This window comes from Pseudomonas sp. Pseusp97 (genome assembly GCF_047304025.1).
In the GTDB taxonomy this organism is placed as follows: Bacteria; Pseudomonadota; Gammaproteobacteria; order Pseudomonadales; family Pseudomonadaceae; genus Pseudomonas.
In genome coordinates this window covers 1-56,577 of the sequence record NZ_JBGLYK010000005.1, presented here as the reverse complement: position 1 = coordinate 56,577, position 56,577 = coordinate 1, and the positions used below count along the sequence as shown (strand labels likewise).

Genomic DNA, 56,577 nt, shown 5'->3' with positions numbered 1-56,577 from the left:
TCACATGGAAAGAGTCATGGCACGTGCGGTCCGCTTTCATCGGATCGGCGGTCCCGAAGTCCTGCGCATCGACCCGGTGGAAGTCCGCCAGCCGGGCCCGGAGGAAGTGAGCATCCGGGTCAAGGCCCTGGGCCTGAACCGCGCCGAGGCGTTGCTGCGCACCGATCGCTATATCGAAAGCCCGCAACTGCCCTCCGGTCTTGGCCTGGAAGCCACCGGCGTGATCGAGGCAGTGGGTAGCCAGGTGCGCGGATTCGCAGCGGGGGATGCGGTGAGTGTCCTGCCGCCGACCTCCATGCGTGAACAGCCGACCCATGCCGAGCAACTGGTCGTTCCGCAGAGCCGTCTGGTGAAGAACCCACCAGGCCAATCCTGGGCGGACGCCGCCGCCACCTGGATGCAGTACCTCACTGCCTATGGCGCGCTGGTCCAGGTGGCAGGACTGCGCGAGGGAGATTTCGTCGTCATCACTGCGGCATCCAGCAGCGTTGGCCTGGCGGCCATCCAGATCGCCCGGCGAGTCGGCGCGGTACCCATCGCCGTAACCCGCCGTTCGGCCAAGCGCGATGCGCTGCTGCAGGCAGGTGCAGACCAGGTGATCGCCAGCGAGGAAGAGGACCTGCGCTCGCGCCTGCTCGAGATCACCGGCGCGGCAGGTGCACGGGTGGTGTTCGACCCGGTGGGCGGCCCGATCTTCGAAGCGCTGACCGCCGCCATGGCGGAGGGCGGCATCCTCATCGAATACGGCGGCCTGAGCCCCGAAGCCACGCCCTTCCCGCTGTTCGAGGTGCTCAGCCGCTCGCTGGTCCTGCGTGGCTATCGCGTCTATGAAGTGCTGGAAGACGCGGAGCGCCTGCAGGCCGCCAAGGCGTTCATTATCGACGGACTGGCCGACGGCTCGCTGCGGCCGGTGATTGCCCGCGCCTTTGCCTTCGACGACATAGTCGAGGCCTATCGCTACCTGGAGTCCAGCCAGCAGTTCGGCAAGGTGGTGGTCACGCTGTAGTCTCGGCTACAGCAGAGAAAGCCGGGCGCCTGGCGCGCCCGGCAAACGGCTTCAAAGAGTGGCCAGATCGATGACGAAGCGGTAGCGCACGTCGGAACGCTCCATGCGCTCGTAGGCCTGGTTGATCTCGTCCATGCGGATGATCTCGCACTCCGGCAGGATGTTTTTCTTGCCGCAGAAATCAAGCATCTCCTGGGTTTCGGCGATGCCGCCGATGGGCGAGCCGGCGATGCGCCGGCGGCCGAGCAGCAGCGGGATGCTGCTGAACCCGTCGATGGGGCCGACCTGCCCGACCATCACCAGGGTGCCGTCGATATCCAGCAGCGGCATGTAGGGCTTCAGGTCATGCTTCACGGGGACGGTGTCGATGATCAGGTCGAAGCTGTTGGCCGCCGCCTTCATCGCCTGAGGGTCGGAAGACACCAGCAGCGCATCGGCGCCCAGCTCCACGGCATCGCTGCGTTTGTCCGCCGTGCGGCTGAGCACCGTGACGGTGGCGCCCAGGTCAACTGCCAGCTTCACCGCCATGTGCCCCAATCCGCCGAGGCCGACCACGCCTACGCGGCTGCCCGGCCCGACGTTCCAGGTGCGCAGCGGCGAATAGGTGGTGATGCCGGCGCACAACAGCGGCGCGGTCTTGCTCAGGTCCAGGCCGTCCGGCACGCGCAGGACGAATTCCTCGCGTACCACCAGGTGCTTCGAGTAGCCGCCCTGGGTCGCTTCGCGGGTCACGCGATCGACGCCGTTGTAAGTCTGGGTGTTGCCCTGCCGGCATAGCTGTTCCTCGCCCTTGCGGCACTGGTCGCACTCCTGGCAGGAATCCACCATGCAGCCCACCGCCACGGCGTCGCCGACCTGGTAGCGCGTCACCTTAGGCCCGACGGCGGTGACCCGCCCGACGATCTCGTGGCCCGGCACCATCGGGTAGCGGCTGAAGCCCCAGTCGTTGCGGGCCTGATGCAGGTCGGAGTGGCAGACGCCGCAGTAGAGGACGTCCATTGCCACGTCGTTGTCGCGCAGCGAGCGGCGCTCGAAAGTGAACGGGCCGAGCGGGTCCTGCGGATTCTGCGCGGCGTATCCAAGGGTCTTCATCGGTAGGGCTCCTGACGCTTCGAATGAATGGATTTCAGCGGCGGGCCGGGCGGCCTTCGACGGGATAGGCGGGGTCGCTGTAGCCGGGGGTGGAGGCATGGCCGGGCGGCACCAGGGCGTCCACGAAAGCTTCGTCCTCGGCGGTCAGCCTGAGGTCCAGCGCCGGCAGGTAGCCATCCCAGTGCTCCTCGGTGCGCGGGCCGGCGATGAGCGAGCTGACCAGCGGGTTGTGCAGCACCCAGGCCAGGGCGAAAGCGGCCGGCGTGGTGCCCCGAGCCGCGGCGTGCTCGGCGATGCGCTGGGCGATCTGCAGCGATTCGGGGCGCCATTCGGTCTGCTGGATGCGCTTGTCGCCACGACCGACGCGGGAGTCCGCCGGGGGCTCCGCGCCGGGGCGGTACTTGCCGGTGAGCACGCCACGGGCCAGCGGACTGTAGGGGACCACGCCGATGCCGAAGTGGCCGGCGACCGGCAGCTGCTCGACCTCGGCGGTGCGGTCCACCAGGTTGTACAGCGGCTCGCTGCAGATGGGCCGGTCAATGCCCAACTGGTCGGCCAGGCGCACGACTTCGGCAATGCGCCAGCCACGGAAGTTGGACAGCCCGTAATAGCGCACCTTGCCCTGGCGGATCAGCTCGCCCACCGCGCGCAGGCCCTCTTCCAGCGGCGCATCGACGTCGGTGCGGTGGAAGTAGAGGATGTCCAGGTAGTCGGTGCCCAACCGGCGCAGGCTGTCCTCTACCGACTGGTAGATCCACTTGCGCGACTGGCCGCGGTGGTTCGGGCCATCGCCCAGGGCGTTGCCGAACTTGCTCGCGATCACCCAGTCATCGCGCCGGGCGGCCACCGCGCGGCCCACCACCTCTTCGGAGCGGCCCTTGTGGTAGACGTCGGCGGTGTCGAGGAAGTTGACGCCCTGCTCGAAGGCCTTGTCGATGATGCGGCGCGAGGTCGGCTCGTCGGTCTCGCCGCCGAACATCATCGCCCCCAGGCACAGGGGCGAGACTTTCAGGGCGCTGCGGCCCAGGTAACGGTATTGCATGGAATGCTCCTCAGTCGGCATCGCGCTCGGCGGGCAACGCCCAGCGCGATGAACGTCAGTTTCTTCGTGGGTCAGGCCGTCGACCGGCGCCCCTCCAAGTGGCCTGATGGCGTCCGGTCACAGCGAAAACCCTTCAGTAAAGCCCATTCCAGACGATTCGCCGGACAATTCCGCGCGTCCTGCGTGACACCTCATCGCGTCCCTGGCACGGTTATCCGCCCTTGGGATGGAGCGGGCTGTGAATCTATCGCGGACAGAGTCCGCTCCTACGCCAATCCTAGCTGTAGGAGCGAGCTTGCTCGCGAACCCGCATGACTCCGGTGCCGCCGGGAAGCCTGTTCGCGAGCAAGCTCGCTCCTACGAAAAGCACATGCTCCTGCTGCGTCGTGTTCTACAAGGCGTCCAGCGGCACCGGGCGGAACAACGGCTCACTGGCCAGCACCTTGAGGCCGGCTGGCGAGCTTTCCAGCAGGCGGCGCTCGCTGTCGGCCACCTGCAGCTCCAGGTCGAAATGCTGCCCATCCAAGCTCTGCGCGATAGCGCGAACCGCATCGCGGGCCCAGGGCAGGTCGGAATCGAAATGGCCGAGCAACTGGCCGTGGCGATGGATGATCAGGCGGTACTTGTGCATGGCGGGCACTCGTGAAATCGAACGGGAATACCATCTGGTATCGAATCGAAACATTGACAGAGCCTAACCTCCTGGCAGATTTTGTCCAGGTAGTTTTTGATCGATACCATCAAAATCGAGAATCCATCATGAGTCTTTCCGCCGTTTCCCTCGACGCCCTCCTCACTGGTCGGGCGGTACCCTTCACCCGACCCGGCTCGCGCAGCGCCATCGCCAAGCAGCCGCGTCTGGGCGCCCTGGCGGTGACCACGCTCGGGCTGGAAAGCGACGAGCAAGGCGACCTGCGCGTCCACGGCGGACTCGAGAAGGCCATCCACCACTATCCCCGCGAGCACTATGCGGACTGGGCCACCGAGTTGGGCGAGCACCCGCTGCTGGGCAAGCCCGGTGCGTTCGGCGAGAACTTCAGCACCACCGGCTGGACCGAAGCGGACCTCTGCCTGGGCGACCGCATCCGCGCCGGCACGGCCTTGCTGGAGGTGTCCCAGGGACGCATGCCCTGCTGGAAGCTCAACGACCGCTTCGACGTGGCGCAGATGGCGCTGCGGGTGCAGGAATCCGGGCGCACCGGCTGGTACTACCGCGTACTGGAGGAAGGCACGGTGGCCGCCGGAGCGACGCTGGAACTGGTCGAGCGGCCCCATGCCGAGTGGTCGCTGCAACGGCTCTGCGCCGTGCTGTTCGACAAAGCAGTGGACGTGAGTGTGCTGCGCGAATGCCTGGAGCTGCCGCTGCCGCCGAACTGGCGCCGCACCCTGTCGCGGCGCCTGGAGAATGGTGCAGTGGAAGACTGGAGCCCGCGCCTGGAAGGCAGGCCGAAGCCCTGAGTCGGGACTGCACTGCATGCTCTGCGGCCTCCGCCGGCGCAGGCAGCAGGGCACGCCAACGATCAGCAGGACCGGAGAAGCGCCATCCAGCGCAGAATGCCGGCCGGCACCGCCCGGGGCGCGATCAGCACGCCCACGCGGAAATGCGCGACAATGGCGGTCACGCGCCCTCTTCCGCTTCCCCGCGAGCCCTGACCATGAACGACCTTTCCATCCAGCTGGTGCAGACCGGCCCTGAACACCAGGACCTGATCCGCAACCTCTACCAGTACTACGCCTACGAGTCGTCGGACTGGGAAGACGAGGATGTGGAGGTCGACGGCCGCTTCTACATCCACGAAGAGCATCTGGCGCGCTACTGGAGCGAGCCGGAGTGGAGCGCCAACCTGATCCTTGCCGACGGCTTCATCGCCGGCTTCCTCCTGGTGGAAGGCAGCGAACTGCCGGGTATCGACGCGCTGGAACTGTCGGACCTGTTCGTGCTGAAGAAGTATCGGCGCTCAGGAATAGGCCGCGCGCTGGCCAACCAGGTGCTGCTGGGCAACCCCGGCCCCTGGCTGGTGCGTTTCTATGCCCAGGACGAGGTGGCGGCGGCCTTCTGGAAAGCCGTGTTCGCCGACCTGCCGCGACCGGTGCAGAGCGTCGAGCCGGGCGACGATCCGCAGCTGGTGAGCTACCTGATCAGCCCTGCAACGCACTGAGGGCGCTGTACGCCAGGATCAGTCTTCTGTCATTTCCGATCATTGAGCGAGTTGCCGGACCGGCCGTATCGTCCTGAGTGAACAACAAGAACTCTCAGGAGGTATTCCCGTGACCGCACTGAACCTGCATCCCAAGGCTGCCGCTTCGCTGGCCAGCTGGCACCAGATGGTGGCTGCCAGGAACCTGTCCAACCTGCCGCAACTGCTGGCGCCCAACGCGGTATTCCGCTCGCCCATGGCGCACTCGCCCTACCCTGGCGCGCCGGTGGTCTCGACCATCCTGAATACCGTGCTGCAGGTGTTCGAGAACTTCACCTACCACCGCGAACTGGCCACCGGCGACGGCCTGAACGTGGTGCTGGAGTTCAGCGCCACGGTGAACGGCAAGGACCTCAAGGGGATCGACATGGTCCGCTTCGACGAGGACGGCAAGATCGTCGAATTCGAGGTGATGGTCCGCCCGCTCAGCGGCCTGCAGGCCCTGGGCGAGGAAATGGGCCGCCGCCTGGCACCCTACCTGGCGGCTGCCAAGGCGCAGACCGCGAGGAGCTGATTGCCCACCACGGGGATTTCTGCTGGGATGGGCCATCATCCGTTTCTAGGAAATCCCCATGGCCTCCTATGAGGAACTCTTCGCCATCGGTGAAGGCTTCGACGCCTTCGTCGCCCACGGCCTGCCCGGCGAGATCGCCGGCGTGCGCAAGGTCCAGCAGCTGCTGGCCGAGCCCGGCACGATCAGCGCCGACACCCTGCGCCGTATCCAGGCCATCGAGGGCCGCTACCGCCTGCTGACCGCCGGCGAGATGTGGTGCCCCGACTGCCAGATCAACGTCACCGTGATGGACCATCTGCAACGCCTGCAACCACGCGTGGAGCTGGCCGTGATCACCAAGGGCCGCGCCGAGGATGACCTGCGCGAACGCCTGGCGCTGGATCGCATCCTGATCCCCGTGGTGCTGGTGCTCGATAGCGATTTCCAGCCCGTGGGCCGCTTCATAGAACGGCCTCAGGAAGTGGTGGCTGGTGGCGACGCACTGAAACCGGCTTACCGCGCGGGCGAGTATCTGGAAAGCACGCTGACGGACCTGCTGGAGTTGTTCGAGAGAGCGGAAGGACGAGCATAGAAGTGCCTTTCCCGGCGCGCTCGCGTGCGGGGATCAGGCATGCCAGCAGCGATACCAGCCGTCCTGCTCGGTCACTTTCAGTGGCGCCTGGTAGAGCGCCGAAAGGTTTTCGCTGGTAAGGATCTCCGCCTTGGGACCGTCGGCCACCACCTTGCCATTGGCAATCAGCACCACCCGCTCGATCTCCGGGATGATCTCGTCCAGGTGATGGGTAGTGATGATCATCGCGTGCTCCGGGCCGCAGAAGCGCCGCAGCAGGGAGAGCATCTGCAGGCTGGCGCCCATGTCCAGGCCGTTGGCCGGCTCGTCGAGGATCAGCGCGCGGGGCTCGTGGATCAGCGCGCGGGCCAGCAGCAGGCGACGCTTCTGTCCGGTGGACAGGCGCTGGAACATGCGCTCGGCGTAGCCGTCCATTTCCACCGTGGCAAGCAGTTCGTGGGCCTTTGCCACCTGCTCGGGGGTGGGCTGCAGGTGACCATGGCTGCCGATGGCGCCGAAGAAGCCTGAGATCACCACATCCAGCGCCTGGGTGAACGGCGTGTAGTCTTCCTGCAAGTCCTGGGAAACGAAGCCGATGCGGCTGCGCAGGTCCCACAGGGTGACGTTCTGCAGGCCGAAGAGGTTCAGCGAGCTGTCAGGCCGATCCACCGGATAGAGTTCGCGGCTGATCAGCTTGAGCAACGTGCTCTTGCCGGCGCCGTTGGGACCGAGGATGGCGACCTTCTCGCCTTCGCCGATATGCAGGGAGAAACCGTCCAGCACGCGGGTCTGCTGCTGGTAGGCGGTGACATTGTTGAAGTCGATCATGGGCTTTTCGTTCGGGCTGTTCGTACAGGATGAGGGCAGCCGCTGACAGTAGGCGCCTTGCACGCCGTACTCAAGCCCTCATTCATTCCCAGCTACGCTTGCCACACGTCCTACACTCGCGAGCGCCCGCATGAGCGAACCGGAACCGCCCTCCCTCGATGACGACATCTGCGTCCACATCTTCTCCGTCTCGGCCACCATGGTGGGCGTATGCCTGACGGTGATCGGCATCATCCGGGTGATACTCACCCTGCGGGGGGATGACCTGATCATCGACGATCTGGTGGCGATCAACATGTTCTGTTACCTGGTCGCGGCATTCTGCGCCTACTGGAGCCTGCGGACCCATCGCACCCTGCGCGGCCAGCGGATGGTGCGCATCGCCGATGCAGTGTTCCTCGTTGCCCTGGTGTTCACCGCCTGCAACGCCGGTTTCATCACCTGGGCCATGACCTCGACACCTGCGACCTGACGTCAGGCCCGGTACCAGGCGACACCCTGCGAGTCTTCAACGACCCGGAGCAGTTGCTGGTCCCGCAGATAATTCAGGTTGGCGATGCACTCACCGGTTGCCAGCGGCAGCAGTTCGGCATCGATCGGCCGGTGGAACAGCACGCTGAAAAGGTCGACGACCCGCCTGGGCTCCTGTGCCAGAGCGACCAGCAGTCGTTCCAGGGACCGTGCATGGCTGTTTTCCAGTTGTTCCAGGCGGGCATGCAGTGGTTGGAAAGGTTCGTTGTGTGCCGGCAGGACCAGCACATCGTCAGGGACCTCATCGCGCAGTCGTCGCAGGGATTCGAGCCACAGCTGCAATGGGTTTGCGTCCGGCTCGGTGGGAAACACCGAGACGTTGGGCGAGATGCGCGGCAAGACCTGGTCGCCGGCGATCAGCAGCTTTAACTCGGGACAATGAAAGCAGGCGTGCTCGGGCGAGTGCCCGGCTCCGATCAGCACTCGCCACTCGTGCCGCCCGATCCGGATGTGCTGGCCGTGGCGGATACGCCGATAGCTCTGGGGCAACGGCGAAATATACCGCCCGTAGTTACCGAAGCGCGCCCGGTACTGGCTGAGGGCCTGCGCGTCCCAGCCGGCACGGGCGTAGAATCGCTCCCCTTCGGGGGGCGCTTCACGGCCGCTGTCTGCCATCAGGACACGGCAATTCATGTATTCGCCAAAGCTCATCCAGAGTTCGCATCGCTGCTCTCGCGTCAACCATCCCGCCATTCCGACGTGGTCGGGGTGCATGTGCGTGGCTATCACCCGTGTCAAAGGGCGCCCGCCAAGGCGCCCATGAGGTGCCAGCAGCTCTTGCCAGATGGCCAGCGATGCGTCGGTGTGCATGCCCGTATCGAACAATGCCCAGCCTTCCCCGTCTTCAATCAACCAGAGATTGATGTGGTCCAGGCTCAATGGAAGCGGCATTCGAAGCCACAAGACGCCGGCGCAGACTTCACGCAGTTGACCTGGTTCCGGTGGTGGCATGATCGGATAGTGGAGCAATTGGCGCGCAGGCTGCGTCGGTAGGCTCCCGAGTGAAGCGGCGAAGGGTTCACAGGCAATGGAGGGGTGGTCGTATGCGGGCCCCTTTCACCCGTTGCAAAGTCATGGCGCAGCGCTGACCGGAAGACAGCATCAGCAAAGCGGCTCAGGAACACAACGCCTGCAGGGCAGCTCGCAAGCTGTCCGGAATACTCACGGGACGGTTGGTCGCACGGTTGACAAATACATGGACGAAGTTGCCGCTCGCACAGGCCAGGTCTTCGCCACGGACGAAGACGGCCAGCTGGTAATGAACCGAACTGTTGCCCAGGCGGGCAACCCGCAGGCCGACTTCAAGATGATCGGGAAAAGCCACGGGCGCGTGGTAGTCACAAGCGGAATGGACGACGAAGCCTACAACCTCGCCAGCATGGATATCCAGCCCGCCCCGCTCGATCAGATAGCGGTTCACCGTCGAGTCGAAGTAGCCGTAATAGACGACGTTGTTGACGTGACCGTAGATGTCGTTGTCGTGCCAGCGCGTGTCGATGCCCTGGAACCACCGGTAATCAGCCCGGCACTGCCGCTCGGTCACCATGCGAAAACTCCTCTTGCGAACGATTTCCCGGAGCGCGGTCGGGGAATGAAGGGTCAATAGGCGCTGCGATAGATCGCCAGCGCGTCGGTTTCTTCGAGTGGGCGCGGGTTGTTGACCAGCAGGCGTTGCTGTTGCATGGCATCGGCCGCCAGTCGAGGAAGCAACTCAGAAGTGGCACCGACGTCACGCAGCCGGGTCGGCAGGCCGCATCGCGAGCTGAGGTCGGCCAGCTCATCGATGAATTGCCCGACCCGTCGCTCATCGCTGCCAGCGAGGAGCCGCCCCCCCAGAAGCAGTGGTGCGAGTTGCGCATAGTGCGCAAGCGCTGCAGGAGCGTTGAAGCGCAGCACGTGGGGCAGTACCAGGGCATTGCTCAGGCCATGGGGAACGTGCAGGTGTCCGCCCAGCGGATAAGCCAGCGCATGAACGGCGGCAACCGGGGCATTGGCAAATGCCTGACCGGCGAGACAAGCCCCCAGCAGCATGGCCTGGCGCGCTTCCGGGTCCTGCCCATTGGCCATGACCCGCTCGAGGTTCGCCGCAAGAAGGCGCAATGCCTCCTTGGCAAGCATGTCCGATAGCGGATTCTTCCTGATCCTGCTGGTGTAGGCCTCGATGGCATGGACCATGGCGTCGATACCGGTCGCCGCGGTCACCGGGCCCGGCAGGCCGAAAGTCAGCTCGGCATCGAGGATCGCCAGGTCCGGCAGCAGGATGGGCGAACCAATGCCCGTCTTGGTGGTGGCGCCGGTGGTGACGATCGCCACCGTGGTCACTTCCGAGCCCGTGCCGGCGGTGGTCGGTACCTGGATCAGCGGCAGGCGGGCGCCACGGGCATTGCCCAGGCCATGGATGTCGCTCAATTCCTGGGAACACCCAGGGTGCGCCAGGAATGCCACCAGCTTGGCCACGTCCATCGAGCTGCCGCCACCAAAGCCGATGACCAGGTCGGCGGCAAGCGCACGTGCCGAGGCCACCGCCGCCAGGACGACGGCCTCGGGCGGATCGGCAACGACCTCGTCGAAGATCGCCAGCGCAACTCCGGCCTCGGCGAAGCTGCTGCCGATGGCATCGAGCATTCCCAGGCGGACTATGCCTGGATCGGTGACCAGCAGCACGGATCGTGCTCCGCGATCACGGCACAAGCTACCCAGGCGATTGGCCGCCCCGAGCTCGCAAAGAATCTGAGCCGCGGTTGCAAAGTGGAATCCCTGCATTCTTTCCTCCGGAAATTCTCTTGCCAGGCGGCAGGCCTGGCTTGGTCCGATCTACGGTAGAAGGAGCTCGGCAGCGCTTGCCCCCACCTGTGGAGGGGGCAGCACAACCCATGGTTTGGCCCTTCAGCAATCAGCGGCGTTGGTAGATCGCCGTGTAGCAGGCACTGCCCAGGCCGAGATTGTGTTGCAGCGCGACTCGGGCCCCCTCGACCTGGCGTTGCTGGCCTTCTTCACGCAGTTGCCGGACCAATTCGGCGCACTGTGCGAGGCCGGTGGCACCGAATGGATGGCCACGACAGAGCAACCCACCAGAGGGATTCACCACGAGATTGCCGCCATAGGTGTTATCGCCATCCTCGACCCAGCGCTCCGCGTCGCCTTCGGCGCAAAAGCCGAGGGCTTCGTAGAGCAGGATTTCATGGGCGCTGAAGCAGTCGTCGATCTCGCAGGTGTCCAGATCCGCCGGCCCGATGCAGGCCTGTTCATAGACCTGACGCGCAGCCGACACGGCGAGGTCGTAGCCGACAGCCTTGATCAGCGAGTCGCCAGCAAAGGTACTGGGCAAGTCCGTGACCAGCGCCTGCGCCAGCAGACGCACCGCGCGAGCGGAGGCATGACGCCGGGCAAAGGATTCCGAGCACAGCACCACGGCTGCTCCTCCACAGGCCGGCGCACAGCACTGCGGTCGAGTCAGGGGGGCGAACAGCATGGGCGCAGCGAGTACCTCGGCCAGACTCAGACGTTGCCGAAACAACGCCTGGGGGTTACGCGAACCATGTTCGCGAGCCTTGACGGCGAGCATCGCCAGGGTTTCCTTGCGGGCGCCGTAGCGCCACAGGTATTCGCGCGCAGCGCCGCCATAAAGTTGCAGGGCGAACGGCAAGTCGTCGGTCGTCCCCTGGCGCGCTCCGAGCACCTGAAGATGGCGTTCCAGGGGTGATTCCTGCCGCCGCCAGCGATCACTCAGATCATCTCGCGTCATGTGTTCGAAGCCGACCGCCAGCACGCAATCCGCCTGCCCGTTCTCGATGGCCTGGGCGGCCAGATAGAGAGCGGTCGAACCACTCGCCCCGTTATTGCTGACGTTGATGATGGGGATGCCCGTCAAGCCCAGGCCATACAGGCCATGCTGACCGCAGGCGGACTCGCCGAAGACATAACCGACGTAGGCGGCCCCGATACGGTCGTAGCCCAGGCCGGCATCGGCCAGAGCGCTGCGTGTCGCATCGGCGATCAATTGCAGGTACCCCGGGCCCTCGCCCGGCCGGTGGAAATCAGTGACACCCACACCCAATACGTTGACACGACTTTTCATTGCTGCCCGCCTCAGTCGCCCAGTCCCTGACTCGCCCGTTGCAGCCTGCCCGGCGGCTCGGACCGATGGGAGCCGACGGCAATTCCCGCTCCGCAAATACCACCGTCACGCCGTGCGAAAGCTTCCCTCGAACGCCGCCAGTTCGCGCAACCGGCGAGGTACGCTGAAGCGTGCGCCCAGACTCGCCGCCAGTTGGTCGCAGCGCGCCACGAACCGGCTGGCGCCCAGAGCATCGATGGTGGCGAACGGCCCCCCGAGGTAGGCAGGGAAGGACCAGGAGTTCTGGGCCCCCAGGTCCGCTTCGGCCGTCTCCTCGACCACGCCGTCCGCCCAGCAGCGTGCAGCCTCGAGCAATTGCGAATAGAGCAGCCGCTCCTTTGCCGCCTCGACATCGACGGACAGGCAGGCATCGGCCAGTTCCATGCAGCGGGAACGATCCAGCTGCTTGGGCTGCCCTGGCGAGTAGAGGTAGAAACCACGCCCCGACTTGCGTCCCAGTCGGCCATCGCGGACCTGACGATCGATCATCGCGTTGACCTTGTCATGCCGGTCGTCACCGATCTCGCCCGGCTCCCGGCTCCGGTAGAAGCGGGACGTGTGCTGAATCACGTCCAGGCCGACCTCATCGGTTACCGCCAGGGGACCGATCGCCATGCCAAGCGCCGCAGCAGCGTTTTCGATGAGCGCGGGCGAAACACCATCCGCGAGCAGGCGCATGCCTTCGCGGACATAGGCGTCGAAACAGCGCGAGGTGTAGAAGCCGTAACCGTCGTTGACCACCAGCGGCGACTTGCGCAATTGGCGAATGAAGTCCATGGAGCGGGCCAGCGTCTCATCCGAAGTCGCCGGCCCACGGATGACCTCCACCATGCTCATGCGCGGCACCGGGGAAAAGAAGTGCAGCCCGATAAAATTCGCCGGGACGCTGCTGGCCACGGCGAGTTCACCAATAGGCAAGGCGGAGGTGTTGGAGGCGAAAATTGCGTCAGGTTTCATCGCCGCGACAGCAGCACGAATGACCTGATGCTTCACAGCCTCATCCTCCACAATCGCCTCGATCACCAGATCGCAATCCTCCAGCGCCTCGTAGCCGGACGCGGCGGCGATCCGCGGCAGCGCAGCATCGCGGGCACTTTCGGCCAGGCGCTTGCGCTCGACATCCTTGCCCATGGTCGCGGCGATACTCTCGCGAGCTCGCTCCGCCAGGGCAAGGTCGCGATCGAGCATCACCACATCGATCCCGGCCAGCGCTGCGACCTGGGCGATGCCTGCGCCCATCAGCCCGACACCGATGACGCCCAGCTTCGCCACCTTGCTCGACGCCACACCGACAGGTCGGCGGGCCAGCTTGGCGGCGTCCTGCCGGGCGAAGAAGTTGATGGTGATGAGGTTGCGGGCCACCTGGCCGGGCACCAGGGTGAGGAAGTGTTTCAGTTCCAGTTGCAGCGCCTTGTCGATGGGAAGCCTGGTGCCCTCGAAGAGACAGCGCAGAATTGCCAGCGGCGCCGGATACAAGCCGCGGCGGGTGGCCTGCACGCGAGCGTTGGCCTCAATCATCGCCTGCCGGTTGGCAGGCGAGAAAGCGTCTCCACCAGGCACCTGAAAGCCCTTCTGGTCCCAGGGCGCGATGCAGCAAACCCGACCTTCGAGCAGCGCGCGTTCGGCTGCCGCCAGGCCCAGCCCGGGCGCCACCAGTTCATCGATCAGGCCCAGCGCGTGTGCCTGTTGCGCCGTCAACAGGGTTCCGTCAACGAGCAGCGGCAGGCTGGCGGCGATGCCGATCAGACGCGGAAGACGCTGCGTACCGCCGGCGGCCGGCAGAACCCCCAGCGTGACCTCCGGCAGACCAAACTGCGAGCCGTCACCGGTAGTGGCGATGCGGTAATGACATGCCAGCATCAGCTCCAGTCCCCCGCCCAACGCGCTGCCCGATGCCACGGCGACCACCGGTTTGCCGGCTGTTTCCAGGCGTCGTTGCAAGCGCCCCTGGGCGCCGATCTCCTCGGCCACCTTGTGCCGAGAGGTGTGAGGACGCGTAAGGCCCTCCACCCAGTTCAGATCGGCACCGGCCATGAACGCTGGCTTGGCGCTGCAGAGGATGATGCCCTTCACCTGCGGGTCGACCAGCCAGCAGTCCAGCACCTCGTGCATTTCAGAAATCAGCGCGGGGGTAATGACGTTCATGCTCCGGCCGGGCATGTCGAGGGTCAGGGTCGCGATGCCATTGTCTGCAACGGCGCTATGGATCAGTTTCATCAGGCTATCCATTCAGGGCTGTGGAGGGAGGTTCGCTCGGCGGTCGAACGGTCAGACGCGCTCGATGAGGGTGCTGACGCCCATCCCTACGGCGATGCACAAGGTGACCAGGGCGACGCCCTTGCCGGTACGTTCCAGTTCATCGAGCACCGTACCCAGCAGCATCGCGCCGGTAGCGCCCAGCGGATGCCCCAGGGCGATGGCGCCGCCATTGACGTTGATCTGCTCGATGTCCACCCCCAGGGTTTCGGAGAAATGCAGCGGCACCGCGGCAAACGCCTCGTTGACCTCGAACAGGTCGATGTCCAGCACGCTCATGCCGGCCCGCTTGAGTAAATTGCGGGTCGCCACGCTGGGGCCGCTCATCATTACCGTCGGCTCCGAGCCGACTTCGACGAAGTGGCGGATGCGCGCACGGGGTTTGAGGCCGGCGGCTTTCCCCGCCGTCTCGTTACCGATCAGGACCGCGCAGGCGCCATCGACGATGCCCGAGGAATTGCCGGCGTGGTGCACGTGGCCGATGCTCTCCAGCAACGGATAGCTGGCCAGCCCGAGGGCATCGAAACCGACGCGCTGGCCGCTTTCGGCAAAGGTCAGGCGCAACTTCGCCAGATCCTCGACCGTGCAGTTCGGCCTGACATGCTCATCGTGATCGAGCAGTACATCGCCCAGCACGTCGCGCACAGGCACGATGGAGCGGGCAAAGCGACCTTCGGCCATCGCACGCCCGGCGCGCTGGTGGCTGAGCGCGGCGAAGCTGTCGACGACCCCGCGGTCGAAACCATGCAGCGTCGCAAGCAGGTCTGCGCATACGCCCAGCTGCATGTAGCGGGTCGCGAATGCCGCGCTTGGGTCTATGCCCCAGGCCCCGCCATCGGACAGGATGGGCACCCGCGACATGCTTTCGCAGCCGCCGGCAATCACCAGGTCTGCTCCGCCAGCGGCAACCTTCGCTGCGGCCATGTTGCAGGCCTCCAGCCCGGAACCACAGAAGCGGTTGATCTGCACCCCCGCCACATCCTGCGCATAGCCGGCCATCAACGCGGCTACACGGGGAACACCGCCGCCCTGCTCGCCCAGGCCGGAAACGACGCCGAAAACGATGTCGTCCACCAGGCGGGTATCCAGCGCGTTGCGCTCGCGCAACGAAGACAGGACGGTGGCGGCAAGGTGCACCGGGGTCGCCTCGTGCAGGGCACCCTCGGGCTTGCCGCGACCGCGAGGGGTGCGGACGTGGTCGTAGATGAAAGCCGAAGTCATGGCAGTCCTCTGGAGCGTTCGTTGAGTGGAGGGAACGAGGCGAACCCCGAAAGTCAGAGCGTGCGCGCCACCAGCTCGCGCATGATGTCGTTGGAGCCGGCGTAGATGCGATTCACGCGGCATTCCAGATAGTGCCGGGCGATCGGGCACTCGAGCATGTAGCCGTTGCCGCCGTGCAGTTGCAGGCAGACGTCGACCACACGGCCGTACAGCTCGGAGCACCACATCTTGGCGGCGGCGGCCGTGGCGCCATCCAGCCGGCCCTCGAGCAGTTGCACCATGCACTGGTCGACGAAGCTCTGGCCCAGGGCCAGTTCCACCTTGAGCTCCGCCAGCTTGAACCGCGAATTCTGGAACTCGATGATCGGTTTGCCGAACACCCTGCGACTGCGGGTGTAGTCCAGGGTGGACTCGAAAGCCGCCATGGCCGAACCCATGGATTCGATGGCTACCGACATGCGCTCCCAGGCCAGTTCCTTCATCAACTGATAGAAGCCCTGCCCCTCGGCGCCACCGAGTACGTTGGCCTTGGGCACCCGCACGTTTTCGAAGAACAACATGCAGGTGTCCTGGGCATGCATCCCGATTTTCTTCAGCGGCCTGGACCTGGTCAGCCCGGGCGTATCGGCTTCGACGATGATCAGCGAGATGTCCCGGGAGCCCTTGCCACTGTTGCCGGTCTTGGCCACGACGATCACGAAGTCGCAGTTGATGCCGTTGGAGATGAAGGTCTTGGAGCCATCGATGATGTAGTCCCCGCCGTCGCTCACGGCGCGGGTCGTGATGGCCTGCAGGTCGGAACCGGTGTTGGGCTCTGTCATGGCGATGGCCGAGATGATTTCGCCCGCGGCCATGCCCGGCAGCCAGCGCTGCTTCTGTTCCTGCGTGCCGAAATTGATCAGGTAGCCGGCGCAGATGTCATGCACGTTGAAGCCGTTGAGCCCCTTGGTGAGGGCGCGGCCGACCTCCTCCTGGACGATCATGCTGAAACGACGGTCCAGCTCCAGGCCGCCATAGGCCTGTGGCGTAGTGACGTTGAGCATTCCGAGCTGGCCGGCGCGCTGCCAGATGTGCCGCGGTACCCGTTGCTCCGCTTCCCACTGTTCGTGAAAAGGAATGCATTCTTCGTTGAGGAAGCGGCGCACGGTGTTTCGAAACTCGTCGTGTTCGTGCTCGAACAGGTCACGCGGAATCATGGAAACTCCTCGGGCAAGGCGGCGAAGCAGGCCGCGACATTTAATGCACGATAGAGGGAGCCCGGTACGGCACGCCCCCTCGGGTGGAGGGGGACTTCAGGGCTTCTCCGCGCCGCAGGGTGGGGTGCATCGGACGATGAGCGACCGTTGCCGTACGCCGGAAACGGCATAGAAAGAAAAAGGCCCCGTGTCAGCGGGGCCCATGGCATCAAGCGTGATCGCGAGGCTGGATCCATTCATCCAGCACACTGCGGGTATGTTCGCCTCGACCGGGAATGGCCCCTCCCTTCAACGGCATCGCCGAGAAACGCGGCGCGGGATTCGCCTGGAGAACTCCTTGCGGTCGGCTGAATACCTGGCGTGCACGCAGGTGCGGATGCTCTGCCGCTTCATCGGGTGCAAGCACTGGCGCGAAGCAGGCATCGGTGCCTTCCAGCAGCTCGGACCATTGCGCACGGGTACGCTGGGCGAACAACCGGGCGAATTTCTCCCGCAGCTCAGGCCAACGGCTGGCATCGTAGCCGTCGGCAAGCTGCTGATCGTCAAGCAATCCCAGCTTGTCCAGCAGCAGGGCATAAAACTTCGGCTCCATGGACCCCACCGAGACGAAGTGGCCATCGGCGCAGCGATAGGTATTGAACCAGTGCGGGCCGTCCAGAATACTGCGGCCCCGCGCCGACACCATCTGGCCTGCCGCCTGCAACGCCAGCAGCAGGTTCTGCATGTGCGCCGCTCCATCGACGATGGCGGCATCCACCACCTGGCCCCGTCCACTGCTCCGCGCACTCATGACTGCCGCCAGGATACCGACCGCCAGATAGAGTGCCCCGCCACCGATATCGCCGATCAGGCTTGGCGGAGCCATGGGCGGCTCGCCCGGCTGTCCGGAATACCAGAGTGCACCGGACAGCGCGATGTAATTGATATCATGTCCGGCAGCCTGGGCCAGAGGCCCGCTCTGTCCCCAACCGGTCATCCTGCCGTAGACGAGCCGCGGATTCAGCGCCAGGCAGACGTCGGGCCCCAGCCCCAGGCGCTCCATGACACCCGGCCGCATGCCTTCGATGAGGGCATCGCAGTTTTCGACAAGACGCAGTGCAGCCTCCCGACCTTCCGCGGATTTAAGGTCCAGGCAGACCGAGCGCTTGCCCCGCTTGATCACCGCACCCCGGTCCGCCACCACCTCGTCGGCGGAGGCCTCGGCGCGCTCGACCACCACCACGTCGGCGCCCAGGTCGGCCAGGAGCATGCCGCAGAACGGCGCCGGGCCAATACCGGCCACTTCCAGAACACGTAGTCCGGCAAGCGGCCCTGTCTTCGACTGCATTCCAATTCCTCTTCTCATTGACCGCGCAGCCCCAAGCACGAGCCCCAGTGCCGCGTCAGGATCGGGATTACAGAGTCCGCGCGATGAGCTCGCGCATGATGTCGTTGGCGCCACCGAAGATCCGGTTCACCCGGTGATCGAGATAATGGCGGGCCACTGGGTACTCGAGCATGTAGCCATTGCCGCCGTGCAATTGGAGGCAGGCGTCGACTACCCGGGAGTAAAGCTCCGAACACCACATCTTGGCCGCCGCCGAGGCCTGAGCGCTGAGTTGCTGCTGAAGCAGCAGTTCCATGCACCGATCGACGAAGCTCTGGCCAATAGCGATTTCCGCCTTCAATTCGGCAAGCTTGAATCGCGAGTTCTGGAACTCGATGATCGGCTTGCCGAAGACGCTGCGTCCACGGGTGTAGTCGAGGGTGCTCTCGAGCACGGCCTGGCAACCGGCGATGGAGCCGATGGCGATGCCAAGGCGTTCCCAGGCCAGCTCCTTCATCAACTGATAGAAGCCCTGCCCCGGCAACCCACCCAGCACGTTCTCCCGTGGCACGCGCACTTCCTCGAAGAACAGCATGGTGGTGTCCTGCGCATTCATCCCTATCTTGCGCAGCGGCTTCGAACGGCTGAGCCCAGGGCTCCCGCCTTCCACCAGGATCAGCGAGATGTCCTGGGAGCCTTTGCCACTATTGCCGGTCTTGGCCACCACCACGATGAGGTCGCAGTGAGTGCCATTCGAGATGAAGGTCTTCGCACCATTGAGTACGGAATGGTCGCCTTCGAGTCTCGCCCGGGTGGTGATGGCCTGGAGGTCCGAACCGGTATCGGGTTCGGTCATGGCAATGGCTGCAATGCACTCGCCGCTCGCCATGGGCGGCAGCCAGCGCTGTTTCTGCAACTCAGTGCCGAAATTGAGCAGGTAACCCGCGCAGATATCGTGCACGCCGAATCCGGCTAGTCCGCTCACGCAGGCACGGGCGATTTCCTCAGTGACGATCATCGAGAAACGGCGATCCAGCCCGAGGCCGCCATAAGCTTCCGGCGTCGAGATGGTGAGCATGCCCAGCTCGCCCGCGCACAGCCAGATATCGCGAGGTACCTGGTGTTCCTGCTCCCATTGCGCATGAAAAGGCTCGCAGCGCTCAGCGAGGAAGCGTCTGACGGTCTGGCGAAATTCGTCGTGCTCATGTTCGAACAAAGTACGTGGAATCATGGTAAGCCCCGTGGATCGACCTTCTGAAAATGCCCGTCATCAACCAGGCGGGCCGCTTGGGTGTCACGGCTGTAACTGGAGATCTTCGAGCAACCAGCGACGCTCAAGCATCGCGGGCTGCGGCCCGTAGACACGGAACAGCACAAAGAAACGCTTTCCCTCTTCCGTGGAAATCCAATTTGCCGAAGTGGGTGCAGCCGACGGCATCGAGGCGAACTCCAGATCCACCGAGCCATCAGCGTTGCGCTTGAGCCCCCGGGTATGAGAGTCAACCCCGACCACCTTGGCCTGGCGAATGAATCCGGCGCTCTGCGCGTCGTAGACATCCACCGCCCAGAACTGCCCGGCGGGAACGTTCGCCGGTATGTGCAGGCGATATCGCAGGCTGCCGTCGAGAAGCTGTCCGTCGGCGCTGCGATGGGTCTTCACATAGACGACGGGCGGGGTCTTTGCATTCGGCACCGGCGGGGCGTAGGCGGCATAGAAGAGGAAACCGCGATCATCCAGGCGCAGATCCTTCCCTGGCTCGATGAACCTGAGCTGGGTGCCCAAAGCAACCTTGGGATCGAGGATGGTCTTCCAGTGGCGCTGATCGCCCCAGAATGGCACACCCGCTTCGGCGAAACCCTCCATGAGGAAGTCATGCGCCTCCTGGCCCGCCCGATCGAGCAGCAGGCGCTGCTGGGCAGTGACGCCGAAAGCCTGATTCTTGCCGATGCTCAGCGTGCGCAGGCGCCCCATGTCAACCAGATCGCGCTCCTGCACCGGCTCTTCTTCGATCATCCGGGCCAGTGACTGGTAGAAACGGTGGTCGAACGGCGGAATCGCATCGAACATCCGCCCGACCATGTCGATGAAGCGACCCGGCCTGTCTCCCTCATGCAGCGAATACACCTTGAGTGACTTGAGGTACCCGACACCCTTTTCCAGTTCGACCGGTTCGAGATTCCGGGTAATCACCCGCAGAAGGCTGTAGACGTTGTAGGTAGCACTCTTCACCGGAATGCAGCCGTCCGGCACCTGCCCCTCGAAGCCCGGCGGCAGCAGGAGGTAGCGACCACCCCTGCCCTGGTCCTGGCCGAGGTTTCCAACGTTGATCAATGGAGTGTTCCAAGCGTCCAGCAGGCTGCCATAGAGCGCGTTCTCCCTGGCCGGGGGAACGTCCACCACCACCGGGCCATCCTTGAGATTGGCGAAGAACATCACGTACTGCGTGGAATGGTTGGGTGTGGTGGTCTGATTGCGCCAGTCGGAGGGGCGTGACCAGTACAGCACATCGTTGTATTGAGCTTGCGCGTCACGGAAATAGGCCTGGCGCATGGCATCGAAGTTGACCATGGGCATGCCCCAGATAGCCGCCTCCACCGCGCGGCGCTCATAGCTGCGTGCCTGGAGGTCCGTCGGCACAGCATGCGCGGGCCGGGTGGCAAAGCCACTACCCAGCAGCACCATGGATAACAACAGGGTGAGCGAAACCTTTCCGCCGAAGAATTTCCCGTTCACTTTCCTCTCCTCGTCCAGGCCGGCCACGACCTTTCCATTCAGCGAATCTCTTCGAAATCATCCAGCTTCCAGGAGCCATCGAAAGCTGCTTGTTCAGGACCATAGATGCGGAAATAGGCAAACCACCCCTCCCCTGGCCGGGTCTCGATCCAGTGGCCTTCCCGGCCCGCCGGCGGCTTGGGACCGAAGTAGAGATCCAGGGGCTTGTTCCGCTCGGCCTCGCGCAGTTCATTGAGCGAGCGCAGGGCTGACTGCATGCCGTGGTTGCGAATCTGCGAGCGGGTTTGTGCGTCATAGAGGGTGATCGACCAGAACAGCCGGGCCGGTACGCCTGGGGGAACACGCAGCCGATAGGTCCGGGCGCCGTCCAGGTAACGCCCCTGGTTGTCCCTGGTATTCAGCCAGTACAGCGAACCTGCGCCTGGCACACGGCGGAACATCGCAGGGGAATCCCCCAGTGCCTGGAAGAACCACTTGTCACGGGCCACCTGGTCAAGGTGACCGGCCTTGACGAAGCTTCCCTGCTCCGGGCGCAGCACGGCCCATTCCCACTGCCGCCCGGGCCAGACCAGGCGGTCCGGGCTGTCGTCGGCAAACGACTCGACACGCAACTGCGCGTTGGCCATCCTGGCAGCTCGCAGCAGAATGCCGCGCATGCGCTCGTCGGGCTCGAAAGGACGTCCCTTGGCGATGCCCAGCGCCGCCAGATCGCCGTAGTAGCCCAACTGGTCAGGAGAAGCCGGTTCGGCCTCCACCAGCTCATGCAGGAGCTGCCAGAAGCCCAGGGTGAGTTCGGACTGGAGCAGCAGGGAGTCCAGCGTCATCCCGCTCTGGTCGATCCATTGCAGCGCGATATCGCGGGTCGCATTGAGCGGGTGCACCCGTACCTGGCCCATCAACTTCACCGCCCCCTGGGTGTCGCCGCCCTTGGGCAGCGCACGCAGGATCAGCAGGGCTCGGTTGGTACTCGACTTACCGACGAAAAAACCTTCGCGTGAAGAGCTCGCCTCACCTGGAGGGAGCACTAGGTGGCGCCCGCCAAGGCCCTTGTCAGGTCCGGTCAGCCCCAGATCCATCACCCACTGCTGGTTAAGGTCGTTGACCAGCGCCATCAGCGGTCCCGGCGGTAACTCCACGACCATCGGGCCTTGGGACAAATCGAGCAGCATCGTCGCGTAGGGAGTATCGGAGTTGGCTGTCAGCACCTGCTTGCGCGGTGAGGCTTCGAGCAACGCGAAGGACTGGTTGGGCTTCATGCCCAGCTGTTCCACGCTGCCTTTCCAACCGCTGTACATCGACACGGCGGGAAAGAAGAAGCGATAGGCCTGAACGGCGCGGTTCAGATCCAGCTCATCGCGTACCCGCTGGACAGTTGTCTCGGACGGATAACCACCGAGGAACGAGTAGTTTTCAGAAGAATCCCCCGCCCAGCTCACCGCACCGAAAGACAGCAGCAGTGGCAGGGTCACTACGGATAGAAATTGCCTCATCACCACCTCCGTCGACCGGCGCACCGTGCAACTTCAATCGCGGCCGTAAAGAGTGACCACGCAAGCGCCGCCCACGCCGAGATTGTGCTGGAGCGCATGGCGCAAGCCCTCCACCTGGCGGGCAGCGGCGCTGCCGCGCAACTGGTGGGTCAGCTCATAGCACTGCGCCAGGCCGGTAGCGCCTAACGGATGCCCCTTGGAGAGGAGACCGCCAGATGGATTGGTGACCACCTGACCGCCATAGGTATTCTGACCGTCGTGAATGAATGCTTCGGCTTCTCCCGGCCCGCACAGGCCCAGGCCTTCGTAGGTGAGCAGCTCGTTGTGTGCGAAGCAGTCGTGCAGTTCGCAGACCCGGATATCGAGGGGATCGACTCCCGACATCTCGTACACGGCGTTTGCCGCGCGACGGGTCATGTCGACCCCCACCACGCCCATCATCGATGGCGGCTCGAAGGACACCTGGGCATCGGTGGTCAGCGCCTGCGCCAGGATGCGGACATCAGTGCGCAGGCCATGCTTCCTGGCAAAGGTTTCCGAGCAGACGATGGCCGCAGCGGCGCCACAGGTCGGCGGGCAAGCCATCAGCCGGGTCAGCACGCCAGGCCAGATCACCTGATCGTTCAGTACGTCCTCGGTGGACAGCACCTTTCTGAATACCGCCAGCGGGTTGTTGGCGGCATGTCTACTGGCCTTGGCGCGGATCGCCGCAAAGCTCTGCAAGGTTGTGCCGTAGCGGTGCATGTGTTCAAGCCCTGCACCGCCGAACATCCACAATGCAGCGGGAATCCCGTTGTCATTGGGCAGACACTTCTCGCCGGCAGCCTGGTGCATCAACCTCACCGGCGCGCGGTCCGGGAAATAGTCTTTCAGAGCCCCCGGCTCCATCTGCTCGAACCCGAACGCCAGGGCACAGTCCACCAGGCCGTACTCGACCGCCTGGCGCGCGAGGAACAGCGCGCTGGAACCGGTCGCGCACGCGTTATTGACGTTGACGACGGGTATTCCGCTCAGCCCGACCTCGTACAGGGCGCTCTGACCGCAGGTGGAGTCGCCATAGCCGTAGCCGGCATAGGCCTGCTGCACCAGGGAGTAATCCAGCCCGGCGTCCTTCAGGGCCAGCCGCACGGCCTCGGCGCCCATCTCGATATAGCTGCCGCTGGCGCCCGGCTTGGTGAAAGGAATCATGCCGACACCGGCAACGTAGGTCTTGCGGGACATGGAAATCTCCAGGGCAAAGGAAGAGCGCCGTCGCCACTGAAAAGCGACGGCGGTCGAATGGAACGGGGAGTCAGTCGCCCTTGGACGAAGGGCGACTCCGGGATCAGGCGATGCCGCGCGCGTGGCCTTCCCAGTGGCGCTTGCGCAATTCGTGCTTGAGCACCTTGCCGACCCCCGACAGCGGGAGCGCCTCACGAAACTCGACACTGCGCGGGCATTTGTAGCCGGCGATGCGCTCACGGCAGTGGCTGACCAACTCGGCCTCCTCCACCTGCCAACCGGCCTTGAGCACGATCACGGCGTGCACCGCCTCCCCCCATTTGCCGGAAGGAATGCCGATGACCGCACATTGGGCGACCGCCGGGTGGCTGGCCAGCGCGCTTTCGACCTCGGCGCAGTAAACGTTCTCGCCGCCGCTGACGATCATGTCCTTGAGTCGGTCGACGATGAACACGAAGCCCTGTTCGTCCATGTAGCCGCCGTCGCCGGTGTGCATCCAGCCGTCGCGCAGCACCTCGGCAGTGATCTCCGGGCGCTGCCAGTAGCCCAGCATGACGGAGGGGCCGCGGATGACGATTTCACCAACGATTCCTCGCGGAACTTCCTGGTCCTGCTCATCGACGATCCGTATCTCCACGCATGCCGAGGCGCGACCGGCGGAATACATGCGCCCATCGGCCTGATGTTCGGCACTGTGGAATTCGGGGAGGAGCAAGGTTCCGGCGGCGGTGGTTTCGGTCATGCCGTAGCCCTGGAAGAAGCGCGCCGAGGTGAAGCGAGCGCATGCCTGGTCGAGCAGTGCCGAGGTAATCGGCGAGGCGCCGTAGAGTATCCGGCGCACCTGGTGCAAGCAGTCCTGCGCCGGGCCCTGCGAGGAGGCACAGGCTCCCAGCAGCATCTGGATCATCGTGGGAGCCATCAGCAACTCGTTGACCCCATGGCGGCAGATGGCATCCAGGGCCGCTTCGCCGCTGAAAGCCGGCAGGACGACATGCACACCACCCGAAAGCAACAAGCCGTAGAGGCCGGAGAAATCCGCCACATGGAACATCGGCATCGCGTGCAGGTAGATCGACTCGCGGGTGAAGAAGCCTTCGCTTTGCGGCGCCAGGGCAGCAAAGGCGAAGTTCGAATGGCTGAGCATCACGCCCTTCGGAAAGCCGGTGGTGCCGCCGGTATAGAAGATGCCCAACAACTGGTCGCCGCCTCGCCGCACGTCCTCCATGGGACTCGCGCCGGCAATCAGGGCTTCATAGGAAAGCATGCCATCCGGCGCCGCGCCGTTGCCGGCATGTATGACGTGGCGAATGGTCTTTGCCTGTCGTGCTATCTGCTCGGCAGCATCGGCGAAGTGATCGTCGACGATCAGGATGGTCGACTGCGAGTCGTCCAGGGAATAGACGATCTCCGCCACGCTCCAGCGCGTATTGACGGGATTGAGCACGCCGTCGGCCCAGGGCACGGCGAGGCTGTACTCGATGTAGCGTTCGGAATTGCGCGAGAGCATGGCGACGCAATCGCCGCCTTGCAGCCCCAGCTCCCGGAGCGCTCCGGCGAGCCGGGCCACCCGCTCGCCCAAGTCGGCAAACGTGAGCTGGCGCTCCCCACAGATAACGGCAGTGGATTGGGGGCGCTGCTGCAACTGGCGGTGCAACCCCTGAGTGAAATACATACGAACCTCCGGTGTTGTTATTGGATTGGAGCAGTCCGGCAATGATTTCTGGCTCGTGTCCGCCGCTCACCGGCTCAATGGTCCGGCCAAGGCAGGCTGGCCCGAGCTGTTCCCGCGAACGACGGGCCGCCTTCGATCACAGCGAGCGAGCCACCAATTCCCGCTGGATCTCGTTGGATCCACCGTAGATCCTCGCAACGCGGGCATCGGCGTACATCCGCGCAATCGGATACTCGTTCATATACCCGTAGCCGCCGAAGAACTGAAGGCACTTGTCGAGTACCTCCGCCTGCCGCTCGGATAACCAGAACTTGCCCATGGATGCCAACGGCGAATCCAGCGTACCGTCCACCCAGCGCTGGATGATCAGGTCGCAGAAGGTGCGTGAGGCGGTGACCGTGGCCTTGACATCGGCCAGGGTGAAACGGGTGTTCTGGAATTCGAAGATGGACTTGCCGAATGCCTTGCGTTCCTTGGTGTATTCCAGGGTGAGGTCCAGGGCGCGCTCCATGTCCGCCATGCACTGGATCGCACAGGCGGCACGTTCGAACGGCAGTTGCTGCATGAGCTGGTAGAAGCCCTGCCCTTCGACACCGCCCAACACGCAGTCGGCCGGCACAACGCAATCGTCAAAGAACATCTCGGAGGTGTCCTGCGCGGGCAGCCCCATCTTGTCCAGGCATTTGCCGCGGCGGAAGCCCTCCGTCCGGGTGTCCACCAGGATCAGGGAAACCCCCTTGGAGCCCTTGGCCTCGGTATCGGTCCTGGCCACCAGCAGCACCAGATCGCTCAACTGACCGTTGCTGATAAAGGTCTTCGAACCGTTGATGACGTAATGCTCGCCCTTGCGCACGGCGCGGGTGCGGATGCTCTGCAGATCGGAACCGGTACCGGGCTCGGTCATCGCGATGGAGCAGATCACTTCACCGGATGCGATCTTCGGTAACCAGTGCTGTTTCTGTTCCGCAGTGCCACTGTCGAGAATGTAGTGGCCGACGATGTGGCTCAGCGAGACCCCCACGCCGGTCACGCCCGCGTACTGCAACTCCTGCAAGACGACGGCAGTATGGGCAGGCGAACCATCCGCGCCGCCATACTCCGAAGGGACGTCGGGCAGAATCATGCCCATCTCCCCCACTTCCAGCCAGGCCGAGCGATCACCCTGGTGCTGGGCCCGCCATCGATCCTCATGGGGTACCAGGCGTTGGCGGATAAAACGACGGACGCTGTCGGTGAACGCTTCCAGGTCGTCCGAAAGCCAAGGGGAACGGTAAGTCGATTGCATGGACGATTTTCCTCGAGTCAATTTACGGAGCCCAGACCACCGCTGCACACCAGAACCTGACCACTGAGGTAGTCCGATTCGGGAATGCAGAACAGGTACACCGCGTCGGCTGCTTCTTCCGGGGTGCCCGGTCGGCCCAGCGGGATCATGTGCTTGGACTGCTCGACGATCTGCTGGCTGATACCGACCTTGATTTCCCGACCGTCGATGGTCACGGTCTTCGCGGCACCGCCCTCGACCGGCTCGGTCAGGCGTGTCTCGATATGTCCATAGGCAACGGCGTTGACATTGACCTTGTGGCGGCCCCACTCCTTGGCCAGCGTCTTGGTCATACCGAGAATGCCGGCCTTTCCCGCCGAGTAATTGGTCTGTCCCGGATTGCCGGATGCCGCCAGCGAAGAGATATTCACCACCTTGCGATTGACCACCCGGCCTTCCGCCGCCTCGGTCTTGGCTGCAGCGGAAATCACCGGATAGGCCGCACGCAGGATTCGGAACGGCGCAGTGAGGTGGCAGTCGATGATGGCGTACCACTGCTCGTCGCTCATCTTCTGGATCACGTTGTCCCAGGTATAGCCGGCGTTATTGACGATGATGTCGACCCCGCCAAAATGATCCACAGCGGTCTTGATGAAACGCTCGGCAAAGTCGACGGCTGTCACGCTACCCACGCAGGCGATGGCGTCGCCACCTTCCTCGCGAATCTGGGCGACCACCTCGTCGGCCGGGGCCTGATCCAGATCGTTGACCACGACGCGAGCGCCATGGCGCGCCAGCTTGAGCGCTACCGCACGCCCGATCCCACGGCCCGAGCCGGTGACCAGGGCGACCTTGTTCTGCAGGTTCTTCATGCTTGCAATCCTATCAGTTGAGGTTCAGGCCTTCAGGCCAGAGCGATCAGGGCTTCGCCGAGAATCCTGGCTTCGCCGTACTGGTTGGCACACTGGACTTCCAGGCGTACGCACGACTCCCCGTTTACCTCGAGCTTTTCGACGACTCTGCCGCTCAGCTGCGGGATGTGCCCCAGCTGGGTGATGCCGACGAAGCGCACGGCCAATCGGCGGATGTTGCGCTGCGGTACCCACTGGGTGAGCAGGCGCCCCAGGTAGGCGGCGGACAGCATGCCGTGGGCAAATACGTCCGGCGCACGCGAGCGACGGGCAAAATCGATATCGATATGAATCGGGTTGTGATCTCCCGAAGCGCCGGCGTAGAGCGCCAGCATGCTGCGATCGAGCGGACGCAGCCTGAGCAGCGGAATGCTGTCGCCGACCTGGATGTCGCGGTATTGAGCAATGGACATGACAGACTCCTCAGCGCTGGACAAGGCTGGCGCGGATATCGGCGATGTGCTCGCCCCTCTGGTTGCTGACGCGCGTTTCCAGGACAACGAAAGTCAACGCCCCGCCTTTCTTTTCGTACACGTCGGCCACCCTGGTTTCGAAGGTCAGCAGATCGCCGGCGAAGGCCATCGCGTGGTAGTCGAACGCCTGTTCCGCATGAAGAATCCGGCCCAGATCGAAGCCCAGGACATCGGTGATCATCTCCTGCATGTCACGACCTTCGCTTTCCAGGCAGGCAAGGAAGGTCGGAGGCACTGGCAGCGTCGGGTAACCTGCAGCGCGGGCCGCCTCTTCATCGGTGTAGATCGGATCGGTTTCGCCGATGGCCTTGGCGAAGAAGCGCAAGCGGCCTTTCTCCACCTCCGCCGTGGTACGTCCGGTGCAGCGGCCAATCAGGCTCTTGTCTGCCATATCAGTACTCCCAACAGTCGCGAATGACGCGGCTCAACCGCGTCCATAAAGGGTGACGACGCAAGCTCCGCCCAGCCCCAGATTGTGTTGCAACGCGTGGTTCAAACCCTCGACCTGACGCCCCTGCGCATGACCGCGTAATTGCTGGGTCAGCTCGAAACACTGGGCCAGTCCGGTGGCGCCCAGCGGGTGTCCCTTGGAGAGCAGCCCGCCGGAAGGGTTGACCACTACGCGCCCGCCATAGGTGTTGTCGCCGTCCTCGACGAAACGCTCGCCGGCACCTGCATCGCAGAAGCCCAGCGCCTCATAGGTCAGCAGCTCGTTGTGGGCGAAGCAGTCGTGCAGCTCGCAGACCCGGATGTCCTCCGGCCCCACCCCGGCGGCGGCATAGACCTGCTGCGCGGCAGCGCTCGTCATGTCGGAGCCGACCAGGCTGATCATCGAAGGGGGGTCGAATGCGGCGGCGCGGTCGGTGGTCATCGCCTGCGCAAGGATGCGCACGTCGCTGCGCAGGCCATGGCGGCGGGCGAAGTCCTCGGAGCACAGCACCGCCGCAGCGGCGCCGCAGGTGGGCGGGCAAGCCATCAGCCGGGTCATTACGCCCGGCCAGACCACCTGGTCAGCCATGACCTCCTCCGTCGTAACCACCTTGCGGAACACTGCCAGCGGGTTGTTCGCGGCGTGACGGCTGGCCTTCGCCCGGATGGCTGCGAAGGTTTCCATCTTCGTCCCGTACTTCTGCATGTGTTCTCGACCGGCGCCACCGAAGAACATCAGGGCTCCGGGCATGCCACGGCCCTCCGGGAAGCTCTCGCTGGCCACTTGCGTCGCCTTGCCCAGCACCGGCGGACGGTCTTCGAAATTGCCCTTCAGCGCGCCGGCCTGCATCTGCTCGAAGCCCACCGCGATGACACAATCCACCGCCCCGCTGGCCACCGCCTGGCGCGCCAGGAACAGCGCGGTGGAGCCGGTCGAGCAGTTGTTGTTGACGTTGATCACCGGGATACCGGGCAAACCTACTTCGTAGAGCGCTGACTGCCCGCAGGTCGAATCACCGAAGACATAGCCGGCATATGCCTGCTGCACCTTTTCGTAAGGCAGCCCGGCGTCCTGCAGGGCAAGGCGTACTGCCGTGGCGCCCATTTCGATATAGGAAGCGCTCGCTCCGGGCTTGGCGAAGGGAATCATGCCGACGCCGGCAACACAGGTTCTGCGCAACATCGCTGTCTCCAGGATGGCTGGTCCGAATGACTGCCGACGCGCTGCACCCAGGGTGCAGACGCTGGCGGCTTCGATTCGATAGTCCCGGAGGCTCTCTGCATCCAGTCCCCCCCATTGGAGGGGGATTCCTGTTTGCCGGCCCCCTCATGATCTTGCGACACGGTGACGCGCTACGCGCTTTCGTCCGCACGATCACAGCAGGCAGGGCGCAGGCCGTACACTGCCTGTCGAGCGAAGCCCAGGAACAAGAGCAGCGGTTCCGCTCTAGGGAGCAAGGCCATGAACCACAGCACAGGCAAAGCCCTTCTGGTTGCCACGAAGTTCGCGCCCCCGCGACTGGGCGCACGCTCCGTGCAACGCGAGGCGCTGCTGAAATACCTGCAGCAAATGCGCGAATGCCGGCTGACGTCGCTGGTCGCCAGCGCCGGCTTCGGCAAGACGACGCTGCTGGCGCAATGGCGCCAAGCACTGCTCAAGGAAGGAGCGGATGTTGCCTGGCTTTCGCTGAGCATCGACGATCGACAACTTTCTACTTATTGCGCCTATCTGCAGAGCGCCATCGAGCAATTGGGAGTCAACCTGGATGGCAGTATTGCGCTCGATGTCACCAGCGGCGACGGACTGGATGAGCGCCTGGCGGAGATCGTTGGCCAGATCGCCGAGGTCAATCGCGAACTCTTCCTGATCATCGACGATTACCAGCATGTAACCGACCCCCGCGCCCACCGGCTGATGCAGAAACTGCTGGAACATTGCCCGGCCAATCTGCATCTCGCCCTGGCCAGTCGCATGGCGTTGCCGCTGAGCCTGGGGAAGCTGCGGGTGATGGGCCAGGTGGTGGAAATCGACGGCGACAACCTGCCCTTCGGCCATGCGGAAGTCCGCCAGTTCTTCGATAGCAATCTGACCGGTGTGAGCCTCAGCAGCGACGAGTTGCACCAGATCAACGAATTGACCAACGGCTGGCCGGCGAGCCTGCAGCTGATACTGCTGATGCTCAAGAACAACCCCGACGCCCGCGCCCAGCTGCGCGACCTGGCGTGGAAGTCGGACGACCTGCAGGCCTACCTGTCCGAAGACGTGATGCAGCATCTGCCGGGCGAGCTCGCCCAGTTCATGGAAAGCCTGAGCCTGTGCCGGCGCTTCAATGCCGCCCTGGCCACCGAGCTTACCGGTCGCGACGACGCGCTGGAGCTGCTGCGGCGGATGGACGAGGAGAACATCCTGACCTTCCGTGTCGATACTCCGGACCGCAGGAGCTGGTATCGCTTTCACCCGCTATTTGGCGAGTTCCTGACCACGCGTCTGAGTCGCCGGGGGGAGTCGGTCATCATCGAGCTCCATCGACGGGCCGCTCGCTGGCTCGGCAGTCACGGGCACCTTGCCGAAGCGGTGCGCCATGCTCTTCAGTGTGGTGATCATGAACTCGCGGCAGAATTGGTGGAGCAGGTCACTCGGCGGCCTCTGGAGATGGACTACGTGCGTCCGCTGCTGCGGCTCCTCAACCGGCTGCCTCGCGAGGTCCTGCTCAAGCACCCGAACCTGTTCTGCCTGTATTGCCTCTGCTACGCAGTAAGCGCCCAGCCAGAGAAGGCACAAGCCTATCTGGACCAGCTCGATGAGACAGATCTCCACGCAAACGCAGCATTGCGACACAACCTGCCCCTGATGCGCGCCGCCATAGCGGTGCAGCAGGACGAAACCGATCAGGTCGTGCAATGGATCAAGGATTACGCGCCACTCCCCTCGGACCACGCCCTCGTGCGGTACATGCCGCTCACCCTGATGAGTCAGGCCTACGCCGGAGAGGGCCGTTTCGACGAGGCCATGACCTACTTCGATAACTTTCCCATCGCCCTCGACCATGACGACGAGGTCGCTCTGCTCAGCGAGAACGCACGGCTACTCTGCTTGTCACTCCAGGGCCGCACACGCGACGTGCAGATGAAAGCCCCCGACCTGCTGGCTCGCGCCATTTCCCTGTACGGCTATGGCTCGGTCGCCAGTGACTTGTGCGCCGCCACCGTGGCAGAAGCCTATCGGGAACAGAACCGACTCGACGATGCGCGTGAGACCCTGGCCAATCGCTTTTCCATCATGAGCTCGATGCTGCCCTCGATAATGCTTCGCACCACGCTCTGCCGGGCCCGGCTGAACCTGCTGCAGGAGCCTGCTACCCAGACGCTCGTCTTCCTCGAACGCCAGGAGCGGCACTTCCTGCGCTCCGGCCAGGAGCGCGTGGCAGCACACCTGCAGGCCGAACAGGTAAGGATCGCCGTGGAGCTCAAGGACACTGCCCTTGCCGCCTCCATTCTCGAGCGCCTCGACGGCCTGGCGCGCCGTCATTCCGATGCGCGAGGCTTTCGCGCGGAAATTCCGGTCCAGGCGACGCTGGCCAGGGCACGCCTGCTACGGGCCACCGGCTATCCCCAGGAGGCGCTGGCTGCCCTTGAGCTCGTCGCCGATTTTGCCCGACGCCGCTCATCAGGGCAGTTGCACGTTTCCGTGCTCCTGCTCATGGCGCTGGCTCAGGACGACCTGCGCCGCCGCTCCGATGCCGAGGGCAGCCTGCTTCACGCCCTGCAGCTGGGTGACGCGCTGGGGCTGGTGAGAACCTTCCTGGATGAAGGCAAGCAGGTGCAGAAGCTCCTGCTGCGGCTGCCTCCCATTGCGCAGGATGATCCTTCCTGCGCTTACCTCGAAAGCCTTCTCCGGCATTTCTCTCTCCCCGCGCAGGCGGGACTGGAGGACGCTGACGGAGCAGGCACCACCGCTGCAAGCGCCCCCTCGACACCGCTTACCCCGCGAGAAATCGCCATTCTGCAACTGATCGGCGAAACCATGTCCAACAAGCGCATTGCGCTGACCCTGAACATTTCACTGGAAACGGTGAAATGGAATCTCAAGAACATCTACGTGAAGCTGGGCGTTTCCAGCCGCTACGACGCCCTCTCGTGGGCCCGCAAGCACCGCGTCGTCTGAAGTTTCCTTTTGCAGATCCCCTCCTTGCATCCCCCCCCACCCGAGGGGGGATGGCTCGCCGGTGTCCGACGTAGCTTCGGTGAGGCAGCCTGCTGCTGATCGAGAACAACAAAAACCACCGAACGCATTCGGGAGCACTTCATGACCTCACGTTCTACCGCACGGCCACAGCCACGTCTGCTGATGGCAGCGATCGCCGCAGCCATCGGCTCGCCAGCCCTGGCCGTCGACTTCAACATCGGGGAGATGGAGGGAAAATTCGATACGTCGTTGACCATTGGCGGCAGCTGGTCCACCACCAGTCCCAATCCCAACTTCATTTCGAACTACAACTCCCAGGGAGCCACAGGCAAGGCCGCTTCCCGCACCGCCGACGACGGTCGTCTCAACTTCCGTTCCGGCGAGAACTTCTCGACCCTTTTCAAGGGCATCCACGACCTGGACCTCAAGTACGGCGACAGCGGCGCCTTCCTGCGCGGCAAGTACTGGTACGACTTCGAACAGGCCGACGGCCACCAGCACTTCTACGACATCGACGACCGCGGCCGCGATGAAGCGGCTCGCAGCAAGGGTGGCCGGTTTCTCGACGCGTTCATCTACCACAACTACAACCTGGGCGACCTGCCGGGCAACGTGCGGCTGGGCAAGCAGGTCGTGAACTGGGGTGAAAGCACCTTCATCCAGAACGGCATCAGCTCGATCAACCCCCTCGATGTCGCAGCGCTCCGCCGCCCCGGTTCGGAGGTCAAGGAAGCCCTGGTGCCGGTCAACCTGTTCTATCTCTCCCAGGGGCTGAGCGAGAACATCACCGCCGAAGGTTTCTACCAGATCGAATGGGATCACACGGTGGTCGACAACTGCGGCACCTTCTTCGCCGTGGACGCCATCGCAGCGGGTTGCAACGACCGCCTGGTGGTCGCCGGCGAGGACAAGGCGCCTGGGCAGGCCGCGAACACCGGCGGCCCGGCCACCCTGGTGCGCGGAGGCAGCGACGATGCCTATATCCCCCGCGACAAGGATCGCGACGCCCGCGACGGCGGCCAGTACGGCGTGGCGCTACGCTGGTTCGTGCCGGAGTTGAACGACACCGAGTTCGCCGCGTACGCGATGAACTACCACAGCCGTTCGCCGATCCTCAGCCTGAAGACCGCGACCAACCTCGCCAACCAGCTCACCGCCATCCGCAGCGCGCGCTACTACATCGACTATCCGGAAGACATCCGCCTCTATGGCCTGAGCCTCGCCACCAACGTGGAAGGCTATTCGCTCGCCGGCGAGCTGAGCTTCCGGCCGAACATGCCGCTACAGATCAACACGGCTGACCTGAACCTCGCCGCACTGGGGAATCGCGTTTCTCCCATTTATACCAGCGGGACCCAGTCGCTGACCCGCGGCGCCGATATTCCAGGCTACAAGCGCATGCCGGTAACCCAGGCGCAATTCACGGTCACCAAGCTGTTCAACCAGTTGCTCGCCGCCGAACGCCTGACCCTGGTCGGCGAGGTTGGCTACAACCACATTGGCGGCGTCGGTGACGCCGACGGCACCGATATCCGATTCGGCCGCAACCCGGTCTTCGGCCCCGGCGAGCTGACCAACCAGGCGGTCTGCGCCGGTACCGCCGTGGGCACGCCCAACGCCAGCAACCCGCAGCAGGAATGCAACAGCAACGGCTTCTACACCAGCAATTCCTGGGGCTATCGGATGCGTGGGCAACTCGACTACCCGAACGTCTTCGCTGGCATCAACCTCTCGCCCAACCTGGCGTGGTCGCACGACGTGAACGGCACCGGCCCGAACTTCGAAGAAGGCGCCAAGGCCGTCAGTGTCGGCCTCAACGCCGACTACCAGAACACCTACACCGCCAGCCTCAACTACACCGACTACTTCGGCGGGCGCTACAACACCCTGACTGACCGGGACTTCGTCGCCCTCAGTTTCGGCGTCAACTTCTGATCGCGTACCTAGAGGCATTCATGAAAAACAACCTCACCGCCCTCTCAAGCCTGGCCGTCACCCTGCTGCTGGCCACCGCCAGCAGCCTGGCGGCAACCCCCGAAGAAGCCGGCAAGCTCGGCACCAGCCTCACCCCGCTGGGCGCGCAAAAGGAAGGTAATGCCGATGGCAGCATTCCTTCCTGGGACGGCGGCCTGAAGCCGGGTGCGGCGCCCGTGGAGAACGGTTTCCTGGGCAATCCGTTCAAGGACGAAAAGCCACTGTTCGTGATCACCGCGGCCAACGCCGAGCAATACAAGGACAAGCTCACCCCCGGCCAGCTGGCGCTGTTCAAGCGCTATGCCGACACCTATCGGATTCCGGTGTACAAAACCCACCGCACGGCCTGGGCGCCGCAATCGGTTTATGACGATGCGAAGAAGAGCGCCAGCACCGCCCAGTTGACCAGCAACGGCGACGGTCTCACCCTGCCGCAGTCGCACTTCTACGCCTTCCCGATTCCCAAGAGCGGCGTCGAGCTGGTGTGGAACCATGAAACGCGCTATCGCGGCACCAACTACCAGCGCCAGTCGGCGCAAGCGGTGCCGCAGACCAATGGCGACTACATGGTCGTCGGTTTCAAGGAGGACCTGGCTTCGCCGCCCTTCCTGCCGGACTACGATCCTGCCAGGACCAACATCCTGACCTTCTACAAACAGGAGATCGTCGCGCCGCCGCGCCTGACCGGAACCGTCAACCTCGTCTACGAGACCATGGACCAGCTCAAGGAACCGCGCCAGGCCTGGACTTACAACGCCGGCCAACGTCGTGTCCGCCGTGCCCCCGAGATTGCCTATGACGGTCCCGGCAGCGCTGCCGACGGCATGCGCACCGCGGACAACAGCGACCTCTACAACGGGTCTCCCGATCGCTATACCTGGAAGCTGATCGGCAAACGCGAGCTGTACATTCCATACAACAACTACCAGTTGATTTCGCCGAAGAACAGGTACAGCGACATCATCAAGGCTGGCCATATAAACCAGGACCTGACCCGCTACGAGCTCCATCGGGTCTGGGAAGTCGAAGGCACCCTCAAGCCCGGGGCCCGTCACGTCTACTCGAAGCGCCACATGTATTTCGACGAGGATACCTGGACGCTCGTCGAGATCGACCACTACGACAGCCGCGGCCAGCTGTGGCGGGTCGCCGAAGGTCACCTATATACCGACTATGAGCATGGCGTGGTTCCCTACGGCGCCCTCACGCTGTATGACCTGATCGCCGGACGCTATGTGGTGATGGGCCTGACCAACGAGTCCAAGCGGGGAACCCAGTACGATATGAAGTACACCCCTAACGACTTCACCCCGGCGGCCCTGCGTAACGCAGGCATTCGCTGATCCCCCAGGGCGCTCCGCTGGGAGCGCCCTTCGCTTTACCCCCTCCTGCCCCCGGTTCTTCAGACCCCAGGCGAATCCTGAAAACTTCCGCTGCCCCGGACAGGTCCACTGTTCACCCATGCATCATGACGGCTACCCCGATCGGGTGGTCATGCTCGTCCGGCGACCCGGCTTGAACGAGAGCGAGCCCTTGGCCATAGAGGAGTTCCACCATGAGCGAATACCAAGCACCGCTGCGCGACATGCAGTTCGTCCTGCGCGAACTGAAGCTGCTCGAGACGGTGAACCAGTTGCCCGGCCATGAGGAGATGAACGGCGAGCTGGTCGACGCCATCCTCAACGAGGCGGCGCGTTTTGCCCAGGGCGTTCTGGCCCCGCTCAATAGCGTTGGCGACCGCCAGGGCGCGCGCTGGCAAGCCGGCGACGTGCGCACGGCAGACGGCTGGCGCGAAGCCTACGCACAATTTGCCGACAACGGTTGGAACGCCCTCTCCTGCCCGCCCGACTTCGGCGGCCAGGGCGCGCCGCGGCTGGTGTCGGCATTGGCGGAGGAGATGTGGAACGCCGCCAACGTCGCCTTCGGCCTGTGCCCGATGCTGACCCGTGGCGCCATCGAAGCCATCGAGTTGCGTGGCTCGGATGAACTGAAGCGCACCTGGCTGCCGAAGCTGGTGAGCGGTGAATGGACCGGCACCATGAACCTGACCGAGCCCCAGGCCGGTTCGGACCTCGCCGCCGTGCGCAGCCGCGCCGAGCCTCGGGGCGACGGCACCTACAAGATATTCGGGCAGAAAATCTTCATCACCTACGGCGAGCACGACCTCACCGAGAACATCGTCCACCTAGTACTGGCCCGGGTACCGGGGGCGCCGGATGGCGTGAAAGGCATTTCGCTGTTCGTGGTGCCCAAGGTGCTGCTGAATGCCGACGGCAGCCTGGGCGAGCGTAACGACGTCCGTTGCGTTTCCATCGAGCACAAGCTCGGCATCCATGGCAGCCCTACCGCCGTGCTGGCCTTCGGTGACCAGGGCGGCGCCACCGGCTGGCTGGTGGGCGAGGAAAACCGCGGCCTGGAGTACATGTTCATCATGATGAACGCGGCGCGCTTCTCAGTCGGTATCGAGGGCATCGGCCTAGCCGAACGCGCCTACCAGCGCGCCGTGAGCTATGCCCGGCAGCGCATCCAGGGGACGGAGATCGGCGTGCCGGGACGGGAAAAGGCGGCGATCATCCGTCACCCCGATGTCCGCAGGCTGCTGATGTCCATGCGCTCGCGGATCGAAGCCATGCGCGCGCTGGCCTGCGAAGTGGCGCTGGCGTCCGATCTCGCCCAGGGTCATCCCGACGAAACAGTGCGCCGCGAGCGGCAGGCTTTCGTCGAACTGATGATCCCGGTGATCAAGGGCTGGTGCACCGAGAACGCGGTGGACATCGCCTCCCTGGGGGTGCAGGTCCACGGGGGCATGGGCTTCATCGAGGAAACGGGCGCCGCCCAGCACCTGCGCGATGCACGGATTACACCGATCTATGAGGGCACGACGGCCATCCAGGCGCTCGACCTGATCGGTCGCAAGATCGCCCGCGACAGAGGCGCAGCCGCCTTCGCCCTGATCGCCCGACTGCGCGAGGGGCAACTGGCAATGCCGGACGACGACCCGCAATTGGCGGCGATTCGCCATCGCCTGTTCTCGGCGATCAACGCGCTGGACGACGCAGTCACCCATGTGGTGAAGCATTACGACGATCAGGTGCGCCAAGTGGCGCTGGGCTCGGTGCCGCTGCTGGAGCTGTTCGGCATCGTCACTGGCGGATGGCAATTGGCGCGCTCCGCCCAGGTCGCCCGCGAGCGGCTGGCCAGCAACAGCGGCGACGCGGCGTTCTACCGGGCCAAACTGCGCACCGCACAGTTCTATGCCGGGCACTTCCTTACTCGAGCACCAGGCCTGGCCCAGACGATCACGGAGGGCGGCGACGCCGCGCTGGCGATGGTTGATTTCGCCTTCTGAATGCGTACGCCCGCCCGTCCGAAGTCTCGACGGGCGGGCTCCACCCGTAACGACAGCTTTACACCTGCTGCAGATCCTGCCGCCCCTGGCCCCGGCTGGCCGCTCCGCACACCTGCGCACCATTGGCTATTTCGGCGGGTAGTCCTTATGCAGGAATGCTCGTTGACAGGGCCTCGCCGCTTCAGTGAGATGGCCTTTCGTTCAGGCAAATGGCATTGCTTGCCGACTGTGTGCGTTGTAGTCCTGCAATGCCGCGATGACGAAACTTTGGCGATCCCGACTCGCTTACGAAAGTTTTCTCGTTTCATCGACACAGGAGATGCCGGCGATGTTGAACCAGGCACCCCGGAACACCCAGGACGTCGAATTCGACGAACAATTCCTCCTCGCCTTCGAGATCCAGGTCCTGCAGAAGGCCCTGCCGGCCTTCGAAGAAGCCTCGCGCTTCGCCCGCGACCGAGGCCTGCGCTGCAGCGTGGAGTTGATCACCAACGCCGACGGCCATCCCGAACTCAGCCTTAGCGCCACCCAGCGCGACGACCTGCCGGACAGTTGCTACCGCCTGATCGCCGACCCGGCCTCCCAGGGCATAGTCCACGAAGAATTCACCGCAGTGAACCGCCGCACGCGGCGCCAGGGCGCGCGCCTGGCGACGCTGACCTCGCGCTCCCTGGAGCTGCAGCTGGAGGCCTTCTTCATGCATGCGTTCGGCATGCGCCTGGACTACAACGTGCTGCGCCTGGACTACTCTTACGAGCATGCTTCTGGGCTATAGGCCTTTTCCGACGCCGCCGGTCGTCGGTTCGGCCGGTGGCGGAACGAGCGTTCCGTCGGACAGTTCCTGCAAAGGATGACTTATGGCAACGATGAACGCGTCGAAGTCGCTATTATTCGCGCCTTGTGCGCCACCTCGTGCGTGTTTCCCGTTATCGCTTCGCCATGAATGAATTCCTCGTGCATTTTCAGGACGGTCACTGCCTGGGCAAGACCGTGCTGCGCTCGTTTTCCCGCCAGATGACCCTCTCCGAGGCGCGCGTGCGCCTGCAGGCCTGCTACCCGCTGCGCGTTCCGCACCTGCTGAACATCCTGCACCTGACGCCAATGCTGCCCGGCCGCTGACCCGGCACAACGGGCAGTCGCGCCGGACGATCCGCTACCTGCAGCCGCGAACCGGCTCCGCCTGGGCCTCGCTCAGCCCGGCAAGGGCTTGTCGCGCCGCTTCGCCGGCCTGCTCCAGCACCCGCCGCTTCCAGCCGTCCTCATCGACGTAGAAGGCATCGCGCAACTGGCGCCGGATACGCAGGGCTTTCTGCGTCGATACGCCCGGGTTGTTGGCCAGCCACTGGTCCGCGCGTAGCGCCTTGAGCACCCGCAGGCCCGGCAGCGTGCCGTATTCCAGGGTAATGGCGGTCAATTCCGCCTGCGGGCATTCGCTGGCGGCGGCGAGGACCATCAGCCCCTTGAGCGGGACCGACACGGACTCGCCCTTGTACGACGACGTCACCTCGTCGCCCCACCAGCGGCGGGTACGTGCCAGCGATTGTGCATCGTTGGCGCCCACGTAGATGCGTTCTCCGTGCCCCTTGGGGCCGAGGCCGGTATGCAGGTCGATCCAGCCGATCCGCGAACAGGCCCGTCCCTGCTGGCGCAGCACCTGGCGCACCACCTGGTTGCTCCAGGTGGGCTGGTCACCGATATAGAACAGCCCCTTGGGATGACTGTCCTGACCGCTGGCAATCGCCGCCTGCAGCTGTTTGCGGCCATGGCGCATGGCGTAGCGCAACAGGCGCAAATGGCTGCCAAGGGACGGCCAACGGCGCGGAATCAGGATCGGGTCGAGCGCCCCGTAGGCCTGGTTGCGCTGGCGCGGCTGGGAAAAGTCGATGAAGTTGCGGTTGAGGTCGACGTTCTCGTGGGTCCAGCGTCGCCACCAGGAGAAGCCATGGGGATTGGCCGCATGCAGGTAGAGCACCGCGCAATCCGCCTTGGCGCATTGCTCCAGCCAGCCGGGGTCGTTCAGCAGCGCGACCTGCACCGCCGAGCCGCAGAAGCCTTCCACGCCGTGGCAGCCGCTGCTGATGATCAGCAGGTTCTGCGCGTCGCTCGGACCGCTGCGCGCCACGTCCAGCGCCAGGGGCTCGCCCTCGCGTCCGGTCAATGGATGGCGGTGGGATTCGACGACCAGGCCGGCGGACAGGCAGGCAGCGAGAAACTTGCCACGCGCTTCGGCGTAGCTCTGGGAAAAACAGGCAGACGGGTTCATCACCACTCCGGATGATCAGATTTTTGCGCGGCCCGCTGGGCGGGCCCTTCGAGGAATATCAGGCTCGGCCGACAGCGCCGGGCAGCGGGGCTTCGTTGTGCTCGCCCTGCAGGGACTGGCGGGTGCGATCCGGGGCGATGATCCGGCAGCCGAGAATGGCGCCGGTCACGGTGAGCACGCCGAACAGGCCGAGCGCCGTCTCGAAGCCTTGGGCGATGTCGCCGCCACGCAGTTCGACCAGTTGGCCGACGACCCAGGGCGCGAGCATGCCGGCGCTGGTCATCCCGCCAATGTGAATGGCCAGCATCGAGCCGCGCTGTGCGCTCGGCGCGATATAGGCGACCAGGGTGTTGCAGAAGGTCGGCAGCACATTCACCAGGATCGCGCCCAGAGCGTAGAGCACCAGGATAGCCGGGCGGTCTCCGTGCAGCAGGGTCAGTGCGCAGAAGGCGGCCCCGGCAACCGCCGCGAAGAGCATCGGCGGCAGCACCATGGCACGCTGCACCGAGACGCCACGCTTCATTGCCCGTTGCGAGAGCGCGGAAAGCAGCAGGTTGGCGAGGATCACCCCGACCGTCACCACCATGACCGTGTAGCCCGACTGCATGGGCGTCATGCCCTGGCCTTTCTGCAGGTACACCGGCACCCAGCTGTACACCAGCGCGGTGGGCAGGTAACTGAGGAAACCCATCAGGGTGATCCAGAGGAAACTGCGGTTGAGCAGCAGGCGGCTGTACGGCAGGCGCAGCGACGAAGCCGGTCCCTCCTCCTCGGTCTGCTGCCCTTCACGGCCGAAGAACAGCCAGACCACCAGCCAGGCGAGGCCCAGCAGCGCCAGCAGGAAGTACGCGGTACGCCAGCCGAAATGCTGGATCGCCAGCGGCAGGCTCAGCGCGCCGAGCACCGCGCCGAGCATGATCGACACCTGGATCAGCGCCGAGGGCAGCACGCGCTCCTTCGGCCCGAACCACTTGAAGCAGGCATGCTGGGTGACCGCCGTGCCCGGCCCGGTGCCGGCGCCCAGCAGCAGGCGCCCGGCAACCAGCGCGGCGAAGCCGCTGGACAGTGCCACCAGCAGCTGCGAGGCCATCCACACCACCGACATGCCGGCGAGAATCCAGCGCGTCGGGAAGCGGTTGGCGAGGAAGCCCACCAGCACGCCGGAGATCGAGTAGAGGAAGAAGAACGCGCTGCCGATGAAACCGAACTCGGTCGGCGAGAGTTTCAGCTCGTCGATGATCTGCGCGCCGGCGAAGGCGAAGATGGTCTTGTCCAGCACGCTGATGACCATTACCAGCATCAGCAGGATGAGAACTCCGTTACGCCGGCTCATGGTCGGGCTCCCGTGCTCAGGTAAGTCTCCACCAGCCGCACCCAGAGCGCCGCGCCGAACGGGATGGCGCCGTCGTTGAAGTCGTAGCCGGGGTTATGGACCATGCAGCCGCTGGGGCCGCTGTCGCCATTGCCCAGGGCGATGTAGCAGCCGGGGCGCCGCTCCAGCATCCAGGCGAAATCCTCGCTGCCGAGGAAGCCCGATGGAATTTCCGAGAGCAGGCGCTGCGGGCCTACCAGTTCGGTCAGCACCTGGCGCGCGAGGCGGGTTTCTTCCGGGGTGTTGACCAGCACCGGCACCAGCTCCTCGTATTCGTAGCGCAGCTCCATGCCGTGCACGGCGGCGACGCCATGGGTGATCTCGCCAATGCGTCGCTTGAGCAGCTCGCGCACTTCCGGCTTGGTCGCACGCACGCTCAGGCGCAGGTCAGCGTGATCGGGAATGACGTTGGCCGCCTCCCCCGCCTTGAGCATGCCCACGGTTACCACGGCCACCTCGGTGGACGGCACGTTGCGCGCGACGATGCTTTGCAGCGCCAACACCAGTTCCGCGGCGGCGACTATCGGGTCCCTGGTCAGGTGCGGCATGGCGCCATGGCCGCCGACGCCGGTCAGGCGGATTGATACCCGGTCCGACGATGCGGTCAGCGCACCTTCGCGGGTCAGGAAGCAGCCCACCGGCAGGCCCGGCGCGTTGTGCAGTGCGTACACGGCATCGCAGGGGAAGCGCTCGAACAGGCCGTCATCCATCATCGCCACGGCGCCGCCCAGGGTTTCCTCGGCGGGCTGGAAGATCAGGTTGAGCGTGCCGTCAAAGTTGCGTTGCTCGGCCAAATCGCGGGCGGCACAGAGCAGGATGGCGGTGTGGCCGTCATGGCCGCAGGCGTGCATGCGGCCGGCGTGCTGGCTGGTGTAGGGCACGCCGCTGGCTTCATCGATGGGCAGCGCGTCCATGTCGGCGCGGATGCCGACGCTACGCGCGCTGTTGCCCTGGCGCAGAACACCGACCACACCGGTGCCGCCCACGCCCTCATGGACTTCATAGCCCCATTCGCGCAGGTAGCCGGCGACGATGGCGGCGGTGCGCGCCTCCTCGAAACCCAGCTCGGGATGCTGGTGGAGGTCCCGGCGAATCCGGGCGAAGTCTTGCTGGGAAGCGAACAGTCTTTCGACTGTCTCGTGCTGGGAAAGGGGCTGCTGACTCATGCCGCATCCTGCTCATTGTTCTGATGTGGTCGGCAGGATGCCCCAGGCGCGAGACGCTGAATAATGACCTTCGCGCATGCTTATCCAGGCTGGTTATCGACGCCTGCTTGCAGTCCGATCCGGGATCAGTCGACCTTGCGCAGGTGCGGGCCCTTGAAGGCGTAGACCAGTTCGTCCACCAGGGTCTGCGCCTCGCGGGTCATCAGCTCCGGCGGGCGGCAGACCAGCGAGATGTCGGTGCCCGGCACGGTTTCGGCGATGTCCAGCGCATCCAGGGTGCCGGAGATGATCGGCAGGTCGAACACCCGCCGCGACCAGAAGCTCACCGCGTCGGTGTTGGCTGCCAGTTCCGCGTAGAGCACCACCGAGGCGCACTCGATGACGCGCCCGGGGTGGCGCACCTGGTACTGCTCGAACATCTGCCCGGCCAGGGAGACATCCAGCGAATCGGGCACCAGCCATTCCTCGTCGAGCAACTCGTGCAGCGACCGCGCGTTGCGCAGCGGATGCCCCTTGCGCACGGCCAGCGTAGTGGGCTGGGCGTAGAGTTCCTGCCAGTGGAAGCCATCGACGTTGCGCGAGGCCGGCTGCGAGGTCAGCACCAGGTCCAGCTGGCCTTCGCGCAGGCCTTCGAGCAGCTTGGCCGGGCGCAGCTCGCTGATCTGCAGCTGCACCTTGGGGTAGCGTTTGCGGTAACGCAGCAGGCTGGAGGCGAATTGCTGGCTGGGCGTTACCGGTGACACGCCGATGGCCACGCGACCATCCATGGCGCCCTTCAGCGTCTCGATCTCGTCCCGCGCGCGGCGCACTTCCTCCACCACCAGACGGGCGCGCCGCACCAGCCGCTCGCCGTATTCGGTGGCAGTGATGCCGCGATTGGAGCGCACCAGCAGCGGCACGCCCAGCTCGGCCTCCAGCTCCTTGATGCTCTTGGACAGTGCCGGCTGGGAGATATGCAGCAGGCGCGAAGCTTCCTGGATGCTGCCGCTCTCGCAGATGGCGACTATGGCGCGCAGTTGATGCAACTTCATGGAATGGTCGTCGGCTCGGGTTCGGTAACAGGTTGGACCATAAAGCAAAATCGAGGCCGGGGTGAGTAACGGTTGGTAAACGCGGGCGGACTGGTGGGTCGCGGAGGCTGCTTTACCAGGACGAATGGGGCGCGGCGATGGCGTTCGCGACAGCATGGGTATCGCTGCGCTCCACGCCATCCTACGACCAGGTTTCCTGTTGCCGCTGTGCGGGTGGGGGGATTCGCGGACAAGGTCCGCTCCTACGGGGAGGCGCCGAATTGGGCGGGTTCGCGAACACAGACTGGGCGTCCCCCCTCGGTCCTACGAAGAGCACCACCGCCCCGGCTTTGGTTTTAGCTTTGGCTCCCAGAGACTTCCAGAGAAATGTCCGCACGCTCCGATTGCCCCGTTCAGTAGGCCTCGTTGAAGCGGAGTTTCAGGGGTTGAGCGACATGGATGTCGCGGCGGGCCCCTGAAACTTCGCTTCAGCGAGGGTATTTTTCGCCTAGGCGAAAAACCGGATGTCCGGGGCAAGACCTTTGGTTACTTTGGGGCGTTTGCCAAAGTAACTCGCCCGAGGGGGCGAAACACGATGTTTGCGCGTATGCCGAAGCGGCGCTGAATGCCCCAACTACAAGCGCACGGCCCGCTCCTGAAGAAAGCATCAAATTGGGCGGGTTCGCGAGCAAGCTCGCTCCTACAAGGAGCCAGCAGCCCATCACCAGACGAAAAAAAGCGGCCCGAAGGCCGCTGATAAACACATCGGAGCGCCGGTGAGCGCCAGTCGAGCTTGCCTCAGCGGATGCCGGTGGCGCGCAAGGCGTTGGGGGTGAAGTCGTTGCTGCTGGCCTTCACCGCGAAGTCGTAGCTGCTCTTTTCCTCATTGCGCAGGCCGGACACCGTGTAGCGGCCGGACAGCACGTCATAGTGGGTCTCCGCCGTCAGCCAGGTGAACTGCTGGTCGTAGAACGGCCGCGCATGGCCCTCGGACACCCGCCACAAGCTGCCACGTCCGTCGTAGGCATCGGCCTCGGCGATCTGCCAGCTGTCCTCGTCGATGTACAGGTCACGCTTGCTGTAGATGTGGCGCTGGCCCGGCTTCAGGGTGGCCACCACGTGCCATACGCGGTGCAGCTCGTAGCGGGTGTGGTCCGGGTTCAGGTGGCCGGGCTTGACGATGTCGTCGTATTTCAGCGACGGCGAGTCGAGCGCGAAGCTGTTGTAAGGGATGTACAGCTCCTTCTTGCCCACCAGCTTCCAGTCGTAGCGATCCGGCGCGCCGTTGAACATGTCGAAGTCGTCGTAGGTACGCATGCCTTCCGCGCCGGGGCTGTCGTAGCCCACCTGCGGGGCGCGGCGCACGCGGCGCTGGCCGGCGTTGTACATCCAGGCCATGCGCGGTTCCTTGACCTGATCGATGGTCTCCAGCACCAGCATCACGCTGCCCGCGCGGCGCGGCGGCGAGAGGATTTCCTGGCGGAAGTAGTAGAGGATGTTGTCCATCTTCGCCGGGTCGTAGTCCTTGAGCCCGAACGGGAAGGCGAACTGCTCCTTCATGTAGCTGATGGTGTACGCGCCGTTGGCTTGCGGGTTCATTTGCGCGGTGGTGCGCAGCATGGCGTTGCCACGGTAGCGGGTGACGTGGTTCCAGATCACTTCCAGCCCGTTCTGCGGGATCGGGAACGGCACGGTCATGCTGAAATTGCTCAGCCCGTTGCCGCCCTCGGCCAGGGAGGTCGCGGTGGCGTTCTTCTTCGCCGCATCGATCACCGCCTGTGGGTAGCTGGCGCTGCGGTGGCTGGGATAGACCGGAATGCGGTAGGTCTCGGGGAAGCGCTGGAACATCGCCAGTTGCCCCGGCGTGAGCTTGTCCTGGTACTGGCTGGCGTTCTGCGCGGTGATGGTGAACAGCGGCTTGTCGGCGGCATACGGGTCGCCGAGGAAGCCGCCGGCGTCGGCCTTGCCGGCATTGGGTGCCAGCCCGCCGGTCCAGGCCGGGATGCTGCCATCGGCGTTGCCCGCCTTCTCGGCACCAATCGGGGTGAGTTCATTGCCCAGGCGTGCGGCCTGGTCGGCACCGACCGCGGCGATGACCTGCCCGGCGAGCAGGCTCAGCGTCAGGCAGCCGGCCTGCAACCATTGCTTGTTGTTCATGCTTTTACCTCAGGGGGCTGGCGGGCGTCAGAAGCTGACGCCCAGGCTGACGGCGAGGAAGTCGCGGTCGGTGTTGACGTTGTAATCACCGCCGAAGTAGTCGGTGTAACTGATGCTGGCGGTGTAGCGGCTCAGGTATTCGGCATCGACGCCGACGCTGATCGATTTGTCGCCCTCGTTGAAGGTCGGGCCGTAGCCCTGCACGTCGTGGGCGAATGCCAGGTTCGGGCGCAGCGAGACGCCGCCGATCAGGTCGTTGTATTCCAGGCCCGCGCGCACGCGGTATCCCCAGGAGTTCTGGGTGTAGAAGCCCTTGTCATCGCACTGGCCGGGATTGGCGGTATTCACCACCTTCTGGCAGATCGCATTGCCCGACAGCCCCAGCAGCGCCGAGGTGCCGGCGCTGGCCAGCTCGCCGTTGCCGTACACGCTGCTGCGGCCGAAGCGCAGGTCGGAGCCGTCGGTGGAGCCCAGGTCGGCGATGTGGCTGAAGCCGATCTCGCCCACCAGCGTCAGGCGCTCGGCGCCGATCAGCTCGATCTGGTCGAAGGTGTTGGTGAAGGTCATCTGCGCCTGGGTGAACGGCTTGCGCTCGTAACCCTGGATCAGCGAACCGTAGGCCGAATCGGCCCAGCCGCTGGAGAAGATCGGCAGACCGCCGTTGACCAGCGGGCTGGTCGCCGCGGAGCCGAGGGTGGCAGCGCCGGAAACGTCGCTGGAGTTGATGCCCAGCGGCATGTTCGGCCGGTAGCTGATCTCGCCCTGCACCGCAGTGCTGCCCCAGGTGGTGTTGAAGCCCAGGCCGTAGAGGCGGATGTCCTCGGGGTAGTCCAGGTACCAGCGCGCGGTGCTCACGCCGCCCTGCCCGATCAGCCCGCCGACCGGATCGGCCAGCGCGCCCTTGCCAACCACCCAGTTACTGGTTGGCGTGCGGCTGTGATAGTTCATCGCGTAGGCGGAGAACTCGGTGTCGTTAACCATCCAGCGCAGCGCCACGCCGAACTGGCCTCCGTCGCGGGCGTCATGGTCCTTGCCGCGCGGCACGTAGCCGTAACCGCCTTTGATACCAGTGCCGTCGATGTCGCGGTCGAAGTCGCTGCCGTTCACCGCCATGTTGATGTCGCAGCCCTTGGCCGCCACGTCGCTGCCGAAGAAGGTGCCGCAGTTGTCCGGCACGGTCTTCTCCCACTCCAGCTGGTAGAAGGCCTCCATGGACAGGGTGTCGGTGAGCCCCTGGTTGAAATACAGCATGCTCACCGGGATCAGCGCTTCCTTCACCTCGGAACCGGGGCGGCGCAGCGCGGCGACGTCCGCCGGGTTGATCGAGTTGATGCCGTTCTGGATGAAGGTGCTCTCGCCCCAGCTCACCACCTGGCGGCCCAGGCGCACGGTGCCCGGCAGGTCGTTGAGTTGATAGTTGTGATAGAGGAAGGCATCGAGCAGCTCGGCGCCGGAGGACTGGGCGGCGGTATCGCGGCCGCTGTCGTCGATGTCGTAGAGCGGGCGGTGTTCGTCCTTCAGCTCGAAGTCGTACCAGTACTTGCCGCGCAGGAACAGGCCGCTGTCGCCGTACTTCAGCTCCAGGTCGTGCAGGCCCTTGAAGATCTTGGAGAAGGTCTCGCCCTTCTTGAAATTCAGCCGGCCGTCGTCGGAGGTCTGGCTGGAGGCCGTGCCGCCGTTGCGGGTGCCGATGAATTCCTTGTCCGGACTGTCCATCGCCCAGCTCGCGCCGATGGACAGGGTCGAGTCGAAGCGACCCTCGATTTCCCCCACGTTGAAGCTCACTGCCTGAGCTGAAGATGCCCCGCCAAGGGCCATGCTGGTAGCCAGCGCCAGCGCGTGCGGCCTGAAGCCTGCGGCGCCGGTTATTGTTCTTTTCATGCTGCTCTCCGCCTGGATCGTGCTGGTCACGGCAAGCCGTGCCACCCCTGCTCCGCGGCTCTTGGGCCGGGAGGCGAGCGCAGGTTAGAGCGCTGTCACAAGCCTGACTTCTGAAAAAAAGTGATGCCCATAGCCAGAATGAAAGGACCGGTAGCTCGCGGCACGCGGGGCGTTGCGGGTGATAACCGAAGGCTATCGCGATACCCAGGATTCAGCCGACCCGGGCCGCACATTGGCCTAAAGTCCGCCGCCATCAGCGACCCCGACCCTGAGGTGGACCATGAAGATTGCGTTGACCGGCGACAGCATCCTGCAGCGCCGCCTGAATAGCCGCGAAGACGAAACCCTGCGCCCGCTGTTCGACCTGCTGCGCGGCACCGACGTCAGCTTCACCAATCTGGAAGTGCTGCCCAACGACTTTCAGGGCGACGCCGTGCTGGAAAGCGGCGGCTCGCACTTCGGCGCGCCCTCGTGGATTCTCGACGAGCTGGCGGACGGCGGCTTCGACCTGTTCTCCACGGCCAACAACCACAGCCTCGACTACGGCATCGCCGGCCTGCACGCCGCCCACGCCCAGCTGGACAAGCGCGAGCTACTGTTCGCCGGCACCGGCCGCAATCTCGAGGAAGCCCGCCGCCCGGTGTATTGCACCAAGCCCACCGGCACCGTCTCGCTGCTGGCCTGCACCTCCACCTTCGGCAAGGGCCAGGAAGCCAGCGAGCAGACCCGCGACATGCCCGGCCGCCCCGGCTTGAACCCCTTGCGCTTCGACACCGTGCACCAGCTCGATGGCGCGCAGATGGAAGCCATGCGTGGCATCATCGCCAGCCTCGGCCTGGACCGCCTCTACCAGGGCGCGGTGGACCTGGGCTTCGCCCACCCGATCCCCGATCCGTCGCTGGCGGTATTCGGCCCCTTCACCCCGCTGCTGTTCCGCCAGGGCGAGAGCGCACGCCTGCGCACCCTGCCGCGCAAGAAGGACATGGACGACATCCTGCGCTGGGTCGAGGAAGCGCGGACGCTGTCCGACGTGGTGGTGCTGAGCATCCACGCCCACGAACTGGGCCACGACGCCAAGGGTGAGTGGGACCTGGAAGTGGCCGCCGAATTCATCCAGCCGGTGGCGCGGCGCATGATCGATGCCGGCGTCGACATCGTGGTCGGCCACGGCCCGCACCTGCTGCGCGGCATGGAGATCTACAACGGCAAGCCGATCTTCTACAGCCTGGGCAATTTCATCGGGCAGAACGAGCTGGTGGAACGCCTGCCGGCGGACAGCTACGAGCAGTTCCGCGTGGACCGCAACCAGACGCCCTCGAAGGTGTTCCTGCAGCGCACCCAGAACGACACTCGCAGTTTCCCTTCCGATGCGCGCTTCTGGGAGAGCCTGGTGCCGGTCTGCCAGTTCGACGGCCGCCGCCTCGTCGGCATCGAGCTGCACCCGGTGAGCCTGGGCCTGGGCGAAGCGGTGCACCGCCGTGGCCGCCCGCGCCTGGCCGAGGGCGAACACGCCCAGGCGATCCTGCAGCGCTTTGCCGCACTGTCGGAGCCCTACGGGACTCGCTTGTCGATGGACGGCCCGGTGGCACGCGTCAGGCTCTGACCCGGCGCCAAGGCGCTGGTGCCCAAGTCCCTTGTAGGAGCGAGCTTGCTCGCGAACGGCTTTTCCCGGCACCCACACCGGCATGCGGTTCGCGAGCAAGCTCGCACCTACGGAAATCCTTCCTGCCAGGGCGGATGACGCGACCGCTCGGCCGAAATTTCGATGGAGGCGAAACCCTGCCCGGTCAAACCCAGCACCCCACAACCGCAGTAGGAGTGCCTGGTATGACCGTGAACATCGACAACCTCAGCATCGCCCTGCCCGTCGGCAAGACGCCCACCGACACCCTGGCCATCGAGCTGCCCGGCCCGCAAGCGCTGGCACAGTATCCCGAGCTGGTGACGCGATTGCCCGACGGCAGCCTGCGACTCACCGCGCCGACCCAGGGCGCGGCCAGCAAGAGCGTGCACCGCACCCGTTGCGAGTGGAAGGAGCCGATCTACTGGGCGCTGAGCAGCGCGACCGAACACGTCAACCATCAACTGATGGCCGTCACCCAGGTCAACTCGGCGCAAAAGGTGGTGATCGCGCAGATGCATGTGAAGGATGACGACAGTCCGTTGCTCAAGGTGTTCTGGCAGAAGGGCAAGCTGACCATGGGCTTCCGCCAGACCTTCAATCAGGACACGCCGGTGAACAGCACAGTGCTGGATAACGTGCCACTGGGAGCAGATTTCGACATCCTGATCCGCGCCACTTCCAACCTCACGCTGACGGTCCAGGCCAGTTGCAACGGCCGCACCTCGAACGTGGCGCCCATGACGCTGGATGCCAGTTGGGCGGCACGGGTCTTCGACTTCCATGGCGGGGTCTACAACCAGATCGACTTCAGCGCGACAACGCTCGCCACCGATGCTTCGGTTTGTGTGATCAAGGACCTGCAGGTCCGGCATGCTTGAGCGCAGGTAACCTCAGCGCGTGTGGCTGAGCCGATCGCGGACAAGGTCCGCTCCTACGCGAAATAGCGCGCCAGGGCGTGCCCTCTCCCCAGCCCTCTCCCTGAAGGGAGAGGGAGCCATCCGAGCCGGCTCCCGCCGCAGTTTCAGCCGGCACCGATCCAGTCCCCTCTCCCTTCGGAGCGGGGCGCGCAGCCAGGGTTAGGAAGAGGGAAATCGCCGGTACGGAGTTTCAGTTAAAGACAGTTGCTCCTACGCAGGTACGAGCTTTCGTAGGAGCGGACCCTGTCCGCGAAATCCAGAGCGTCGGCCCCCCTGTTCACCGGCAAACGCCGTTGTACAGCGCCCGCGGCTACAGAAGTACGCCGGCATCCGGTAGTCTGTCATCGCACTCAACCCAGAGCCCATCCGCATGCCCGCCCTCACCTGCCCCCAACTGACCGGCCAGCACGTCGAACTCCTGCCGCTGCGCGCAGAACATGCACAGGCATTGCTCGAAGCCGCCGCCGATGGCGAGCTGTGGAACCTCAAGGTCACCGTGGTGCCCGGCCCGGATACCGTCGCGGGCTATATCGCCAAGGCCGAAAAGGGACTGGAGGAAGGCAGCGTCCTGCCCTTCGCCATCCTCGACCGGCGCACGGGCAGGATCGTCGGCAGCACCCGCTTCTGGAAGGTCGACCGCGCCAACCGCAAGCTGGAGATCGGCCACACCTGGCTGGCGCTGTCGGCGCAGCGCACGCCGATCAACACCGAGGCCAAGCTCCTGCTGCTTACCTACGCCTTCGAGGAACTCGACTGCGTGCGCGTGCAGTTCACCACCGACGAGTTGAACGAGAAATCCCGCGCCGCCATCCTGCGCCTGGGCGCGGTGCAGGAAGGCATCGTCCGCCATGAACGCATCATGCCCGATGGCCGCAAGCGCAACTCGGTGCGCTTCAGCATCATCGACAGCGAGTGGCCCGAAGTGAAGGCGCGGCTGCTGCAGCGGCTTGCCCCCCGGCATTGACCTGAACAGAAGGAGCATCGGCATGCTGTCCCACGTCTTCCTCGGCACCACGGATTTCGAGCGCGCGCTGGGGTTCTACCAGCCGCTCATGCAGGTCCTGGGCTATCCGCTGAAGTTCATCGAGCGCGAGCGACCCTGGGCCGCCTGGATGCCGGCGGATGCGCCGCGCCCGCTGTTCATCGTCGGCGCGCCCTTCGAAGGAGAAGCGACTCCGGGCAACGGACAGATGCTCGCACTGCAGGCCAGCTCCCGCGCGCAGGTGGACCGCGCCTACCAGGCCGCACTGGCCAGCGGCGGGACCTGTGCCGGGGCTCCGGGCCTGCGCCCGGAGTACCACGCGCACTATTACGGCGCCTACCTGCGCGACCCGGACGGCAACAAGCTCTGCTGCGTCTGTCACGAGCCGCAGTGAGGCGCCGCGCCGCTCACCCCTGGTAGAACACCTCGTCGCTGTACGGATACCACCAGGAGTGAATCTGCGGCTGGTGGTCGATGATCACCATCTTCGAACGGCGGAATGCATCCAGGCCCTGGCGGCCCAATTCGCGCCCCATGCCGGACATCTTCCAGCCGCCGAAGGGCAACGCGTCGTTGTCGATCAGTGGGTTGTTCACCCAGACCATCCCCGCTTCCAGGCGATCCGCCGCTTCCATGGCTTCGGCGAGGTCGGTGGAGAACAGCGAGGCGCCCAGGCCGAACGGCGAGTCGTTGGCCAGCCGTACCGCCTCGTCGAAGTCCTTCACCTTGCAGATTGCCGCCACCGGACCGAAGCATTCCTCATGGAAGATCGCCATGGCCGGGGTGACGTCGGTGAGGATGGTCGGCTCGTAGTACCAGCCCACCGGGAACTGCGCGGGAATGCGTCCACCACAGACCAGCGTCGCGCCCTTGGCGATGGCGTCGTCCACCAGCCGCATGACCTTGGCGCGGGCCGCTTCGCTGACCATCGGGCCGATCTCGGAGCGCTCCAGACCATGACCGATGCGCAGCGCGCGGGTGCGTTCGGCGAAGCGCGCGACGAACTCGTCGTGGACTTCGTCGACCACGTAGAAGCGCTCGGCCGAGGTGCAGATCTGCCCGCTCAGGTGGAAGGCCGCGGTCACCGCGCCGGCCGCCGCGATTTCCAGCGGCGCGTGGCGGGAGATGATCATCGGATCGCTGCCACCGGCCTCGATCACCGCCGGCTTCATCCGCTCGGCACAGGCCACCGCCACCGCCTTGCCGGCGGCGACGCTGCCGGTGAAGGCCACGGCGTGGGTGCGCTCGGACTGCACCAGGCGTTGTGCAGTGCTGGCATCGCCCGGCACGCAGCTGACCATGCCCGCCGGCAGCACCTTGAAGTGCTGCATGAACTTCAGCGTGCACAGCGTGGTGCTTTCCGCCGGCTTGACGATGCAGGCGTTGCCCGCGGCCAGCGAGGCGGCCAGGGTCCAGCACATCAGCAGGATGGGGAAGTTGAACGGCATGATGTGCACGCTGACGCCGTATGGCTCGTAGCGCACGTGCTGGAACGAGCCGAGCTGCGTGGTGCCGGCGACCTTGCCGGCCTCGTCGCGGGCCATCTCGGCGTAGTAGCGGAAGATCGGCGCGCAGTTGGCCAGCTCGCCCATGGCCTCGGGGAACGGCTTGCCCATTTCCAGGGTCATCAGCCGCGCCACTTCGCGCTGGGTGGCCTGGTCGGTCTCGATGGTATTGGCCAGTTGGTGGAGGATTGCCGCGCGGGATTTCGCATCCACGCGCTTCCACTCACGCTGCGCGGCGTTGGCCGCATCGATGGCAGCGTCGACGTCTTCCGCATCGCACAGGGCGATGCGCCCGACCTGGGTCAGGTCGGCGGGGTTGATGATGTCGCGCAGGCGCTGCGTCGCTACGCCCTGGTAATGCGGGCCGATGAAACGCAATGGTAGATCAACATGGAAGTCGGTCATGGAATGCTCCGCAGGGATTCGGATGAGGCCAGGCGCTGGGCGATCACGTCGCTCTCCAGCGGCAGGCGCCAGTTCGGCAGGTGGGCGTCAAGCAACGCCGCCAGCGGGCGCAACTGTTCGCTGTCGAGCGCGCGCTGGAACAGCCGCAGCACGCGCGGCAGGTGCCTGAGGTAGCCGTGCTTGCCATCGCGCTTGGCCAGGCGCACGAAGATGCCCAGCACCTTGGCGTGGCGCTGCGCGGCGAGCACCTGGAAATCGGCCATGAAGCGCCGGCCGTCCACTTCCGGGCGCTGGCTGAGGTAATGGCTGAGCAGGGTCACGCGCAACGTTTCGGGAATGTCGCGGCGCGCATCTTCGAGCAGGGACATGAGGTCGTAGGTCGGTGAGCCGAACAGCGCGTCCTGGAAGTCCAGCAGCCCGCACGCGGCCACGCCCGCCCTGCCCTCCAGCAGCATCAGGTTGTCGACGTGGTAATCGCGCAGCACCAGCACCTCCCGGCGCAGCGACACGTTGCGCCAGAGCGCGGCGAACTCTGCCTGATAGCGCTCGCGAAGCTGCGCGGCGGCCTGCTCGCCCACCAGCAAGGGCGCGTACCAGTCGATGAACAGCACCGCTTCATCACCCAGTTTCTGCCCGTCGTAGGCTGCTACGCCTTCGGCGGCCTGGGGACCCGCGCGGTGCAGGCGCACCAGGGCGTCCACGGCGAGGCGGTACAGCGCCGTCTCGTCATGGCCGTCGGCGAGCAGCCGGGTGTAGGTGGCCTGGCCGAAGTCCTCGATCAATGCCAGTCCCAGCTCACGGTCGGCCGCGACCACAGTGGGCGCGGACAGTCCGCAATCACGCAGCAACTGCGCCACCCGCAGGTAAGGGGCCAGAGGTTCGGCGCCGGGTGGCGAATCCATCAGCAGCAGTCCCTTGCCGTCGAGGCGGAAGTAGCGCCGCGCCGAGGCGTCCGCTGGCAGCGCGGTAATGGCCGCGCCGCTCAGCCCGCTGCCGGCGAGGAAGGTCTCGCGGGCGGCGGCACGGGTGGTTTCGCAAGGCAGGTTCATGGCATCACCGGATCATGTAGACCTTCTTGATGGTCTCGTGCACGGTGCACACGCCCTTCCAGTCCCTGGGGAAGAAGGCCGCGGTGTCCGGCTCGATCTCGATCACCTCGCCGGACTCGTGCACGTAGGTGCAGCGGCCTTCGAGGAAGTGGCAGAACTCGTCGCTGGTCACGTGGCAGAACCACTTGCCCGGCGTGCAGTGCCAGATACCGCATTCGGACTGGCCTTCAGGCCCCTTGTGCAGGACCACGCCGCTGACACGGGACTCGCCCTCGAGCATGGTCGGGATCACGCCCCAGTCCTTGAGTTCGGTGACCTGCAGCGGGCGGTAGATAACGGGGGTCTTCATCGTTCACTCCTGATGAGTCGAATCATGCAAGGCGACTGACCGCTCGTGGTCATCCGCCGGTGGGATCGGTGGAAATCGACGGCGGATAACGCTTGTAGCGTTATGCGCCCTACGAAAAGCCCTCTCCTTGCAGGGCGCATAACCGCTTGCGGTTATCCGCCGATGGGATCGGAAATCACGCCAGCATGTAGAGGTTGCGCAGCGTGCTGTGCACGGTGCATTCGCCGGTCCAGCCGGCGGGGAACAGCACCAGGGTGTCGGGCTCGACCTCGATCACCTCGCCCTCGTCGGAGCGGTAGGTGGCGCGGCCAGCGAAGAAATGACAGAGCTCGTCACGCGGGATCGACAGGCGCCAGCGGCCAGGGGTGCAGACCCACAGGCCGGTTTCCGGGCTGTTGTTCGGGCCCTTGAACAGCAGGCGCCCGCTGGAGTGCGAGACACCCTCCAGTGCATCGGACTGCACGCCCCAATCCACCAGGTCGTCATAGTCGCGGGCGCCGCGGATGTGCGGGGCGGTGCTTTTTCCATTAAAGGAAGCGGCCTTGAGCTCAGGCATGGTTCACCGCCTTGCCCTGCATGAGCTGGTCGAGGATGCGCGCGGCATCTTCCGGGCCCTTGCGCGAGCGCATGTAGTCGCTGGTGCGGGCCAGGCGCTCCTTCATCAGGTCGTCGCCCAGCAACTGGGCGATGTTGCGCGCCAGGTCTTCCTCGCTCCAGTCGTAGCGACCCATGCGCAGGCCGTGGCCGCTTTCCTGGGCGCGCATGGCGTTGTCGTGGCCATCCCAGACGTAGGGCATGACGATGGCCGGCTTACCGAAGAACAGGCACTCGGTGAAGCTGTTGTTGCCGCCATGGTGGATCACCCCGTCGACCTGGGCGATCACCGAGGGCTGCGGGTACCAGTTGGAGACAATCACGTTGTCCGGCAGGTCGGTGTACTTCTCCACGTGCTCGCCGACGTTGAACAGCGCGCGGTACGGCAGCTTGCCTATGGTGGTGACCAGGCGCTTGAGCAACTCGACGTCGCCCGAGCCCAGGCTGCCGAAGCTGACATACAGCAGCGGCTTGTCGTTGTGCGCCTTGAACTGCGGGATCTCGTAGGGCTTGTCGGTACGCACGCAACCCTGCAGGTAATGGAACTGCCGCGCCGGCAGCGGGTGACGGCGCTGGAACTTCACCGGGTCCGGGTAGAGCAGCAGGTTCATGTAGGGCGACTCTTCGAAGAAGGTGCCCAGCGGATACGGCCGCTCGCCGCACTGCGCGAGGAAGTCGTTGAAGTCGGCATGGATCGGAGCGATCACTTCCTCGAAGCGCTTCTGGAAGCGTGCGTGGCCGTCCTTGTCATCCACGCTCATGCCCGACAGGTACGGCGGGATATCCGGGTCGTGCACCTCGTTCTCCGAGCAGGAGATGATCCGCACCCAGGGCTTGCCGTAGTGCTTGATGGCCGGGAAGAGGATCACGTTATCCACGCAGATCAGGTCCGGCTTGATCCGGTCGAGAATTGCCGGCAGCTCCTTCTGCGCCCACTTGGCGGTGGACACGATGGCCTCCCAGCACTCCTTCACGTAGTTGTCGAGCTGGTCGATCGGCGCCTTGCGGAAGTTGGGGATATGGCCGTTGATGAAGTCGGTCCAGTAGCGCGCCATCTCCTCGGCCGGCATCGGCTCGGACATGTTCACGTAGTGCTCCTCGAAGCCGTAGGCGGCGTACACCCCGGTCATGCCCGGATCGGTGAGGAACACCGCCTTGTGCCCCATCGCCTCGCAGGCCTGGGCGATTCCCACGGAGTTCAGGGCCGGGCCATAGGCGGCCTCGGGGAAGAATGCGATGACCTTGCGTTCACTACTCATGGTGCTCTCCAGTCAGTCTTGTTCTTAAGGCGATCAGTGAGTCAGCACGCGGCCGTGCCGCGCATCCCAACCCAGGCGCACCGGCATGCCGGCGGCGAGGCGGAGGTAGTCGTAATCCGAGGACGGCACGCGGACGATCAGCGGCTTGCTGGAAAGCGCCGTGTTCACATGCAGGTTGGTGTCCAGGCCGTGGTAGGCCACTTCGGCCACCTCGCCGTGGATCTGGTTGTCGGTGGCGGGCGTGGCGTCGGTGAGTACACGCAAACGCTCCGGGCGCAGCGCCAGGGTCACACTCTCCGGGCTGGACTCGGCGGTGGTCTCGATACTCAGCACCTGGTTGCCGGCCTGCAGGTGGTTGGTGCCCACGCGGCGGCCCTCGATCAGGTTGCTGACGCCGATGAAGTCGGCGACAAAGCGGCTGCCGGGGTTCTCGTACAGCTCGCTGGGGCTGCCGCACTGGCAGACCTTGCCGTCGCGCAGCACG

Annotated in this window: 50 protein-coding genes; 16 read left to right on the top strand and 34 right to left on the bottom strand. The window is 64.9% G+C overall.

The genetic code is table 11. The features are described from left to right. The first annotated feature begins 16 nt into the window (after positions 1–16). A complete protein-coding gene (locus tag ACCC94_RS02215) occupies positions 17–1,006 on the top strand; it encodes a zinc-dependent alcohol dehydrogenase family protein (protein ID WP_413347836.1) in 990 nt (329 codons plus the stop codon). Positions 1,007–1,057: 51 nt separating this feature from the next. Here the strand turns inward: ACCC94_RS02215 and ACCC94_RS02210 are convergent, their stop codons facing one another. The 3 genes from ACCC94_RS02210 to ACCC94_RS02200 form a co-directional block, all read right to left on the bottom strand. Next, entirely contained in the window at positions 1,058–2,098 is a 1,041-nt protein-coding gene (locus tag ACCC94_RS02210) for an NAD(P)-dependent alcohol dehydrogenase (protein ID WP_413347835.1), read from the bottom strand. A gap of 34 nt (positions 2,099–2,132) precedes the next feature. Further along, positions 2,133–3,140 carry an aldo/keto reductase gene (locus tag ACCC94_RS02205; RefSeq protein WP_413347834.1) on the bottom strand — a complete coding sequence of 336 codons (1,008 nt, stop codon included), beginning with the start codon at positions 3,138–3,140 and terminating at the stop codon, positions 2,133–2,135. 391 nt (positions 3,141–3,531) lie between these two features. Beyond that, on the bottom strand, positions 3,532–3,771 hold the full coding sequence (locus tag ACCC94_RS02200) for a cytoplasmic protein (protein WP_413347833.1): 240 nt from the start codon (positions 3,769–3,771) through the stop codon (positions 3,532–3,534). Positions 3,772–3,899: 128 nt separating this feature from the next. Here ACCC94_RS02200 and ACCC94_RS02195 point away from each other — a divergent pair, with 128 nt between their 5' ends. The 4 genes from ACCC94_RS02195 (at position 3,900) to ACCC94_RS02180 (ending at position 6,423) form a co-directional block, all read left to right on the top strand. Beyond that, complete coding sequence (locus ACCC94_RS02195; RefSeq protein ID WP_413347832.1) at positions 3,900–4,598, top strand: MOSC domain-containing protein; 699 nt, start codon at positions 3,900–3,902, stop codon at positions 4,596–4,598. Between the two features lie 197 nt (positions 4,599–4,795). Beyond that, positions 4,796–5,299: a GNAT family N-acetyltransferase gene (locus ACCC94_RS02190; protein ID WP_413347831.1), complete on the top strand. Its 504-nt coding sequence runs from the start codon at positions 4,796–4,798 to the stop codon at positions 5,297–5,299. A gap of 109 nt (positions 5,300–5,408) precedes the next feature. Beyond that, positions 5,409–5,852 (top strand): nuclear transport factor 2 family protein, encoded by a 444-nt coding sequence (locus ACCC94_RS02185; RefSeq protein WP_413347830.1) that lies wholly within the window; start codon positions 5,409–5,411, stop codon positions 5,850–5,852. A 58-nt stretch (positions 5,853–5,910) separates the two neighbouring features. Next, positions 5,911–6,423 (top strand): thioredoxin family protein, encoded by a 513-nt coding sequence (locus ACCC94_RS02180; protein WP_413347829.1) that lies wholly within the window; start codon positions 5,911–5,913, stop codon positions 6,421–6,423. 33 nt (positions 6,424–6,456) lie between these two features. On the opposite strand, the gene ACCC94_RS02175 is transcribed toward ACCC94_RS02180, so the two are convergent. Beyond that, positions 6,457–7,230: an ABC transporter ATP-binding protein gene (locus ACCC94_RS02175; protein WP_413347828.1), complete on the bottom strand. Its 774-nt coding sequence runs from the start codon at positions 7,228–7,230 to the stop codon at positions 6,457–6,459. 130 nt (positions 7,231–7,360) lie between these two features. Between ACCC94_RS02175 and ACCC94_RS02170 the strand changes: the two genes are divergently transcribed. Further along, positions 7,361–7,702: a hypothetical protein gene (locus tag ACCC94_RS02170; protein WP_413347827.1), complete on the top strand. Its 342-nt coding sequence runs from the start codon at positions 7,361–7,363 to the stop codon at positions 7,700–7,702. Between the two features lie 2 nt (positions 7,703–7,704). On the opposite strand, the gene ACCC94_RS02165 is transcribed toward ACCC94_RS02170, so the two are convergent. The 18 genes from ACCC94_RS02165 to ACCC94_RS02080 form a co-directional block, all read right to left on the bottom strand. After that, positions 7,705–8,640, bottom strand: a complete 936-nt coding sequence (locus tag ACCC94_RS02165) for an MBL fold metallo-hydrolase (protein WP_413347826.1) — start codon at positions 8,638–8,640, stop codon at positions 7,705–7,707. Between the two features lie 235 nt (positions 8,641–8,875). Then, complete coding sequence (locus ACCC94_RS02160; protein WP_413347825.1) at positions 8,876–9,307, bottom strand: acyl-CoA thioesterase; 432 nt, start codon at positions 9,305–9,307, stop codon at positions 8,876–8,878. 53 nt (positions 9,308–9,360) lie between these two features. Beyond that, complete coding sequence (locus tag ACCC94_RS02155; protein WP_413347824.1) at positions 9,361–10,524, bottom strand: iron-containing alcohol dehydrogenase; 1,164 nt, start codon at positions 10,522–10,524, stop codon at positions 9,361–9,363. Positions 10,525–10,654: 130 nt separating this feature from the next. Further along, positions 10,655–11,839, bottom strand: coding sequence for a thiolase C-terminal domain-containing protein (locus ACCC94_RS02150; RefSeq protein ID WP_413347823.1), 1,185 nt, complete (start codon positions 11,837–11,839; stop codon positions 10,655–10,657). A gap of 105 nt (positions 11,840–11,944) precedes the next feature. Then, positions 11,945–14,095, bottom strand: a complete 2,151-nt coding sequence (locus ACCC94_RS02145; RefSeq protein WP_413347822.1) for a 3-hydroxyacyl-CoA dehydrogenase NAD-binding domain-containing protein — start codon at positions 14,093–14,095, stop codon at positions 11,945–11,947. Positions 14,096–14,146: 51 nt separating this feature from the next. Then, positions 14,147–15,355, bottom strand: coding sequence for an acetyl-CoA C-acetyltransferase (locus ACCC94_RS02140; protein WP_413347821.1), 1,209 nt, complete (start codon positions 15,353–15,355; stop codon positions 14,147–14,149). Between the two features lie 53 nt (positions 15,356–15,408). Next, a complete protein-coding gene (locus tag ACCC94_RS02135; protein ID WP_413347820.1) occupies positions 15,409–16,551 on the bottom strand; it encodes an acyl-CoA dehydrogenase family protein in 1,143 nt (380 codons plus the stop codon). Between the two features lie 208 nt (positions 16,552–16,759). Then, a complete protein-coding gene (locus ACCC94_RS02130; RefSeq protein ID WP_413347819.1) occupies positions 16,760–17,878 on the bottom strand; it encodes a CaiB/BaiF CoA transferase family protein in 1,119 nt (372 codons plus the stop codon). Between the two features lie 67 nt (positions 17,879–17,945). Beyond that, positions 17,946–19,088: an acyl-CoA dehydrogenase family protein gene (locus ACCC94_RS02125; protein WP_413347818.1), complete on the bottom strand. Its 1,143-nt coding sequence runs from the start codon at positions 19,086–19,088 to the stop codon at positions 17,946–17,948. Between the two features lie 63 nt (positions 19,089–19,151). After that, positions 19,152–20,618 carry a DUF1214 domain-containing protein gene (locus ACCC94_RS02120; protein ID WP_413347817.1) on the bottom strand — a complete coding sequence of 489 codons (1,467 nt, stop codon included), beginning with the start codon at positions 20,616–20,618 and terminating at the stop codon, positions 19,152–19,154. 11 nt (positions 20,619–20,629) lie between these two features. Further along, positions 20,630–22,081 (bottom strand): DUF1254 domain-containing protein, encoded by a 1,452-nt coding sequence (locus ACCC94_RS02115; RefSeq protein ID WP_413347816.1) that lies wholly within the window; start codon positions 22,079–22,081, stop codon positions 20,630–20,632. 33 nt (positions 22,082–22,114) lie between these two features. Continuing rightward, positions 22,115–23,302, bottom strand: a complete 1,188-nt coding sequence (locus ACCC94_RS02110; RefSeq protein ID WP_413347815.1) for a lipid-transfer protein — start codon at positions 23,300–23,302, stop codon at positions 22,115–22,117. Positions 23,303–23,405: 103 nt separating this feature from the next. Then, complete coding sequence (locus ACCC94_RS02105; RefSeq protein WP_413347863.1) at positions 23,406–24,974, bottom strand: long-chain-fatty-acid--CoA ligase; 1,569 nt, start codon at positions 24,972–24,974, stop codon at positions 23,406–23,408. A 136-nt stretch (positions 24,975–25,110) separates the two neighbouring features. After that, entirely contained in the window at positions 25,111–26,259 is a 1,149-nt protein-coding gene (locus tag ACCC94_RS02100) for an acyl-CoA dehydrogenase family protein (RefSeq protein WP_413347814.1), read from the bottom strand. 17 nt (positions 26,260–26,276) lie between these two features. After that, positions 26,277–27,110, bottom strand: a complete 834-nt coding sequence (locus ACCC94_RS02095; protein ID WP_413347813.1) for an SDR family NAD(P)-dependent oxidoreductase — start codon at positions 27,108–27,110, stop codon at positions 26,277–26,279. A gap of 32 nt (positions 27,111–27,142) precedes the next feature. Then, positions 27,143–27,562: a MaoC/PaaZ C-terminal domain-containing protein gene (locus ACCC94_RS02090; RefSeq protein WP_413347812.1), complete on the bottom strand. Its 420-nt coding sequence runs from the start codon at positions 27,560–27,562 to the stop codon at positions 27,143–27,145. Between the two features lie 10 nt (positions 27,563–27,572). After that, complete coding sequence (locus ACCC94_RS02085; RefSeq protein ID WP_413347811.1) at positions 27,573–28,013, bottom strand: MaoC family dehydratase N-terminal domain-containing protein; 441 nt, start codon at positions 28,011–28,013, stop codon at positions 27,573–27,575. 33 nt (positions 28,014–28,046) lie between these two features. Next, positions 28,047–29,234 carry a lipid-transfer protein gene (locus ACCC94_RS02080; protein ID WP_413347810.1) on the bottom strand — a complete coding sequence of 396 codons (1,188 nt, stop codon included), beginning with the start codon at positions 29,232–29,234 and terminating at the stop codon, positions 28,047–28,049. Between the two features lie 279 nt (positions 29,235–29,513). On the opposite strand from ACCC94_RS02080, the gene ACCC94_RS02075 reads away from it, so the two are divergent. The 6 genes from ACCC94_RS02075 (at position 29,514) to ACCC94_RS02050 (ending at position 38,679) form a co-directional block, all read left to right on the top strand. Next, positions 29,514–32,216: a LuxR C-terminal-related transcriptional regulator gene (locus ACCC94_RS02075; RefSeq protein ID WP_413347809.1), complete on the top strand. Its 2,703-nt coding sequence runs from the start codon at positions 29,514–29,516 to the stop codon at positions 32,214–32,216. 141 nt (positions 32,217–32,357) lie between these two features. After that, the gene (locus ACCC94_RS02070) at positions 32,358–34,172 is read left to right on the top strand and encodes a DUF1302 domain-containing protein (protein ID WP_413347808.1); all 1,815 of its coding nucleotides are present in this window, start codon (positions 32,358–32,360) and stop codon (positions 34,170–34,172) included. 20 nt (positions 34,173–34,192) lie between these two features. Beyond that, entirely contained in the window at positions 34,193–35,554 is a 1,362-nt protein-coding gene (locus ACCC94_RS02065; protein ID WP_413347807.1) for a DUF1329 domain-containing protein, read from the top strand. 212 nt (positions 35,555–35,766) lie between these two features. After that, positions 35,767–37,560 (top strand): acyl-CoA dehydrogenase, encoded by a 1,794-nt coding sequence (locus ACCC94_RS02060; RefSeq protein ID WP_413347806.1) that lies wholly within the window; start codon positions 35,767–35,769, stop codon positions 37,558–37,560. A 328-nt stretch (positions 37,561–37,888) separates the two neighbouring features. Beyond that, a complete protein-coding gene (locus ACCC94_RS02055; RefSeq protein ID WP_413347805.1) occupies positions 37,889–38,335 on the top strand; it encodes a hypothetical protein in 447 nt (148 codons plus the stop codon). A gap of 164 nt (positions 38,336–38,499) precedes the next feature. Beyond that, entirely contained in the window at positions 38,500–38,679 is a 180-nt protein-coding gene (locus tag ACCC94_RS02050) for a hypothetical protein (protein WP_024762799.1), read from the top strand. A 34-nt stretch (positions 38,680–38,713) separates the two neighbouring features. On the opposite strand, the gene ACCC94_RS02045 is transcribed toward ACCC94_RS02050, so the two are convergent. The 6 genes from ACCC94_RS02045 to ACCC94_RS02020 all read right to left on the bottom strand — a co-directional run bounded on the left by ACCC94_RS02045 (position 38,714) and on the right by ACCC94_RS02020 (position 47,409). Further along, the gene (locus ACCC94_RS02045; RefSeq protein ID WP_413347804.1) at positions 38,714–39,823 is read right to left on the bottom strand and encodes a M14 family metallopeptidase; all 1,110 of its coding nucleotides are present in this window, start codon (positions 39,821–39,823) and stop codon (positions 38,714–38,716) included. A 58-nt stretch (positions 39,824–39,881) separates the two neighbouring features. Further along, on the bottom strand, positions 39,882–41,156 hold the full coding sequence (locus ACCC94_RS02040) for an MFS transporter (protein ID WP_413347803.1): 1,275 nt from the start codon (positions 41,154–41,156) through the stop codon (positions 39,882–39,884). Continuing rightward, entirely contained in the window at positions 41,153–42,361 is a 1,209-nt protein-coding gene (locus tag ACCC94_RS02035) for a M20 aminoacylase family protein (protein ID WP_413347802.1), read from the bottom strand. The genes ACCC94_RS02040 and ACCC94_RS02035 overlap by 4 nt, the downstream gene beginning before the upstream one ends. A 125-nt stretch (positions 42,362–42,486) precedes the next feature. Further along, entirely contained in the window at positions 42,487–43,392 is a 906-nt protein-coding gene (locus ACCC94_RS02030) for a LysR family transcriptional regulator (protein WP_413347801.1), read from the bottom strand. A gap of 777 nt (positions 43,393–44,169) precedes the next feature. Then, positions 44,170–45,528, bottom strand: a complete 1,359-nt coding sequence (locus tag ACCC94_RS02025; protein WP_413347800.1) for a DUF1329 domain-containing protein — start codon at positions 45,526–45,528, stop codon at positions 44,170–44,172. Positions 45,529–45,555: 27 nt separating this feature from the next. Further along, entirely contained in the window at positions 45,556–47,409 is a 1,854-nt protein-coding gene (locus tag ACCC94_RS02020; protein WP_413347799.1) for a DUF1302 domain-containing protein, read from the bottom strand. Between the two features lie 280 nt (positions 47,410–47,689). Between ACCC94_RS02020 and ACCC94_RS02015 the strand changes: the two genes are divergently transcribed. From ACCC94_RS02015 to ACCC94_RS02000, 4 genes are all read left to right on the top strand, one after another. Then, the gene (locus ACCC94_RS02015) at positions 47,690–49,012 is read left to right on the top strand and encodes a CapA family protein (protein WP_413347798.1); all 1,323 of its coding nucleotides are present in this window, start codon (positions 47,690–47,692) and stop codon (positions 49,010–49,012) included. 224 nt (positions 49,013–49,236) lie between these two features. Then, positions 49,237–49,911 carry a polysaccharide lyase family 7 protein gene (locus ACCC94_RS02010; protein WP_413347797.1) on the top strand — a complete coding sequence of 225 codons (675 nt, stop codon included), beginning with the start codon at positions 49,237–49,239 and terminating at the stop codon, positions 49,909–49,911. Between the two features lie 409 nt (positions 49,912–50,320). Continuing rightward, a complete protein-coding gene (locus ACCC94_RS02005; RefSeq protein ID WP_413347796.1) occupies positions 50,321–50,914 on the top strand; it encodes a GNAT family N-acetyltransferase in 594 nt (197 codons plus the stop codon). A 22-nt stretch (positions 50,915–50,936) separates the two neighbouring features. Further along, on the top strand, positions 50,937–51,326 hold the full coding sequence (locus tag ACCC94_RS02000; RefSeq protein WP_413347795.1) for a VOC family protein: 390 nt from the start codon (positions 50,937–50,939) through the stop codon (positions 51,324–51,326). Positions 51,327–51,339: 13 nt separating this feature from the next. Here the strand turns inward: ACCC94_RS02000 and ACCC94_RS01995 are convergent, their stop codons facing one another. The 6 genes from ACCC94_RS01995 to ACCC94_RS01970 all read right to left on the bottom strand — a co-directional run. Continuing rightward, the gene (locus tag ACCC94_RS01995) at positions 51,340–52,842 is read right to left on the bottom strand and encodes an aldehyde dehydrogenase family protein (RefSeq protein WP_413347794.1); all 1,503 of its coding nucleotides are present in this window, start codon (positions 52,840–52,842) and stop codon (positions 51,340–51,342) included. After that, entirely contained in the window at positions 52,839–53,891 is a 1,053-nt protein-coding gene (locus ACCC94_RS01990) for an aminoglycoside phosphotransferase family protein (RefSeq protein WP_413347793.1), read from the bottom strand. The genes ACCC94_RS01995 and ACCC94_RS01990 overlap by 4 nt, the downstream gene beginning before the upstream one ends. Positions 53,892–53,895: 4 nt before the next feature. Beyond that, positions 53,896–54,240, bottom strand: a complete 345-nt coding sequence (locus ACCC94_RS01985) for a cupin domain-containing protein (protein WP_413347792.1) — start codon at positions 54,238–54,240, stop codon at positions 53,896–53,898. Between the two features lie 175 nt (positions 54,241–54,415). Further along, a complete protein-coding gene (locus ACCC94_RS01980) occupies positions 54,416–54,796 on the bottom strand; it encodes a cupin domain-containing protein (protein ID WP_413347791.1) in 381 nt (126 codons plus the stop codon). After that, positions 54,789–56,093 carry a nucleotide disphospho-sugar-binding domain-containing protein gene (locus ACCC94_RS01975; protein ID WP_413347790.1) on the bottom strand — a complete coding sequence of 435 codons (1,305 nt, stop codon included), beginning with the start codon at positions 56,091–56,093 and terminating at the stop codon, positions 54,789–54,791. The genes ACCC94_RS01980 and ACCC94_RS01975 overlap by 8 nt, the downstream gene beginning before the upstream one ends. Positions 56,094–56,126: 33 nt before the next feature. Continuing rightward, positions 56,127–56,577: TOBE domain-containing protein (locus ACCC94_RS01970; protein ID WP_413347789.1), on the bottom strand; the 451-nt coding region annotated here is incomplete at its 5' end.

Excerpts from the sequence above, each read along its gene's own strand:
- ACCC94_RS02070 (WP_413347808.1), top strand. The coding sequence starts at position 32,358 with ATGACCTCACGTTCTACCGCACGGCCACAGCCACGTCTGCTGATGGCA.
- ACCC94_RS02085 (WP_413347811.1), bottom strand. The coding sequence starts at position 28,013 with ATGGCAGACAAGAGCCTGATTGGCCGCTGCACCGGACGTACCACGGCG.
- ACCC94_RS02125 (WP_413347818.1), bottom strand. The coding sequence starts at position 19,088 with ATGATTCCACGTACTTTGTTCGAACATGAGCACGACGAATTTCGCCAG.
- ACCC94_RS02140 (WP_413347821.1), bottom strand. The coding sequence starts at position 15,355 with ATGACTTCGGCTTTCATCTACGACCACGTCCGCACCCCTCGCGGTCGC.
- ACCC94_RS01980 (WP_413347791.1), bottom strand. The coding sequence starts at position 54,796 with ATGCCTGAGCTCAAGGCCGCTTCCTTTAATGGAAAAAGCACCGCCCCG.
- ACCC94_RS02160 (WP_413347825.1), bottom strand. The coding sequence starts at position 9,307 with ATGGTGACCGAGCGGCAGTGCCGGGCTGATTACCGGTGGTTCCAGGGC.
- ACCC94_RS02010 (WP_413347797.1), top strand. The coding sequence starts at position 49,237 with ATGACCGTGAACATCGACAACCTCAGCATCGCCCTGCCCGTCGGCAAG.
- ACCC94_RS02060 (WP_413347806.1), top strand. The coding sequence starts at position 35,767 with ATGAGCGAATACCAAGCACCGCTGCGCGACATGCAGTTCGTCCTGCGC.
- ACCC94_RS02065 (WP_413347807.1), top strand. The coding sequence starts at position 34,193 with ATGAAAAACAACCTCACCGCCCTCTCAAGCCTGGCCGTCACCCTGCTG.
- ACCC94_RS02015 (WP_413347798.1), top strand. The coding sequence starts at position 47,690 with ATGAAGATTGCGTTGACCGGCGACAGCATCCTGCAGCGCCGCCTGAAT.
- ACCC94_RS02080 (WP_413347810.1), bottom strand. The coding sequence starts at position 29,234 with ATGTTGCGCAGAACCTGTGTTGCCGGCGTCGGCATGATTCCCTTCGCC.
- ACCC94_RS02200 (WP_413347833.1), bottom strand. The coding sequence starts at position 3,771 with ATGCACAAGTACCGCCTGATCATCCATCGCCACGGCCAGTTGCTCGGC.
- ACCC94_RS02050 (WP_024762799.1), top strand. The coding sequence starts at position 38,500 with ATGAATGAATTCCTCGTGCATTTTCAGGACGGTCACTGCCTGGGCAAG.
- ACCC94_RS02195 (WP_413347832.1), top strand. The coding sequence starts at position 3,900 with ATGAGTCTTTCCGCCGTTTCCCTCGACGCCCTCCTCACTGGTCGGGCG.
- ACCC94_RS02130 (WP_413347819.1), bottom strand. The coding sequence starts at position 17,878 with ATGCAGTCGAAGACAGGGCCGCTTGCCGGACTACGTGTTCTGGAAGTG.
- ACCC94_RS02025 (WP_413347800.1), bottom strand. The coding sequence starts at position 45,528 with ATGAACAACAAGCAATGGTTGCAGGCCGGCTGCCTGACGCTGAGCCTG.
- ACCC94_RS02090 (WP_413347812.1), bottom strand. The coding sequence starts at position 27,562 with ATGTCCATTGCTCAATACCGCGACATCCAGGTCGGCGACAGCATTCCG.
- ACCC94_RS02210 (WP_413347835.1), bottom strand. The coding sequence starts at position 2,098 with ATGAAGACCCTTGGATACGCCGCGCAGAATCCGCAGGACCCGCTCGGC.
- ACCC94_RS02170 (WP_413347827.1), top strand. The coding sequence starts at position 7,361 with ATGAGCGAACCGGAACCGCCCTCCCTCGATGACGACATCTGCGTCCAC.
- ACCC94_RS02115 (WP_413347816.1), bottom strand. The coding sequence starts at position 22,081 with ATGAGGCAATTTCTATCCGTAGTGACCCTGCCACTGCTGCTGTCTTTC.
- ACCC94_RS02045 (WP_413347804.1), bottom strand. The coding sequence starts at position 39,823 with ATGAACCCGTCTGCCTGTTTTTCCCAGAGCTACGCCGAAGCGCGTGGC.
- ACCC94_RS02150 (WP_413347823.1), bottom strand. The coding sequence starts at position 11,839 with ATGAAAAGTCGTGTCAACGTATTGGGTGTGGGTGTCACTGATTTCCAC.
- ACCC94_RS02075 (WP_413347809.1), top strand. The coding sequence starts at position 29,514 with ATGAACCACAGCACAGGCAAAGCCCTTCTGGTTGCCACGAAGTTCGCG.
- ACCC94_RS02105 (WP_413347863.1), bottom strand. The coding sequence starts at position 24,974 with ATGTATTTCACTCAGGGGTTGCACCGCCAGTTGCAGCAGCGCCCCCAA.
- ACCC94_RS02180 (WP_413347829.1), top strand. The coding sequence starts at position 5,911 with ATGGCCTCCTATGAGGAACTCTTCGCCATCGGTGAAGGCTTCGACGCC.
- ACCC94_RS02055 (WP_413347805.1), top strand. The coding sequence starts at position 37,889 with ATGTTGAACCAGGCACCCCGGAACACCCAGGACGTCGAATTCGACGAA.
- ACCC94_RS02190 (WP_413347831.1), top strand. The coding sequence starts at position 4,796 with ATGAACGACCTTTCCATCCAGCTGGTGCAGACCGGCCCTGAACACCAG.
- ACCC94_RS01990 (WP_413347793.1), bottom strand. The coding sequence starts at position 53,891 with ATGAACCTGCCTTGCGAAACCACCCGTGCCGCCGCCCGCGAGACCTTC.
- ACCC94_RS02040 (WP_413347803.1), bottom strand. The coding sequence starts at position 41,156 with ATGAGCCGGCGTAACGGAGTTCTCATCCTGCTGATGCTGGTAATGGTC.
- ACCC94_RS02005 (WP_413347796.1), top strand. The coding sequence starts at position 50,321 with ATGCCCGCCCTCACCTGCCCCCAACTGACCGGCCAGCACGTCGAACTC.
- ACCC94_RS02095 (WP_413347813.1), bottom strand. The coding sequence starts at position 27,110 with ATGAAGAACCTGCAGAACAAGGTCGCCCTGGTCACCGGCTCGGGCCGT.
- ACCC94_RS02175 (WP_413347828.1), bottom strand. The coding sequence starts at position 7,230 with ATGATCGACTTCAACAATGTCACCGCCTACCAGCAGCAGACCCGCGTG.
- ACCC94_RS01985 (WP_413347792.1), bottom strand. The coding sequence starts at position 54,240 with ATGAAGACCCCCGTTATCTACCGCCCGCTGCAGGTCACCGAACTCAAG.
- ACCC94_RS02030 (WP_413347801.1), bottom strand. The coding sequence starts at position 43,392 with ATGAAGTTGCATCAACTGCGCGCCATAGTCGCCATCTGCGAGAGCGGC.
- ACCC94_RS02100 (WP_413347814.1), bottom strand. The coding sequence starts at position 26,259 with ATGCAATCGACTTACCGTTCCCCTTGGCTTTCGGACGACCTGGAAGCG.
- ACCC94_RS02110 (WP_413347815.1), bottom strand. The coding sequence starts at position 23,302 with ATGTCCCGCAAGACCTACGTTGCCGGTGTCGGCATGATTCCTTTCACC.
- ACCC94_RS02155 (WP_413347824.1), bottom strand. The coding sequence starts at position 10,524 with ATGCAGGGATTCCACTTTGCAACCGCGGCTCAGATTCTTTGCGAGCTC.
- ACCC94_RS02020 (WP_413347799.1), bottom strand. The coding sequence starts at position 47,409 with ATGAAAAGAACAATAACCGGCGCCGCAGGCTTCAGGCCGCACGCGCTG.
- ACCC94_RS01975 (WP_413347790.1), bottom strand. The coding sequence starts at position 56,093 with ATGAGTAGTGAACGCAAGGTCATCGCATTCTTCCCCGAGGCCGCCTAT.
- ACCC94_RS02145 (WP_413347822.1), bottom strand. The coding sequence starts at position 14,095 with ATGAAACTGATCCATAGCGCCGTTGCAGACAATGGCATCGCGACCCTG.
- ACCC94_RS02215 (WP_413347836.1), top strand. The coding sequence starts at position 17 with ATGGCACGTGCGGTCCGCTTTCATCGGATCGGCGGTCCCGAAGTCCTG.
- ACCC94_RS02205 (WP_413347834.1), bottom strand. The coding sequence starts at position 3,140 with ATGCAATACCGTTACCTGGGCCGCAGCGCCCTGAAAGTCTCGCCCCTG.
- ACCC94_RS01995 (WP_413347794.1), bottom strand. The coding sequence starts at position 52,842 with ATGACCGACTTCCATGTTGATCTACCATTGCGTTTCATCGGCCCGCAT.
- ACCC94_RS02000 (WP_413347795.1), top strand. The coding sequence starts at position 50,937 with ATGCTGTCCCACGTCTTCCTCGGCACCACGGATTTCGAGCGCGCGCTG.
- ACCC94_RS02135 (WP_413347820.1), bottom strand. The coding sequence starts at position 16,551 with ATGATTCCGCGTGACCTGTTCGAGCACGAACACGACGAGTTTCGAAAC.
- ACCC94_RS02035 (WP_413347802.1), bottom strand. The coding sequence starts at position 42,361 with ATGAGTCAGCAGCCCCTTTCCCAGCACGAGACAGTCGAAAGACTGTTC.